This window comes from uncultured Rothia sp., from assembly GCF_963507905.1.
Taxonomy (GTDB): Bacteria; Actinomycetota; Actinomycetes; order Actinomycetales; family Micrococcaceae; genus Rothia.
Genome location: NZ_CAUOUU010000001.1, coordinates 287867 through 345537, shown reverse-complemented (window position 1 = coordinate 345537; position 57671 = coordinate 287867). Strand labels below are relative to the sequence as shown.

Genomic DNA, 57671 nt, shown 5'->3' with positions numbered 1-57671 from the left:
TTCCAAGCTCGGCACCGAATACGAGCAGATGATTTCGACCGTGCGTAACGTGGGTTATTCCTTCAACAGCACCCGCTAAATTTTTCGGTGCCAACCGCTGTTTTGGTGTGCCCGTTCTTAAGTAGCTTCGCCGCTGAGCCGAGTACCAGAATGTGTAAATGTTCCGGTTCTTGTCATATTCGCCCAGGACGAAGAGCAAACTCTCCAAAGAGCAACTATCCCCGGTAGAGTTGAATCAGAAGGCTACGAAAGAAGGCGATGATGGTACACAACCAGACACCCGATTCCTCCACCCTGCCCGCTGAAAGCTCCCTTGTTTACGCGGAACCGCAGCTCACCGAAGAGCTGTTGGAACGCTTCGATTCCTTCGCTCAGAAGGTTGCCCGCCATGACGGCGTCTCGGCGTTCTCTGAGCAGACCCGCATCGAGCTGAGCAAGGCATTGCGTGAAAGCACCCTGACCCCTCCGCGTTTCTTTGTCGCCGAGGATAACGGCACCCTCGCCGCCGTGTTTGTGGCGCTCACCCCCGCCAACGACGAAGACACCGGCGTGATTGAGGCAGCCGTCGCCCCCGAATACCGCGGACAAGGCGCAGGCAGCGCATTCTTCGACCACGCCGTCCGCCAGCTGGGCGATGACGCGACCCGCTACCGCCTCTGGGTTCACGGCAGCGCCACCGACACCGGCATTGAAAGCCCCGCCCACGCGTTCGCGACCCTGCACGGTTTCGAGCCGGTACGTGTGCTGTACAAGATGGTTCTGCCCCTGGACGCACAGACCCGCGAAGAGCTTGTGGAACGCTCCGATGCGCGCACCCTGCCGGAAAACCTGCGGATGCGTACCTTCACCGGCGCGGACGAATTCCCCTGGCTGCGCGTGAACGCCGCTGCTTTTGCGCACCACCCGGAGCAGGGCAAGCTCACCCTTGCTGATCTGCGCGAGCGCACCGGCTCCCCCTGGTTCCGTCCCGAGGGTTTCTTCATCGCCTCCGAGGTGGATGATGACTCCGCCATTGCGGCATTCACTTGGACGAAGATCCCGACCGGTCAGGAGCAGGGCGAGCTGTCCCCCTCCGGCGAGATTTATGTGGTGGGCGTGAGCCCGCAGGCGCAGGGAGGCGGCCTGGGTCGCACCCTCACTCTGCGCGCGCTGGCGTACCTTGCATGCGCTGAGGATGAGAACGGCGAGCCGCTGCGCGCCATCGACCTGTACGTGGACGCCGATAATGACGCCGCCTACGCCCTCTACACGTCCCTGGGCTTTGGTGTGGCGACGGTTGACCGCATGTACGCTCCCGCGCAGCAGGATGAGCCTGCCGCCTAGTTTTCTGTGCGCCGTCTCCGGCGTGCTTCTTCACGACTTATCCCCGATCAGAAAGGCAAGTACAGTATGGTACCCGCCCCCAATGGCCTGAATAAGGCGCCTAAGCCCAAGCCGTCTGAGCCTGCGCCCATGACCGGTGTCATTCACATTGGCCACGATATTTCGAAGATTGAGCGCGCCGAATCTCGCGGTGACCGCATTGAGAAGGGCGAGAAGCGCTCCTACTTCAGCCTTGAAGAGGAGTTCGGTCCGGAGCGTTTCTTTGACCGTGAGAGCAGCTGGCTGGACTTCAACACCCGCGTGCTGGAGCTCGCGGAGGACCCGAACCTGTTCCTGCTGGAGCGTCTGAACTTCCTGGCGATTGTGGCATCTAACCTGGACGAGTTCTTCATGGTGCGTGTGGCGGGTCTGAAGCGTCGCATTGCGACCGGTCTGGCGGTTCCTTCGGCTGCCGGTCTGAGCCCCGAGGAGCAGATGGAAGAGATCGCTGAACGCGCTCACCAACTGCAGGCTCGTCACGCTGATGTGTTCCACAACCAGGTGCTGCCGGCTCTGGAGGAGCAGAACATCCGTATCGTGGGTTGGAACGACCTGGATACGGACGCTAAGCAGCGTCTGCGTCAGGAGTTCATGCAGGACATCTTCCCGATTCTGACCCCGCTGGCGGTTGACCCGGCGCACCCCTTCCCGTACATTTCGGGCCTGTCGCTGAACCTTGCAGTGCTGGTGCGTAACCCGCAGACCGGCAAGGAGCTGTTCGCTCGCGTGAAGGTGCCCGATCAGCTGGACCGTATGGTCTCTGTGGATGGTTCTCGTGCCGCCAACACTGCTGGCCGCGAGAGCCGCTACATTGCGCTCGAAGACATCATTGCTGAGCACCTGGATACCCTCTTCCCGGGTATGGAGGTTGTGGAGCACCACGTCTTCCGCGTGACTCGTAACGAGGATCTCGAGGTGGAAGAGGACGACGCCGAGAACCTGCTGAAGGCTCTGGAGAAGGAGCTTCTGCGCCGTCGTTTCGGTCCGCCGGTCCGTCTGGAGGTTGAGGACACCATCAACCCGACCATCCTGGATCTGCTGATTTCTGAGCTGAATATTGATGAGTCTGAGGTGTACCGCCTGCCGGCTCCGCTGGATCTGCGCGGCATGAGCGCGATTGTTCGTGCGAACCGCCCAGCTCTGCACTACCCCAAGCACATTGCGCACACTTCCCGCTGGCTCAACGCCACCGAGACGGCGAAGGCTGCGGACGTGTTCGCTGCCGCCCGCGACCACGACGTGCTGCTGCACCACCCCTACGATTCCTTCGCGACCAGTGTGCAGGCGTTCCTGGCTCAGGCTGCCGCTGACCCGCGTGTTCAGGCGATTAAGCAGACCCTGTACCGCACCAGTGGCGACTCCCCCATCGTGGATGCGCTGATTGAGGCGGCGGAGGCTGGCAAGCAGGTTGTGGCGCTGGTGGAGATTAAGGCTCGCTTTGATGAGGAAGCCAACATCTCCTGGGCTCGTAAGCTGGAGCGCGCGGGCGTGCACGTGGTGTACGGCATCGTGGGTTTGAAGACTCACTGCAAGCTGTCTCTGGTGGTGCGCCGCGAGGGTAACCACCTGCGTCGTTACGCGCACATTGGTACCGGTAACTACCACCCGTCGACCGCTCGTTTCTACGAGGATTTGGGCATTATCACCTGTGATGAGCAGATCTGTGAGGATGTCTCCCGCCTGTTCAACCAGCTGTCCGGTTACGCGCCGAAGACCAACTACCAGTCGCTGCTGGTGGCGCCGCGTACTCTGCGTAGCGGCCTGATTGAGTGTATTGATCAGGAGATTGAGAACCACAAGGCGGGCCGTCCGGCGAAGATTCAGATTAAGTGCAACTCCATGGTGGATGAGGCCATCATTGATTCGCTGTACCGTGCTTCGCAGGCTGGTGTGCCGGTGGATGTGGTGGTTCGCGGTATTTGCGCGCTGCGCCCGGACGTTAAGGGTCTGAGCGAGAATATTCGCGTCCGTTCGGTGCTGGGCCGCTTCTTGGAGCACTCGCGCGTGTTTGCGTTTGAGAACGGTGGCGATCCGATTGTCTACATTGGCTCTGCCGATATGATGCACCGCAACCTGGACCGCCGCATTGAGGCTCTGGTACCGGTGAAGGATCCGCGCCACGTGAAGTACCTGCGTGACATGTTCACCATCTACATGAGTGATTCTTCGCGTACTTGGCACCTGGATTCTGAGGGTAACTGGACCCGCCACGACACCGATGATCAGGGCAACCCCCTGCAGGATGTGCAGTCGTACTACCTGAGCTCGCGTTCCCGTAAGAACGTGGTGGATAAGGTCTAAGGATTTGCCGCTGACCTGCCGGTGATTTCTGGTGGTGAACCCCGTCTGTTTCCGCGCTTTATGGCGTGGGGCAGGCGGGGTTTTCCGCGTGTCGCGCAAAAACGTGCGGTGGACTAGTGCACTTAGCGCAAAAGTGAACAACAGGTTACGTTGAGATTACAACTTGACCGTTCTCTCCCCTACAATTAGACGCGGAGCATGGTGCCCGTTGGCATTGTGCGTAGCCTAGCGAAGAGGATCAGAGAGAGAGATATGGCACCGCTGGATTCCCCCTCCGTCTACTACTCGGCACGACGTTTTGATGCGGTCAACAGCATTGACCGCGCCCCCACAAACACTGCGGATATTGTTGCTTCTGGCGCACTGATTTGGCGCATGCGCGATGGTGCGCTTGAGGTTCTGATTATTCACCGCCCCCGCTACGATGACTGGTCCTGGCCTAAGGGCAAGCAGGATCCGGGCGAGTCCCTGGCAGAGACCGCTATTCGCGAGATTCGCGAAGAGGTCGGCCTGCAGGTTGTTTTGGGCGTGCCCCTGGCGGTGACGTCTTACCCGGTGGGTGGCCGCCCGAAGGATGTCTTCTACTGGGCTGCTGAGCTGCCCGATGGTGCCCGCGCCCTGGCTGATGAGGGTGAAGTGGATGAGCTGCGCTGGGTCACCACTGACGCGGCCCGCGCTCTGCTGACCAATCATGATGACCTGGCGCCTCTGGAATCTCTGGAAGCCCTGGCTGAGGCGGATGCGCTGCGCACCCGCCCGATTCTCATTGCCCGCCACGCGAAGGCTAAGCCGCGTTCGAACTGGGCGGCCGCTGAGGATGACCGTCCGCTTGCGGCGACCGGCAAGCGCCAGGCACTGGCTTCTAGCCGTCTCTTTGCGGCGTGGGCTCCGAGCCGCATTATTTCTTCCCCGTGGTTGCGTTGCGTTCAGACTGTGACCCCGTACTCGGTGGATTATGGTGTGTCGGTGAAGGAGAAGAAGTCCCTGTCTGAGGCGGGCGCCCAGCGTCACCCGGCGCGTGTTGCCCGTACCGTAGCGTCCCTGTTCGATAAGGATTCTTCCTCGCTGCTGTGCACGCACCGCCCGGTACTGCCTCGGGTGATGGATGTTCTGCGTGAGTACCTGTTTGAGGGTTCCGCGGAGGTTCTTCCGACCGAGGACCCGTACCTGGAGCCCGGCGATACCCTGGTTCTGCAGGTGACTGAGGGTGATGACCCGCGTATTGTCTCGGTGGAGCGAGTACGCGCGGCCCTGGACTAGTTTTTATACCCTGATAGCGAGCGCGCTGGGCTTTATGCTCAGCGCGTTTGCTATATCCGTACATCTTCGAGAGTTTTACAATAGAGGGGCGGCTGATTGTGCCGCTTCTGACGCCTACTAACAGGATTCAAGGTTTTTCTTATGACTCATGCAATCCCCACCCCTTACGAAGATCTTCTGCGCGAAATCCTCGAGGAGAACAAGGACGCCATTGCGGCGGATGCGCAGCGTTCCGACCGTACCGGCACCGGCACCTTCGGCGTGTTTGGTCGTCAGATGCGTTTTGACCTGCGTGAGTCGTTCCCGCTGATTACCACCAAGCGCGTGCACTTCAAGTCCGTTGCCATTGAGCTGCTGTGGTTCTTGCGCGGTTCTTCAAATGTGCGCTGGTTGCAGGAGCGCGGCGTGACCATTTGGGATGAGTGGGCTGATGAGAACGGCGATTTGGGCCCGGTGTACGGCGTGCAGTGGCGTTCGTGGCCGACCCCCGACGGCGGCACGATTGACCAGATTGCGAAGGTTATCGATTCGTTGAAGAATAACCCGAGCTCGCGCCGCCATATTGTTTCGGCGTGGAACCCCGCTGAGGTGGACAACATGGCGCTTCCGCCCTGCCACGCGCTCTTCCAGTTCTACGTGCACGAACGCCAGGACGGTGTGAAAGAGCTGTCCTGCCAGCTGTACCAGCGTAGCGCGGACATGTTCCTGGGCGTGCCCTTCAACATCGCCTCCTACGCTCTGCTGACCTACCTGATTGCGCAGGAGGTGGGCATGGAGCCGGGCGAGTTTGTGTGGACCGGCGGCGACTGCCACATCTACTCGAATCACCTGGAGCAGGTGAAGAAGCAGCTGGGCTACGGCACCGACCCGGAGGGTAACCCCTACCCGCCGCGCGAACCGTACCCATACCCGAAGTTGGTTATTAAGACCAAGAAGCCTTCTATTTTCGATTACGAGTATGAAGACTTTGAGCTGGTGGATTATAAGCACCACCCCGGTATTGCCGCCCCGATTGCGGTCTAACTGCAGGTTGTAAGGAGGCATAATGTACCGTCTGGGCGCTATTTGGGCTCAAACTGATGCCGGCATCATTGGTCGTAACGGGGATATGCCCTGGTACGCTCCGGAGGATTTGGCGCATTTCAAGAAGGTGACGCTGGGTGCTCCGGTGATTATGGGTCGCCGCACCTGGGAGTCGTGCCCGCCGCGTTTTCGCCCGCTGCCGGGCCGTACGAATATTGTGATTAGCCGTTCGGTGACCGAGGCGGAAGAACGCGATGGTGCGCTGTGGGTTCCTTCGCTGGATGCGGCGCTGTACGCTGCGCGTGACGCTGCGGGCGGGGCGCTCGAAGATACCCCCGCAGATACCGCCGAAGTTGATGCTTGGATTATTGGTGGCGGCTCCGTGTACGCGGAGGCGCTCTCCCGCACCGACCTGCCCGCCTTTGGTCGGGTAGAGACGGTGGAGCGTACTCTCTTCTACTGCCAGGAAGGTAACGAGATCACCGGCGATACGCGAGCGCCCGAACTGCAGCTTGCAGATTCTGCGGGTAACTGCGAGGGCAGCTCCCCGAACGGGTACTGGCGGGTCACCTCCGAGAGTGCCTGGGAGAAGAGCGAGAAGGGCTACCTGCTCGATGAGTCGGGCACGAAGAACCCCATGTACTTCTCGTTCCAGTGCCTGGAGCGTCTGTAGCTCTCGCGCACGTGCCGGTACCGGACCGTTCCGAATATCAAATTTTTTGTACGGTGTCAGTCCGCACCCGCCAGCCTGAGAGTACACTGGGAACCATGAACTTTAATCCCGGTGACTCTGTAGGTTTTGTTGGCTGGCGCGGCATGGTGGGCTCCGTCCTCATGAAGCGCATGGTTGAGGAAGGCGACTTCGAGGGCATTACCCCCGTCTTCTTCACCACCTCTAATGTTGGTGGCGCAGCGCCCACCTTCGACGGCGTGATTGAGCCGTCCGAGCTGAAGGACGCATACGACATTGACGAGCTGCGTAAGCACTCGATTATTGTGACCGCTCAGGGCGGTGGCTACACCGAGGCTGTGCACCCGAAGCTGCGTGCGGCCGGTTGGGACGGCCTGTGGATTGACGCAGCTTCCACCCTGCGCATGAACGATGACTCTATCATCGTGCTGGACCCCATCAACCGCGACGTCATCGACCGCGGCCTGGCATCCGGCGTGAAGGACTTCGTCGGCGGTAACTGCACCGTCTCCTGCCTGCTGATGGGTCTGGGCGGCCTCTTCAAGAATGACCTGGTCGAGTGGGCTACCTCCATGACCTACCAGGCAGCGTCCGGCGGCGGCGCCCGCCACATGCGCGAGGTGCTCGCACAGTTCCGCGACCTGGGCAACGAGGTCTCCGAGGAGCTGAACGACCCCGCATCCGCAATTCTGGACATCGACCGCAAGGTTCTCGCGAAGCAGCGTTCCGGTGAGCTGGATTCCACCCAGTTCGGTGTGCCGCTCTCCGGCTCCCTGATTCCCTGGATTGACTCGGATTTGGGTAACGGCCAGTCCCGCGAGGAGTGGAAGGCTGAGGTTGAGACCAACAAGATCCTGGGCCGCTCCGAGGACGAGAAGATCACCATGGACGGCCTGTGCGTCCGTATCGCTGCGATGCGCTCGCACTCTCAGGCGCTGACCATCAAGCTCAAGAAGGACCTGCCGCTCGAGGAGATTGAGCGCATCATCGCTGAGGACAACCCCTGGGTTCGCTTCGTGCCGAACGAGCGTGAGGCTTCCATGGAGCAGCTGACCCCCGTGGCTGCTTCCGGTTCTCTGGAGATTCCGGTTGGTCGCGTGCGTAAGCTCGCGATGGGCCCCGAGTACATTAGCGCGTTCACCGTGGGTGACCAGCTGCTCTGGGGTGCTGCTGAGCCGATTCGCCGCATGCTGCAGATTGCTATTGGCAAGCTCTAAAGCTCACTGACAAGCTATAACAAAAAACCCTCGCTACCATTCTTATCGGATGGGAGCGAGGGCTTTTGTGTCTGCGTATATCTTGCGCGGACCGGGTTAATGAGAGCTGGGTTAGCGCTGGTTTGCGGCGGCCGCCTTACGTTCTGCTTTGCGTGCAGCTTTGCGTTCCTTGCGTTGCTGTCGCCAGGCGCGGTAGCGGTACCAGGCGGTGAGCACCACGTGCTTCATGAAAATATTGGCGCGGCGTGCCCAGGTGAATTCGGTACCCCAAATGCCCAGGCCGATAAAGATGAACAGCCAGCCGGGGCCGGGGGTGACGAGCATAATCAGTCCGGCGATAAAGCAGAAGGCGCCCACGCCGATGACGAGGGGCTTGTAGAGATGACGCATGACCGGATGCGCGTGCATGCGCTCCTTGCGGGCTTCGAGCCAGCGGTGAAAGCGGCTGGTTTCGCTTTCTTTGACTTCATCTTCAATGGTTTTCAGGGGTGGTCCTTCCAAACGTGCCGTAGGTGAGTTTCACCGGGCGGCGGTGGTTAGAGAATAGCATTCACTGCTGAATGGCGGCTGTGAAAGATTTCTTCATGTTGAGATTTTTCCGTCATCTTCAAAATTTTTTCGTTTCAATAGTGTTCAAGTCGAAAGTACCTTTATACACTGTAAAGGAACAATTCACCCGGCACTACGCCTAAACACTAAGGAAGCGACCCACTACCGTGTCCTCCCCTCGTCCCGTATCAACGGACTCATCCCGCACCAACGCTGCTGCACCCGCTGGTACCTCTGCACCCGCTACTGAACGCAACGCCGCACCGACCCTCAACGAACGCCTCGAAAACCTGCCCTTCACCCGCGCCCACGGCAAGCTCCTGGGTATCTCGGGTCTCGGCTGGGCGCTGGACGCCATGGACGTTGGCCTCATCTCCTTCGTCATGGCGGCACTCATCAAGGAATGGCAGCTCAGCCCCACCGAAGCTTCCTGGCTCGGATCCATCGGATTCGCCGGCATGGCGCTCGGCGCAACCTTCGGCGGTCTACTCGCCGATAAGCTCGGCCGCCGCTACATCTTCGCCCTCACCCTGCTGGTATACGGTCTGGCGACCGGCGCCTCCGCCCTGGCGACCTCCCTGGGCGTGTTGCTCGTCTTCCGTTTCTTGGTCGGTCTGGGTCTGGGCGCGGAACTTCCCGTGGCATCCACCCTGATTTCTGAGTTCTCGCCCCGCGCTATCCGCGGCCGCGTCGTGGTCGCCCTGGAGGCTTTCTGGGCTCTGGGCTGGATCCTCGCCGCTCTCATCGGCACCTTCATCGTTCCGCAGGCGAACGGCTGGCGCTGGGCGCTTGCCATCGGTCTGATTCCCGCCATCTACTCGCTTGTGATCCGTATGGGAACCCCCGAGTCGGTACGCTTCCTGGAGTCGGTCGGCAAGCACGACCAGGCTCGCCAAATCGTTGAACGCTTCGAGGCGTCCCCCGCGCTCTTCTCCCGAACCAATAAGAAGCAGACCGAAGACGCTTCCGTACATGGCGCGGCAGAAAGCACCGACAACGCAGAATCCGCGAAGATCCACTCGATCTGGGCTGCCGGTCAGCGCCGCAAGACCATCGCCCTGTGCGTCATCTGGTTCTGCATCAACCTCTCCTACTACGGCGCGTTCATCTGGATTCCGGCGCTACTGAATGCCCAGGGCTTCAGCCTCGTGAAGTCCTTCGCGTTCACGCTCATCATGACCCTCGCTCAGCTGCCCGGCTACGCGGTCGCTGCCTACCTCATCGAAAAGTGGGGCCGACGCGCAACCCTGGCGACCTTCCTGCTCGGCTCCGCGCTGGCGGCTGCCGGCTACGGTATGGCGCACGCCGAGGTATTCATTATCCTCGCCGGCTGCATGCTCTCCTTCTTCAACCTCGGCGCGTGGGGTGCTCTCTACGCCCTGAGCCCGGAGATCTTCCCGACCCACCTGCGCGGAACCGGCACCGGTGCCGCCGCCGGTATCGGTCGTATCGCCTCCATCGCGGCACCGCTCATTGTGCCGCCGCTGGTCGCATTCGGTGGAACCCCGTTGCTCTTTACGCTCTTCTCCACCGCGTTCCTGGTAGCGGCAACCACCGTGTTCCTGTTGCCTGAACGCCGCGGCGAATCCCTCTAACGAGCCGCCCGCCCCCTACACAATGAGCTGTCCCTTCTGAACACTCTTTCCGAGCAGTCAGAAGGGACAGCTCATTTGTCATTTAAGCCCTCTAACCATGCACCACAACCTCAAACTATGAGAGGATACGTTCTATGCTCGATTCCTTCCTCTCCAACCTCTACAGCACAGAGTTCAGCCCCTGGCCCGTGAGCGAACACTACGCCGCCGAACGCACCGGCGGCGTGCCCGAAGCCATGCTGCTGCCGGGCGAACTCACCGTGCACCGTGGCGACGGGGCAAAAATGAGCTACTACCTGGACTGGCCCGAGGAATTCAACGAATACACCCGCGCAATCACCCTGCGCCCGCGCACCAAAAACGGCTACCCGCAGGACTTTACGCTCAGCATCGCCGTACGCGACGGCCAGGCTGTCTTTACCGCAACCGCCCTCAGCTTCTGGGAACAGCGCGACGGCCGCCCCTACGACCGCGAGCCCATCGCCCGCGGCTACGTGGACGTCGCCGCCTACGAATCCTGCGAGGAATACGCAGGCAATTCCGCCGCGCCCGCCCTCATCGGCTGGGACATCGCAGACCTCTACCCGGCACGTATGGCGCTCATCCGCGCCCTCTGCGAAGGCATCGCCAGCAGCATCACGATGGGCGCCCGAATCCTCGCGGACGGGCAGGTACAGGTCGATCACAAAGACGGGGACCTGCTCGCCCTGCACGTGAACGCGGTCAGCACCGTAGGCGGCATGGTCCGCGCCCTCATCATTGAGCAGGACCGCGTACCCAGCGGCGTATCTACCGGCACCTCCGAGCGTGCCGACCTGCAGACGCGCGCCTACTACGCCAACGTGCTCTCCCCCGTTCCCGGCGAGTTCGGCAACCTTGTCTGGTCCCACAGCGAGGACGCGGAATACTACCCGTACCGTCCCACGCGCCATAAGCCGATTTTCCACGCCCCCAGCCCGCCGCTGAAGCTTCCCCTGGCGGTTCAGGTGCTGATGGAGCACCTGCCTGCCGCTCCCCTGGCGGCAACGCGCACAGCGCCCAAGCGCAGGCCCTACCTGCCGGGGCAGGCGCGCGTCTTTTCACCTCGCCACTAGCTCAGCGGTCAATACGACGCTTCGGGCGGTCTCTGATGAAGAGACCGCCCGAAGCGTTTATTCTATGCGTCCTCACGCCACGAGAGGCGAGAAGTTAAGCGTTTAGATTTCGCCGTTGACCACGACAGGCTCAGGAACCAGGGTCACGCCAAAACGTTCACGCACGCCGTCGCGCACAGCGCGGGCAATAGCGAAGATATCCTCAGCGGATGCGCCGCCGCGGTTCGTAATCGCCAAGGTGTGCTTGGTCGACAGACTTGCGCGGCCCTGAGCAATCTCGCGGGACTCGCCCTCCAGACCGAAGCCCTTATCGAAGCCTGCGTGCTGAATCAGCCAAGCAGCCGAAAGCTTCACGTGATCGGGGTCCTCAACACCCGCGGTGAACGGGGAAGTCTTCACGACCACCGGGAAGTTCGGGGCACCCTCGGGCAGGGACTCCAGAGTAGAACGCGGAACGATCGGGTTGGTGAAGAAGGAACCGGTGGAGAAGGTATCACGGTCCTCGGGGTTGAGCACCATGCCCTTGGAGCCACGCAGCTCCAGCACCTTCTGGCGTACCAGAGCGGATTCGGCGCGCTGACCGGGCTCAACGCCCAGGCTCCTCGCCAGCTCAGCGTAACGAATCGGGGAGGACAGGCTACCGAGGGTGAACTGGAAATCAACGGTCAGCACCACGTAGCGGGGCGAGCCATTGACGGTTGCGCGCTTGAGTACCGAGTCGCGGTAGCCGAAGCGCAAATCTGCGCTCGCGAAGGTCTTCTGAGTGTTCTTTTCGCGGTCCCAGGTGCGTACGGAGGCGATGAACTCGCCCACCTCAACGCCGTATGCGCCGACGTTCTGCACGGGGGTTGCACCCACGGTGCCGGGAATGCCGGAGAGAGCCGCGGGGCCGACCCATTCATTCTCGATGCTGAGCTTCACGAAGTCGTCCCAGATGGTGCCTGCCTGCACGCGCACGTTCGCGCCGCCGCATGCGGGGATGGGCAGAACCTCTACGCCTTCGGAGGCGATGTGCACGACGGTTCCGTTGAAGCCTTCGTCGGAAACCAGCAGGTTGGAGCCGCCTCCCACGATGAGGACGGGTTCGCCTGCGGCGTCTGCAGCGGAGACTGCTTCGATAATTTCTGCTTCGGAGGTGGCGCGGACGTAGGTCTTAGCGGGGCCGCCTACCTGGGCGGTGGTCAGTTCGCTCAACAGCTTTTCAGTCATAGGTTAAGAATACCGGTCGTTGTGCGGGGTCAATACCCACCACGCGTTAAAGTCACGAAAACCTTATGGTGATTTTGCCTTCATTTTCCGGCGCGCCTCCCACAAAGAAGAAGCGCCACCACCCCACTGCCACACATGCAGCCGGGCGCGCAAAAGCCCCGGCACCACCGCATCGGGTAGCGCCAGGGCTTTCACACATTATCTACACACAGAAAATCTATGCCGAGAAACGAACCACAGCCTGACTCTTCATCAGAACCTTCTGCTCCTTGCCTTCCTCATCACGAGCGGTGACGGTCAGGTCAATGCGGGCGGTGCGCTCCTCCTCGTTCAAGGCACCCACCTTACCGCTGATGGTCAGGGCGTTCGTGGGGGTGTCGGGGTTTTCGCCGCCGGGTGCATCCGCCACGGGAACGGGCTTGGTGAATCGAGTCTGGTAGTCCACGATTGCGCCGGGGTCGCCAACCCAGTCGCTCACGAGCTGCACGGCGGTACCCATGGTCAGCATGCCGTGAGCAATCACGCCGGACAGGCCCACAGACTGGGCAAAACGCTCGTTCCAGTGAATCGGGTTGAAGTCGCCGGATGCGCCAGCGTAACGCACCAGCGAAGCGCGGGAGAGCTCCACGGTACGCGAACCGATGTCCTGGCCCTTTTCAAGATCTTCGAAACGCACCATTAGTTTTCCTCCTCAGCACGAACCAGCAGGGAAGAGATGCAGGTGGTGACCGGCTCGCCCTGCGCGTCAACGATTTCTTCGCGGGTGGTCAGCATTGCGCCGGCGCCCATCACGCGCACGGAGTCCACGTGAACTTCGGTGCGCAACTCATCACCGGCAACGATGGGGCGGTGATGAGTGAAGCGCTGGTCGGCGTGCACCACGCGGGAGAAATCAATACCGGCGGAATCGTCGTTGATGAGTGCCGCGTCGGCTGCCTGCGCCAGGATAATGGCGAAGGTCGGCGGGGCGATCACATCTGCGTACCCTGCCGCGCGGGCTGCCTCAACGTCGTGGTGGAGGGGGTTTTCTGCGTGAACTGCTCGGGCAAATTCGCGGATCTTTTCACGACCGACAACGTAGATGTTCTCGGACGAGTAGACTCTGCCCACAATCTCAGGGTTAATGCTCATGATTTCAGTCTACCGCTCTTATGCACAGTGTTCAGCTCGAACGCACAGAGTGGACAGACCATAGAGTGGACAGACCACTGTGCAGGTAATCGGCATGCAGGCAACCAGAATGCAGGCGTGTAGTATTTCGTCGCATTTTTTACCTGCTAGCGAAGGCGCCCGGCGCGCCCCTACCCGTACAGCCCAAGCAGGCGTAGGCTGAATGAGTACCCGCAATCAATCAAGAAGGAAAAGTTATGTCTTCCAACGTAAAAATTTCGGTACTTGACCTGATGCCGCACCGCCCCGATCAGCGTCAGCACCAGACCATGCTCAACACCATCGATGCCGCCCGCGCGGCTGAGTCCTACGGCTACGAGCGTTTCTGGGTCGCCGAGCACCACAATGCCGGCTCCCTGCTGTCCTCGGCGACCGTCGTGGTCATGGCGGAGATTGCCGCCGCAACCGAGCGTATTCGCGTGGGCTCGGGAGGCATTATGCTCCCCAACCACGCACCCTACGTGGTGGCGGAGCAATTCGGTACCCTCAACGCGTTCCACCCGGGTCGTATTGACCTGGGTGTGGGCCGTGCGCCCGGCACTGACCCGATGACCGCCGCCGCTTTGCGCCGCGACGATTCTGCCGCCATGAGCTTCCCCGCCGAGGTGCAGCAGCTACAGCGCTTCCTGGGTGAGCCCTCCCCCATGCACCGCGTGCACGCCATTCCCGGTCAGGGTTCGAATGTGCCCCTGTACATTCTGGGTTCTTCCCTATTCGGTGCGCAGCTTGCCGCACAGCTGGGTCTACCCTACGCATTCGCTTCGCATTTTGCGCCCGCAATGCTGCAGGAGGCGGTGGACACCTACCGCGCGAACTTCAAGCCCTCGGAGCACCTGGAACAGCCCTACGTCATGGTGGGTGCAACCGCGATGCTCGCCGATACCGATGAGCGAGCACGCTACCTGTACACGACCCAGCAGCAGCATTTCCTGGGTGTGGTGCGCGGCAATTTGTCTTTCGCACCTCCCGTGGAAGATATGGACGCCGTCTGGACCGACGCGGAGAAGATGCACGTTGAACGCATGACCGCTGAGGCAATCGTAGGCTCTCCCGCCACCGCGCAGGCTCGTATTGAGGACCTGGTGGCGCGCACGGGCGCTGACGAGCTTATCGTCATGACCGAGGCGTGGGAGCACGAGGACCGCCTGCGCTCCTACGAGCTGCTGTCCCAGCTGCCGGTGGTGCGCCGCGCCTCCTAACGCTTTGATCAGAGCATAAAGACGAAGCCCCCGAGTTTTTCTCTCGGGGGCTTTGCTCTACCCGGCATGCTCTACCCGGCATGCTCTTCTACCAGGTGTCGAGCCGCGCGCCGGGCACCTGCAGACCGGGCTTGAGGCGCACACATTAGGCAAACAAAAAAGCCTGCCTCCGAAGAGACAGGCTTATCTGAGCCCCGACCGGGAATCGATCCCGGGACCTCCATCTTACCAAGATGGCGCTCTACCACTGAGCTATCGGGGCGTAGCGGTGGACGGGCTCGATCCGTCGACCTCACGATTATGAGTCGTGCGCTCTAACCAGCTGAGCTACACCGCCACATCATTAATACGTGCTCTCGCATGAATTAATGAGAGAGCCCCGACCGGGAATCGATCCCGGGACCTCCATCTTACCAAGATGGCGCTCTACCACTGAGCTATCGGGGCAACAGGTAAAACTATACAGGTCTTCACGAATGCTCGCAAGTAGAAAATCTATGGCATACGCCACATTTATGCTTGGTTGTTCTCCACGCTGCCGCCCGAGAGCCCAGCACCGACAGAGCGCCCCAGTATTGATCGGGAACCACCGCAGCAGCTGATGCAAACACATCAACACACAGATACACAAAGACCGGCAGGAGAGCTCATCACTCCCCTGCCGGTCTTTGAATCATCTGCGGATGACAAGGCTGCTAGCCGATAGCCTCAGCAAGCCCCTCGCACCGCAGATCCGGGCTTAGCCGAAATCTTAGTAGCGCTTACCGCGGCCGCCGAAATCACGGCCACCGTCACGGTTACCGCGGTAGCCGCCATCGCGACGGTTATCACGGCCACCGAAGTCGCGGCCACCATCACGGTTGCCACGGTAGCCACCCTCACGGCGGTTATCACGGCCACCAAAGTCGCGACCACCGAAGTCACGATCATTGCGCTTGCCACCGAAATCACGGCCGCCACGCTTGAAGTCGCGGTCACCGCCGAAGTCACGGCCACCATCACGGTTACCGCGGTAACCACCCTCGCGGCGGCCACCTTCACGACGACCACCATCGCGGCGATCGAAGTCGCGGAAACCGCCCTCACGACGGCCACCACCGAAGCTGCGGCCACCGCCGCCACCCTTGGGACCGTTGTCCTTGCGGATGTTGATGAACTCGCCAGCAATCTTGGTGTCGCGCAGGCGATCAAAGAAGTCGCGGGGCAGGTCCTCGGGCAGGCCAACAATGGTAAAGTGCTGGCGAATGTCGATGGAGCCAATCTGGGAGCCCTTAATGCCGCCCTCGTTAGCCAGTGCGCCCACAATAGCGCCTGCGGTCACGCGGGAGGAACGGCCAACGTTCAACTTGTAGTTGACCATGCCCTCGTCGTTGTGTCCGCGCTTTGCCTTGCGGCCGCCGCGATCAGAATCCTCATCAGAGAAGGGGCGGGACTTGTTGGCGATATCTTCGCTCTCATCGAGGAAGAAGGGACGACCCTGCTGGGCGATAACAGCCAGTGCAGCTGCAATGTCCTCAGCGGTGGTGTCGTGCTCGTTCTCGTAGTCCTCGATAATCTCGCGGAAGAAGCTCAGGTCCTCAGATTCGATGGTCTCGGTAATCTGCTGTGCGAAGCGCTGCTTACGGGTCTCGTTCACTGCCTCTGCGGTGGGCATGTGCATCGGCTCGACCTTCTGGCGGGTTGCCTTCTCGATCTGACGCAGCATGTACTTCTCACGCGGGGTGACGAAGAGGATTGCGGCACCTTCGCGACCTGCACGGCCGGTACGACCGATGCGGTGCACGTAGGACTCGGTGTCGTGGGGGATGTCGTAGTTGACGACCAGGGAGATGCGCTCAACGTCCAGACCGCGTGCCGCCACGTCGGTTGCCACGAGGATGTCGATGCGGCCGTCACGCAGGGCGTCAACGGTGCGCTCACGCAGCTGCTGGGGGATGTCACCGTTAATCGCTGCTGCCGCGAAACCGCGTGCCTTCAGCTTGTCGGCAACTTCCTCGGTTTCCTTCTTGGTGCGCACGAAGACGATGATGCCGTCGTAGTTTTCAACCTCGAGCACGCGGGTCATTGCGTCCAGCTTGTGGGAGTGCATGACCTGCATGTAGCGCTGGGTGATGTTTGCACTGGTGGTGGTCTTAGCCTTGACGCGAACCTCGACGGGGTCGTTCAGGTACTGCTGAGCAATCTTACGGATCGAGTTGGGCATGGTTGCGGAGAAGAGGGCAACCTGCTTGTTGTCGGGGGTACCTTCAAGGATCTTTTCCACGTCTTCAGCGAAGCCCATGCGCAGCATTTCGTCTGCCTCATCGAGTACCAGATACTGCAGGTTGGACAGGTCCAGGGAGCCCTTTTCCAGGTGGTCAATCACGCGGCCGGGGGTACCGACGACGACCTGCGCACCGCGGCGCAGACCGGCCAGCTGCGGGCCGTAGGGGGAGCCACCGTAGATGGGCAGGACGGTGAAGTCCTCCATGTGGGTTGCGTAGGAGGAGAAGGCTTCTGCAACCTGCAGAGCCAGCTCGCGGGTGGGTGCCAGGACCAGGACCTGGGTGTCGCGGGAGACGCCGTTGATGTCGGCAAGTTCAGCCATGCGGGACAGTGCCGGCAGCGCGAATGCTGCGGTCTTACCGGTACCGGTCTGTGCCAGACCAACCACGTCGTGGCCCTCAAGCAGCAGGGGGATGGTCTGTTCCTGAATGGGGGACGGCTTCTCGTAGCCTACCTCTTCCAGGGCTGCCAGGACGCGAGCGTCCAGGCCCAGGTCGGTGAAGCGTACGCCTTCTTCTTCAGCCTTTTCGGCGGTTTCTTCTGCACCGGTTTCTTCTGCGGCGGGTGCTTCTGCAGTAGCTTCTGCGGTGGTTTCTTCTGCTTCTACAGCAGGGCTCTCAACAATATTCTCTGCGGTGTTCTCAGTGGTCACAACGGTCTCTGCCTCGGCGTTCAGTTCGGCCGGGGTAGCAGTATTCTCAGTCAATTTTTCCTCTATACGGTAGGGGTGGATAGCGCACGCTTTTCGGCGCTTACCGGGTGTCCCCTTCACGGCCCAGCCACACATCATCCCCTGGGGAGTAGAACGTCCAGGGGTCCTCCGTTACCGGCGCATTCTGCAGAGGTGTTCTGCGGATGCTGCGGGTAGCGGCTTTTGCTGGGGGTGGTCTTGAATTTCTCGGCACATTATCCGCACGCCTGTTTGTACTCTGCGCTTGGCGCACAGTAGTCCCTGTGAATCAAGGGTGTACAGGGTGGGTAATGCTCACATGCAATGTCACGTATTCCTGGTGATTCGCCTTCCCGCTCTGTGGCGGTGGTGTGTCTGTTACAGCAGACGCAGCAAAGACGCTGGACCAGAGATCGTTAAGAGAAGCCCGCGTGTACGGTATGAACCGCATTTTTGTGGGGCGTATCAATCGGTGATGGTGAGTACGGCGCACCTACAATTCCAGCACCACCTTGGGTGCCGGGTGCGCACAAGACCTTCATCGGGGGTTCCCGTGTTCTATCCAGTGTACAGTAGGGTCCCCGCCTGGGCTATAAAAAGGTGCTTAAAACCTCATCTCTTAAAGGCGAGCACCCACCCTCACTTTCGGAGGGTGGGTGCTCATTGAGAAGTTAAACCGAAGGGCTAGTCTACGCGTCGCACAATATCAATCGTGCCGACGGTCGCGTACTTAGCGTAGGAGTGGCCGTAGCGGTCAGCCGCGTACTGTGCGGCGTTGGTCGGCGGGTTGCCACCCCAGGAGTTGCTCTTGCGGTCAATGACCACGTAGTCGGGGGCGGGTTCGCCGGTGTGGCCGATCCAGTAGACGGTGCGGCCGGGGATTAGCTGGGTCAGAATCGACAGGTCAGATGCGACCGTTACTCCTTCGGGGACCTTCTGCACGGCGTCCTGCTTCATCTGGTCGGTGGTGGTCAGCGCGGAGGCGGTGAACTGTGCGTTGCCCAGGGACGCGAGGGGCTGCTGGGAGCCGGCAACAAAAATCGGGGACGCCGCAAGCAAGAGCGCCACGGCGGGCAGAGCCCATACGGGCATGCGGCGCGCCAGGGCGGTGAGGCGGCCGGGTTTGGTCGGCACGCCAGCATCCTGGGTGGAGGCGCTATCGGCTGCGCGCGCGGCCGAGCGTACCGGAATCGCTGCGGGAACCACGCCGTAGCGTATCCGCATGACAGCGTCGAGCAGGGCGAGGAAGACGATGGGCATGAGCACGAGCGAGTAGTGCCAGGTGCTTGCCCAGTAGGATTCCATGGTGGAGAGCAGTCGCCATGCGAGGGTCGGCAGAGCAATTGCCGCCAGAGGAGAAATCACCCAGAGGACCGCTCCGGTAATGAGCAGCAGGCCGAGGGTTGCCAGCTTGGTGTTATTGCTGAGCATTTGCAGTGCCGAGCCGAAGGGGTCGCCCAGGGCTGCGGAGAAGTTCACCTTGTCGGCATAGTCGAAGTTTCCGCCGCTATTAAAGTAGGGCAGGATCACGTAGATGGCGACGGCGGACCAGAATACGCCCCAAATCATGACCATGGTGGATTCGGCGACGGCGGGGGTGCGCGCCCAGGAGGAGTAGAGCTGCTGCATGCGGGTGCGCATGGGGGCGGGGGTGCCGGCGGAGAGGCGCGGCATCAGAATGTCGACGGCAGTGCTCAGCCAGCCGGTGCGGATAAAGATTATGAGGCCGATGGCCGCGACAGTAATGCCCATATCTTCTTTGACGAAAGCAATGGGTAGAGCCCACCAGCAGGCGTAGGCGAGGTAGCGTGCGCGTTCGGTGCCGCTCACTCGTGAGGCGAGCACCAGGTAGCCGAGGCTCATGGCGAGCAGCGGCACGGCGAAGGCTACTTCATGGAATTGGGCGGCGATAGCTTGCTGAACGCCGAAGCTGAGGGCGAATCCGGCGCCGAGGAGCAGACCGGTGATGGTCGGGATAACACCCTGAAGTTTTGCGGCTTGAGCGTCCTGCGCGTCTTCAGTTTTCTGTGCATCTTCAGTTTTTTGGGCGAGCGCGAAGGCACGCTGAGTGAAACGCACAATGGCGAAGCTTGCGAAGGCGACCAGGGCGTTCTGCACCACCAGCAGGGTGGTCGGCGAGGGGAACACCGCGTAGATGGGCCCCAGGAGCACCAGAATCGGGTGGAAGTGGTCACCCCAGAGGTTAAAGTCGGGCCCCTTAATGGGCACGATGGGCACGGAGAAGTGCGAGTACGCCTGCGCCATCTGGGTGAAAATCGCCAGGTCCCAGGAGGGCGTAATCCAGTGTTTCACCTGCTGCAGCGAGTAGTAGGTGTACAGCGCCATGACGGCGGCGGCAAGCAGCAGGCCGGGTAGTAGTTCGAGGGGGCGGATGCTCTTGACGCGCTCGGTGAGGGACTGACGCGGCTGTTTCTTGGCGCGCTGAGTACGGCCCGCACCGGTGGCGGTGCTGTTCTTCTGTTCAGGGGCGTCAGTATTCGAGGATGCTTCGTGTGCTTCCGCTGCCATAGGCGTCCTTCTCTCGGGGTGTGTATCCGGGCTACAGGCGCCCACGGAGCGAGTGGAACGCACCGCCTATGTCGTGCCGGTATTGGCGTTCGTTCTCGCTCTACCTTTTAGAGTATCGCATTAGTGGCGTACCTGCCCTTCCTGCACTTTTTGTATCTTATTCCTCAAATATCTGCCCCGGATGTTGTTGCCCGGTTTGGGCGCATAGACTGGTGTGGTGAGTACGTTTCCTTCCTCAACCCCCGGCGGTGTCACCCCTAACTGTGCGGCCCTTGACAGCCACCCGGTAGCGGGTGCTCGGCGCATCCGGCATCCTTTAGCGGCAGCTGGTGTGCCCTATGCGCCAGCGCTTGCGGATGTTCTTCACGAACCGCGCGTTCAGGGTCGTACTCTCTCCCCCGCTGTTTCGTCTCTTCCGGGCGCTCTGAGCCCGGAGGTATGCGAGGTTGTGATTGAGCCGCATGTTCCGCTGCAGTTGGCGCAGACCTTGGGGTCGTTGCGCCGCGGTGCTCAGGATCTTTCGTATCGTGCGCTGAGCCGCGCGGATGGTGCCGAGAGAATCTGGTTGACGGCTCGCACGCCGTTTCATGAGTTCCCGGCGGTGCTGTACGCCGAACGATTGGCGCAGCCAGCTAAGCTTCCCGAGACTCTCCCCTCCCTGCATCGCCTGCTGATGCGCCCGGTGCGTATTCGTATCTGGGTTTCTTATAGTGCCGCTGATCAGCAGATGCAGGCGCGAGCCGACCTTCAGGCGCTAGCACAGGAAATGACGTACTGGCTGGGGTTGCACGACCCCGCCGAACAGTTCGGTGCTCTGTCTTCTTTTGAGTCTCTTCCGCCGCGTGTTCAGCAGGCGTGGCGGCAGAATCCGGGGCTCCGCCTCAGCGCTTCGGGGCAGCTGGACCGGCAGATGCTCAACGCCATTGTGGAGCAGCGCATCACCCAGACCGAAGCGTTCAGGACCTTAGGCTGGGTTCTGCGAAAGTACGGCTCCCCCGCCCCTTCGACCAGGTTGGGGCATCAGCCGGAGGGGATGCGCGTCTACCCAAACGCCCGGACCCTGGCGACGATTCCTACCTGGGATTGGCATCGGGCTGGCGTTGATAAAAGCCGCTACGATGCCGTGTACGCTTACGCTCGTTCCGCAGAGTCTCTAAAAAACATTGCGGCAGAAGGCGACGTCGCACTTCTGGCGCGGAGCCTGCACGCTGTGCGCGGCGTGGGCCCGTGGAGTATTTCCGAGGCCCTGCAGCGTGTGTGCGGGCACCCGGATGCCATCAGCGTGGGCGACTATCATCTAGCGCACGCGGTTGGTGAACTGTTCACCGGTCAGCGCACCGATGATGCGGGAATGCTCTCCCTGCTGGCGCCCTTTAGCCCGCATCGGCAGCGTCTGGTGCGGCTCATGCATGCTTCGGGCTTTTCGAAGCAGCGCTACGGGGCGCGCATGACCATTGAGGATCACCGCGACCGCTAACTCCTGCACCCTCACGAGGGTAAAAGGGGACGGGGCGCACCTGCTTTAAAAGGGGACGGGGCGCCCCTGCCGGTTGTGCCGGCGGGTGCGCCCCGTTCAAGCTCTTTTGTGGTGGTGAGCTTACTTCTTCTCTGCAGAGCCCTCTGCTGCTGCGATCTCTGCACGGACCTTGTCCATGTCGAGCTCGCGGATCGAACCGATTACGGTCTCCAGCTGGTCTTCGCGCAGTGCGCCAGCCTGCTGGTATACCAGGATACCGTCACGGAAGCCCATGATGGTGGGGATGGAGGTGATGCCTGCTGCCTGAGCGAGCTGGCCCTGGTCCTCGGTGTCGACCTTACCGAAAACAATGTCACTGTTCTTCTCCGAAGCCGCCTCGTAGACGGGGGAGAACTGCTTGCAGGGACCGCACCAATCTGCCCAGAAGTCCAGGAAGACAATATCGTTGCTCTCGACGGTAGCAGTCAGGTTCTGCTGAGTAATTTCAATAGTAGCCATGAGATAAAACTACACCCTCAAGACCCCAATCGCGAATTGTTCGCCCTGAGATTCAAACATTGTGAAAGATATGACGAATTGCGGTCATAGTAAATACTTTTCGCGGCTGTTTCAGCCGGTTTACGGGCGTGTCGCAAATACTCTGAGGAATGTTCCTGTAGCCGAATGATGGAGGCGCCCGACCCGGCGGGCGAAGCCCCATGGTCGTCCCCTACAGCATCCTGAGGAAAGCACCCAATGCGGGCACCCAGAAAATACGGGCGCAACCATGAAAGACCGTTGCTGTGGAAGACCACTGTGGTGGAAGATTACCGCGGTGGAAAGCCGCTGGGCTGGAAAGCGGCTGCGGAATCCGCTATAAAACTGGTTTTAGATACACAAAAGCCCGGTTACTTTCGTAACCGGGCTATTTGTGGCAGGTGAGGGATTCGAACCCCCGTAGGCAGTGCCAGCTGATTTACAGTCAGCCCCCTTTGGCCGCTCGGGTAACCTGCCGCCTAGCTAGGTGCTAGTTGCTCGCTCAAGCGAACAGAGACTACTCTACAGCAGTTTTAGGGACTTGTACACTTCACATAGGGTTTTGTGACGAAGGTTATATATCTGGTTGTATTTATCGCAACCCGCGCTCTCACCCTATAAGTAAAGCCGTGAATAAAGCCCGTAAATAAAGCCACCGCCTACAGCAGCTTTAGAAGGAGCGGGAAGGAGTATCGCCATCCTGCTCAAGCAGAAGCACAATCTCCAGGTGCTCCAGGTAGCGGCGCGCCTGCTCCACAGTGCACATGTCACCGGCAATCTCACGTTCCAGGTCACGGCGAACACCGCGGAAACGCGCCACCAGCGAAGGCTCCGTCAGAGTGATACCGATACCGTCAAAGGGAGAAGGCTCAGCATCTTCCTCATGCAGGTCAAGCTGAATATCGTGACGATCAGATTCGTTGAGACGCTCCGCCTCAGGAATACCCTCGGGCTCAGCACCCAAAGAGGTATGCAGGTCGATGAAAAGGAGAGTTTGCAGGTCGCGAGCTTCCTCGCTCGTGCGCAGGTCCGTTGCGGACAGGTTAGGAGTGGTCATATTTCTATTGTCCTCTTTTTAGGTTAGTAACACCTGTAAAACAGGCCCGTTATTCTGGTAGTTAGCTGTGAACAAGAGCCCTGACCCGGTAGGCTAGTACTAACCGGTGCCAGTAGCACCTCATTCACGAAAGGAAAGCCCATGGCTAGCGAATCGTCATTCGACATTGTGTCCAAGGTGGACAAGCAGGAAGTTTCCAACGCGCTGCACCAGGCACAGAAGGAAATCTCCCAGCGTTACGACTTCCGCGGCGTTGGCGCAGAAATCGACTACTCCGGCGACAAGATCCTCATCAAGGCAAACGCCGAAGAGCGCGCCCTGGCAGTGCTCGACGTTTTCCAGTCCAAGCTGGTCAAGCGCGGCATCTCCCTGAAGTCCCTGGACTCCGGCAAGCCCTACGCATCCGGTAAGGAAACCCGCATCGAGTGCTCCATCAAGGAAGGCATCGCGCAGGATCAGGCAAAGAAGATCTCCAAGATGATCCGCGAAGAGGGCCCCAAGGGCGTGAAGGCGAACATCCAGGGCGATGAGCTGCGCGTCTCCTCCAAGTCCCGCGATGACCTGCAGGAAGTCATTGCAATGCTCAAGTCCGCCGACCTTGAGGTTGACCTGCAGTTCGTCAACTACCGCTAAGCTCCGGCGAGGCGTTCCCCTCCTCCCCCGCCCCGCGCTGGGTGAGGGAAGAGGGCTAGAAGCCGAAACGCAAAAGTCCTCATGCAAAAAGTCTTCGGGGTGGCTACTTCCACAGTAGCCACCCCGAAGACTTTTTGTCTGCTGACCCGTCATCGCGGGTCATAATCGTCACCCCGGGTCATATTCATGCAACGCCATCTTCATACAGCACCACATTCGCGCCCGGAGATGAGGGTGAGAAAAGCCCTAGTACTGACCCATCTCACGAGCCTGCTGCTGCAGACGCGCAATACGCTGATCCATCGGCGGGTGAGTAGAAAGCATATCCTTCAGCGAACCGAAGGGATTCGCAATCATCATGGCGCTCGCCGCCTCAGCGTTGCGGCTGTTCGGGTCCATCGGGTACATGGACACGCCGCTCTCCAGCTTGTGCAGTGCCGAAGCCAAAGCCAGCGGGTCGCCGGTCAGACGTGCGCCGTCCTCATCGGCATCAAATTCGCGGGTGCGGCTAATAGCCATCTGAATAATCTGCGTAGCAATGGGAGCCAGCATGGCAACCACAAACATGGCGAGAGGGTTCGAACGTTCACCATCGCGGTTGGATCCACCGAACATCGCGCCAAACGAAAGGAACTGGGCAACAGTACCGATAATGGAGGCGATACCCGCCGCCACCGAAGAGGTCAGAATATCGCGGTTGTACACGTGCATCAGCTCGTGGCCGAGCACACCGCGCATCTCGCGCTCATCCAACAGCTGCAGAATACCCTCGGTGCAGCACACCGCCGCATTCTGCGGGTTACGACCGGTTGCGAACGCGTTCGGGGTCATGGTCGGTGCCACGTAGAGGGCGGGCATGGGCTGACCCGCGCGGGAGGACAGCTCCTCCACAATGTCGTAAAGCACCGGAACCTCTTCACGGCTGACCGGGTACGCATTCATGGAGCGCAGAGCGAGCTTATCGGAGTTCCAGTAGGTGTACGCGACCGAAGCCAAGCTCACCAGACCCATAATCCAGATGAAAAAAGAGGTGCGGAAGGTCGCCGAAAGCAGGCCACCAATGAGCAGCATCATGCCCACCATGGAGCCCATCAGCAGGGCAGTTTTCAGTCCATTGTTATGACGGTGCATGGGTATCCTCCTAAGCAAATAGGTCAGCGCGTACAGCGTGTACTTGACTCTATAGAATACGTGCAAGCACCCGCGGGCGCACCTTATGGCGCGCGGATTCACCCAGAGCGTCACCGACGCGCCAAACTATGCGGGAGGTATTAGGGAATGGCGCCCGGGATATTCACCAGGGGCACCTGCTCCAGCACCTGCGCCGTAGCAGTCGGAAAAATACCGAGCAATAGAATCGTGCCGTAAGCACCCAGAAAAAGAGTGAAGAGCAGACCGAGCATCAACTGCCCCTCCAGATCAAAACCGGTGGTAGTACTGCGGTACTGGCCGTAAATCACCGGGGTCACAATGGGCACACCAAAGAGCAGAACCATCAGCAAAATGTAGATGGGGTTTGTGAAGTCGTACACCATGACCCTATCCTCCTTGATGGTGATCGCCGGTGCGGGTTACTCTAGGTTCTTTGATTGTACGGCATCTCTTCACACCCGAGGCCAGGGTGAGGAGGGGCGCCACAGAGTGGATGAAAGGGACGCCCCACCGGCTTATTATGAGTTTTTCATAAGATAATGATGAATTTCTCATAATAATGTGTAGACTTAAACCTATGACCGACGCAAAAACTACCTCCAATCCGAAGAAGACTCAAAGCCCAGACCATCACAATACCGGCTGCGCCCACACCACCGGCCTACCTCTGCTCTCCGCAATGAGCCCCGAACAGCTCGAAGAAGCATGGACCACCGGCTTGCGCACCAAGGGCCGCCGCGTCACCAAGCAGCGCCTCGCCGTACTGCACGCAGTACAGGAGCACCCGCACTCCACCGCCGACACCATCGTGCAGGCAGTCCGCGAGCGCATCCCCGCCATTACGGTTCAGTCGGTCTACGTGATTCTTGCCGACCTGACCGATATCGACCTGCTGCGCAAGTTTGAGCCGCCGGGAACCCCCGCCCTCTACGAAACCCGCACGGGTGACAACCACCACCACGCCTTCTGCGTACGCTGCGGCAAGGTCGAAGACGTGGACTGCGCGGTCGGCTCCGCGCCCTGCCTGACCCCCAGCGATTTTCACGGCATGGCGCTCTTCAGCGCAGACGTGCTCTATCAGGGCGTGTGCGTAGACTGCCAGACCGAGCAGGAGGCGGCACTCGCCCGCGCTCAGCAGGAAGCGGCAGCACGCATCCTAGCGGCGTAGCTTTTAGTCGGGTAGACCCGCTCGGTCATGAACGTTTTAAACCGTTGAGGCGGCGACACTACTCGTGTCGTCGCCTCAACGCTTTAAGGTATTCGATGCAGGACCTAGGCACCCATGCGGGGCTGCGAATCCACAATCTCCAGCAGCTCGCGAATCTGCGCCGCGCTCAGCACGGTCGAAGGGTTAATCGCGTTCACCTTCACGCTCGGTGCGCCAATATCCAGGGCGTAACGCAGAATATCCAGGGCGTTCGCCGAACGCACCTCAATATGCGGGTCCAGTGCCGCAATCTCAATGGGCGAGGTGAACACCAGCAGGCTCTGCGGGTTGCCGTTCTCATCCGGGTCAAACACAAAGGAGGTGCCGGACGGGTCGGCAGGGTCAACGCCCACCAGCAGTACGGACGCCGGGGACACCAGCGAGCCGAGCAGCATCTGCATGTTGTCCTGCACCAGCGCCATCTTCGCGCCGTCATTACGGGGAGAAGTGACAATCCAGTGCACCTGAGCGCGCTCAATGTAGCACTCGTGATCGGTGCCGGGATCAACCACAATCAGATCCAGCGCCTCATTGTTAAGGAAGTCAATGAAGACCTTCATCGCCGGTTCGCGCAGAATCAGCTCGTCACCCTCGGATTCCTGACGTACGTAGCTCTTGCCAATGTGCTCGGAAGAGGAGAACACGCACAGCGCCTGCATGCCGGTCTCGGGCATGCGAATAACCTGGTGAGCCAGCACCGATTCGGGGCCCATCGCGTCGGTCTCGGAGGGAATCAGCAGGGAGCCGGTAGCATCGAGCAGAACGTCACCACCGAGCATCGTACGAACCACGTTAATGAGGGTTCGCTCCTGCACATCGTTACGGAAGGTTTCCAGAGCGGAGACCAGGTACGGGTTCGGAATCTCATGCTCGCTCGAAGACAGTGCAGCTACAGCAGAGTGGCGGGCACGGCCCTCCATACGCTCACGAGCCCACTGCGGAATACGCGAAGTATCGCGAGGGAACTCAGCCAGGTGCTCACGCACGTCGGTTGCGGTCAGGGTGCCTTCATTCTTCCAGCTAGCAGGCTCATCGTCACGGTTATAGGAGGCACCCACGCTGAACTGCGGGTTGGGCCAGCCGGTAGCCGCCACCACGATGGAGGCGGTAAACCAGGTGCCGCGGTTACCGTCGTAGGCGGCGCGCTGCAGCTTGCGAACCTCAGCAATAATGGGCGAGCCGTCCTTGAGCGGGCCGATGGTGCCGATGAACTCTTCACCGTCGCGGAATTCACGCACGCGCACGAAAATCTGACCTGCCAAAGGTTTGACGTCCAGCACCATTTCACTCCAGCCCGGGTCAACACTAACGACATCCAGCAGCCAGCTTCCAATGTTGTTCAGCGCGTCCTGGATGCGCGCGGCGCGGCTACTCGTCTCGGCGAGGCGGGGTTCAGTCATAGTTCATACATCCTTGAGTGTGAATACGGCGCGGCTGGAGGCATCCGTGTTCGGTCGTAGTGTCGGCTTACAGGGTGCCGGAAGAAGCCGTCCCTTCGATTCTAACGAACACAGGCACTCAAAGCAGATAGTTTACGCCGAAAGATATATGCTCTATCTCTCCCTCAGAGCTCTTGGACACGGCTCAATCCGGCACCTTAAAGCCCAATACGCCTAAAGCGCACACTAAAACCGGGGATACACGGCATAGTGAACGCTAAAAGGTTGATAATCTTGAATCATGACGAATTCTCTGCAGGACCTTATCGACGCATCGATCTTTATCTCCACCGAGTACCAGGCTCGACTCGCTGAGCTCGTGGGTACCTCCGAGTGGAACGTGGATTTCACCTCCCAGTCTCTGGATTTTGAGACCACTCCCCCGCTCTCTCTCAAGCCGCACCTGCTGGGCACTGAATCTGAGAACCGCGGTACTTGGATTTGGTCGTGGCAGCAGCTGGGCTACTTCCCCGACTCCGTTGTTTCTGCCGCTATTCAGGCGCGTGAAACCGGTGAGCGTGACGGCCTGACCGAGCTGACCACCGACGAACTGCCCCTCTCCGAGTCCCTGGCACGCCGCCTGACCCTGGCGACCAAGACCATTAGCGGCCTGTACGCACACTACCCGCTACCCGCGGGCGCTGGCGTGCGCGCATGGACCCTGCTGGAGGGCGCCGAGCTGACCCTCGAGGCACCGACCTACAAGGGTATTGGCCGCGTCATTGCTAAGACCCTGCAGAGCGAAGAGGTACACAACCAGGTTCTGGCGGTGGACTCCTACGCTCAGCAGCGTGGCTTCCACATTGCCTGGGACACCGAGGCAACCGCCGTGCTGACCGCAACCGACGGTGCCCTGCGCCTGTGGTTTGACGAGGGCCGCATCAGCGGCATCGAGCAGGCCGAGCCTCAGGTTGGCCCCGAGGTTTTGGAGCAGTGCGCAGCCGCTGCCGCACAGCGTCGCGAATCTCTCGCGGCACTGCGCGCCGAGATTGAGCGCGTGGCAGCCGCTGAGGCAGCCGCACAGAACGCACAGCGCGAGCAGGAGGCGGCAGAACGCGCCGCCGCACGTGCCGAAGCTGAGGCTGAGCGCGCCGTCGAAATTGCCGAGCACGCACCGGTCGCAGAGACCGAGGTTGCCGGCGTTGAGAGCACCGAGAACCTCTACCCCGCCGACGAGGCTCCCTTCGATCAGGATCCGGCAGAGCACGCAGAGCCCGGCCTGGTCACCGTGGAGACCCTGCCCGGCGAGTACGAGGCGGAAGAGACCGAGCAGGCCCGCGTCTACACCGACGAATCCATCGGTGCCGAGCAGCCCGAGTACGAAGCCGTTGAGGCTTCCGTCGAATACGCTGAGGAGCCGGCCGCTGCTGAGCCTGTTGCTGAGCAGCCCGTCGAGGTTGAGCAGGAGGCTGCAGAGTACGAGGAGCAGCACGTGGAGCCCATCCGCAACGCTGGTGCAGCTCCCGACCTGCAGGCAGAGCACGAAGAGGCAGCCCGCCGCGAGCAGGCAGAAGCTGCACGCCGCGAGGCAGAGCAGCCCAAGAAGAAGGGCTTCTTCTCCCGCTTCTTCGGCCTCTAAACCGAATACGCAACATTCCTCAGGCGCGGTATCCTCGTGGTGCCGCGCCTGTGGCGTGCCCGGCAGCTAGAGTAGCCTCAGCGCGCATCAATGCCCCCGCTGGCGCATCCCGAGGACTAGCATTAGAAGAACGTAACCGAAGAAATTAGCTCAGAAGAAGAAACCATGTCAGAAACACAGAAGCACACCACCCGCAACGGGTTTATCACCATCATCGGCACCTACCTTATTTGGGGCATGCTCCCCCTGTATTTTGTGATGATGGCACCGGCGGGACCGATTGAGATTGTGGTGGCGCGCGTGGTCTTCTCCCTCCTTTTCTGCGCCCTGCTGCTACCGATTTTGCGGGCAACCGCTGACTTCCGCCGCGCGCTACGGGACCGCCGCATCATGCTGGTACTGACGGCGGCATCGTTCCTCATCGGCGCGAACTGGCTTATCTACGTGATGGCAACGACCAGCGGTCACACAATTGACGTGTCCCTGGGCTATTTCATTAACCCGCTGGTTTCCGTGGTGTTGGGCGTGATTTTCCTGCAGGAGCGCCTACGCCCGGCGCAGTGGGTGTCCGTCGCGATTTCCTGTATTGCGGTGCTGATGATGAGCCTCATCTACGGCCAGGTACCCTGGACGGGTCTGGGCGTGGCGTTCTCCTTCGGCATCTACGGTCTGCTCAAGGCGCGCGTCGCCCATGACGTGAGCCCCATCGTCTCGCTATCCCTAGAGACCTTTATCCTGGCGCCCTTCGGCATCGCAGCATTGTTTATTCTCAACGCACAGGGGCAGATGACTCTCTTCAGTGAGGGTCCCGGACACTTCTGGCTTCTCGCCTCCACCGGCGTGGTCACCGTTGTGCCGCTCATGCTCTTTGCGGCGGCAACCAAAGCCCTTCCGCTGTCGATTATTGGCATGGTGCAGTACCTGGGCCCGACCATCCAGTTTGTTCTGGCGCTGACCGTTCTGCACGAGCAGATGAGCGCCGATAAGGTACTGGGCCTGGGCCTCATCTGGATTGCTCTCATTATCTTCACCGTGGATGCGGTGCGTGCCTCCCGCTCCTACCGCGCCTCCGCACTGTCTGACCCGGAAACCGGCATGATCCCGCTCGTGCAGGCAGAAGACGTACAGAGCAAGTAGCTCGCCTCGATCCGCATAAAACACAGTCCGCGTAAAACACAGTGCATAAAACACAGTGATGCCCCGCAGGCGTTAGCCTGCGGGGCATCACTTTATATCGCGTTCACACGCTAAAGCTCAGAACCCTGAGCCTCAGCAGCATCATCGAGAGCATCCAGATCCGGCTGACGGTGCAGGTTCAGCAGAGCCAAACCCAGGCCACCCCAAATGATCAGGATTGCCACAATGAGCATCACAATTGCGGAGATAGACATGAAGGCTCCTAACGGGTAATGGTCGAATCAACGTGGCCGTGCTCCACCTGACCGGCAATCACCGGAGGTGCCGGAGGCTCTTCAGCCGCACGAGACTTCTTCGACCAGGGCAGAAGAGAAACAACAATCGCGCCCACCAGAAGCAGTGCGCTCATGCCCCAACCAAAGATTGCCAGCAGATCCGCGGGGTAACCCTCATAGGGGGTTGCCGCAAGCTTGATAACGCTCTGAATCAGGGAGTAGCCCAGAACCAGCGGGGTCACGACAGCCAGCAGAATCATCCAGATCTTGCCGACCTTGATGGAGGAGTAGCGGTTCAGGTGCTCAGCCAGAGCGGGCAGTGCGCGAACCACGTATGCAACGACGATAATGGCGCACAGACCAGCGGCCAGAATACCGAAGAGGTTCACGAAGTTATCGAGAATATCCAGCACGTACAGACCGGTGGTGGTCGGCATCAGCAGCAGCGAAATCAGAGCCATAGGAACAATCACCAGAATGGTGGACGCCAGACGGGAGGTCGCGAACTTATCCTGAATACCGGCAATAATCACCTCAAGAATCGAAATGAGGGAGGTGAAACCAGCAAAAAGCAGGGAGCCAAAGAAGAGGATACCGATCAGCACGCCACCGGGCGCCTGAGAAATAATGGTCGGGAACGCGATGAACGCCAGACCAATACCGCTGGTCGCAACCTCGCTCACCTGGGTGCCAGCAGCCTGAGCCATGAAGCCCAGAGCAGCGAACACACCAATACCAGCAAGAAGCTCAAAACCGGAGTTCGCGAAACCAACCACAGCACCGGAACCGGTCAGGTCAGTCTTAGGCTTCAGGTAGGAGGAGTAGGTGATCATAATGCCGAAGCCGATGGACAGCGAGAAGAAAATCTGGCCGTACGCAGCAACCCACACATCCGGGTTAGCCAAGGAATCCCAGCTGGGGGTGAACAGAGCGTTCAGACCATCAATAGCACCGGGCAGAGTCAGCGAGTAAATCACCAGACCAACGAACATGACCAGCAACAGCGGGATGAAGATAATGTTGGCCGCACCCACGCCCTTCTGAACGCCCAGAGCCATCACAGCGAGCAGAACGCCCCAGATCAGCACCATGGGGACCAGAACATCCATGTTGAAGTCCAGGGAGACGCCGGGATCCTTTGCAACCTTCAGGAACTCACCCTGGAAGAACGCCTTCGGGTTATCGCCCCACTCATTGGTGAAGGAGAAAACCATATAACGCAGAGCCCACGCCACAATAGCGGCGTAGTAGATAGCAATCACGAAGTTAATACCCATGTGCCACCAGCCGATGAACTCGGTCTTACGGTTCAGACGGCGGAAAGCAAGCGGGGACGACGCACGCGCACGGTGACCAATCGCGTAGTCAAAGAACAGGAAGGTCAGACCGGCGGTCAGCAGGGCGACAATGTAGGGAATCATGAAGGCGCCGCCGCCGTTATCAAATGCGATGTAGGGGAAACGCCAAATATTGCCCAGACCAACAGCAGAACCGATGGCGGCAAAGATAAAGACGCGACGGCTAGAGAAGCCTTCGCGCTTCGTGGGCGCCTTAGGGGTAGATGCTCCCATAGTTGTAAACCTCGAATATGTGGGGACGCGGATGGTTGGTGCGAGAATAACCCGTCGGGGTGGCTGGGCTCTGCTCGCGTCCAGAAGTAGTAAACGGCTCTCCAACACGGGTTGGGCGTGGGAGCCGTCAGAGGTCTGAGGGGTGGATGTGCACCTCAGGCATGCCTATAAGGATTACCTTAAAGGCATATGGTGGTCAAGAAGACCCCAGCATGCGGAAGCTTTCGGAGGGTGAGAGCAGCCCCAAACCACCCCAAAAACCGGCACTGACTAGCCGTAACACAGAAAATCCCCGCCGAATCCGGGCAGATTCAGCGGGGGTTTTGAAGTGTGAGACACCCGAAAATCGTTAGATTCGGGTACACGCTACACGGCGGATTTTAGCCTTCGCGGTGAACCACAGCGTGCGCGAAGGACTCCAGCGCAGCCTTCGCGGTGGACTCGGGCAGCGGAGCAATCGCGGCAATCGCGCGGTCCGCCCAATCGTAGGCGATCTGCCATGCTTCCTGGGTGACCGGGTGGGCGGCGAGCGCCTCCACAGCGGCTTCCAGTGCCTCGTCGGAGCTCAGGTCGGCATCCAGCAGGGCGCGAACAGCAATAGCGGATTCGTCGCCGGCGGCTACCGCACGGTCCAGCAGGATGGTCGGCAGGGTGGGCACGCCCTCGCGCAGGTCGGTGCCGCGGGTCTTACCGCTGGTCTTGCCGTCGCTGACAATATCGATCACGTCGTCAGCCAGCTGGAATGCCACGCCGACCAGCTCGCCGTACGCCTTGACCATGGAGATGACCTCTTCGGAAGCGCCCGAAAGCAGGGAGCCGTACTCGCCGGCTGCGGCAATCAGGGAGCCGGTCTTACCCTCAATGACGGCAATGTAGTGGTCGAGCAGGTCCTGACCCTCGCGGGGTCCGGTGGTTTCGAAGAGCTGACCGAGCACCAGACGCTCGAAGGTCTGGGACTGAATCTTCATGGGGCGGGTGCCCAGCTCGGACACCAGCAGGGATGCGCGGGAGAAGATCAGGTCGCCGGTGAGAATCGCGACAGAGTTACCCCAAATCATCTGGGCGCTGTCCACGCCGCGGCGCTTGGGGGCATCATCCATGACATCGTCGTGGTAGAGGGTCGCCAGGTGGGTCAGCTCAACGACCACGGCAGCCTCAATGACCTCGTCGTTGATTTCACCGTCTACGGCTGCACAGAGCAGAGCCAGCAGGGGGCGCACGCGCTTGCCGCCCGCGGAGAGCAGGTGTCGGGATGCGACATCCGCCAGGTGGTCCGTCTGGGCGATTGCCTCTGCCAGGCGCTCCTCAATACGCGCGAGGGAGGAGAGAATCTGCGGACCCAGCTTGGGGTCTGCGGCGATGAGTTCGAAGCCTGCGGGAAGCTTCAGGTCGAGGTCTCCCAGCAGGTCGGTTGCGGCGATGGGCTGCTCTGCGTTGCTCACGGTGTCTTCTATCTTCTTGGTGTTGGTGTCTTCAGTGGTATTAGTGTCTTCGGTGGTGTGTGAACGCGGTGTTTAGGCGCTATGCGCTTCGGGCTTGAAACCGCGGTGAATCGCGACAATGCCGCCAGTGAGGTTGCGGTACTGCACGGAGGTGAAGCCCGCCTCCTTGAACTTCTGCGCCAGTTCCTGCTGGTTGGGCCAGGCGATGATGGACTCGGCAAGGTATTCGTAGGATTCGGGGTTGGAGGAGATTGCGCGGGCGATCGGCGGGATCGCCTTCATGATGTAGTTCTTGTAGACCGCGCCGAAGGGGGCGAAGGTCGGGGTGGAGAACTCAAGAATGACGATACGTCCGCCGGGCTTGAGTACGCGGTAGATTTCGCTCAGTGCCTTGGGGTAGTTGGCGACGTTGCGCAGGCCGTAGGACATGGTCACGGCGTCGAAGGTTTCGTCGTCGAAGGGTAGGGCGGTGACGTCTGCCTGCACGAAGGTCATGTCGGGGCGACGGCGGCGGCCCACGTCGAGCATGCCTTCGGAGAGGTCTGCTGCGATGACATCTATGCCGGCGTCGGCGAAGGGTTCGGAGGAGACGCCGGTGCCTGCGGCTACGTCCAGCACTTTCTGGCCGGGGTGTGCGTCGACGGCTGCGACTGCCTGCTTGCGCCAGTAGATGTGCTGGCCGAGGGAGAGGATACCGTTCATGAGGTCGTAGCGTTCAGCGACGGTATCAAACATGGCGGCAATATCGCCGGTTTTCTTGTCTAGGGTTGCGCGGGTTGCGCGGGTGTTCTTCTCTGCGTTCACGCTCTCAATTGTGGCATGGAGGTTACCAGATTCGATAGTTGGGTAAACCGTAGTAGTGTCGCACGGTGCGCTAAGGTGCGTTCTGGAGGGATTTTTGAGCCGCCAATCCGGTGTTTTATTCAATTTTTGGGGTGGGTTTTATCGATATTCAGTAAAAAATTATGAATATTTATGTATATGCTTGCATTTTTTAACATAGGGGCGCACAATGGAGCCTAGACTTCATAGAACACACCTCACACAGGAGCACCTCATGAACACCTCAATCCTCAAAAAGGCTTCCCTCAAGCCCCTCGCACTGCTGGCAGTGCTACCCCTGGCGCTGACCGGCTGCGTCTCCACCGCCAACGAGAACACCGACCCCAACGGCGAGGTCAGCCTCGTCAAGTCCGGCACCCTCAGCGTCTGCACCAACACCCCCTACAAGCCCTTCGAATACGAAGAAAACGGCACCATCGTCGGCCTGGATGCAGACATCGCCAACGCTATCGCCTCCGACCTGGGCGTGAAGGCTCAGCTGACCTCCATCAGCTTCGAGGGCCTGGACTCCGGCACCGGCCTTGCCACCGGTCAGTGCGATATTGCCCTTGCGGGTATCGGCGTGACCGATGAACGGAAGAACAAGATGGAATTCACCACCGTCTACTTCGACGACAACCTGGCAATCCTGGTCCCCAAGGGTTCTTCCATCACCTCCGCTGCAGATTTGAAGGGCGTGAGCGTTGGTGCGCAGCAGGCAACCAGCGGTGAAACCTACGCCAAGGAAAACGGCGCAGAGGTCATCCAGTACGAAGACACCTCCCTCATGTTCTCCGCGCTGAAGACCGGTCAGGTCAAGGCAGTCGCAGCGAACCTCTCCGTGGTGTCCGAGGCGCTGACCAACGACCCAGACTCCTTCAAGATTGCCTACCAGGATTCTGAGAACACCGAGCAGATTGCCGCAGCAGTTTCCTCCAACAACAAGGCGCTGCTGACCAAGGCTAACGCCACCATCGACAAGCTCAAGGCAAACGGCGAGCTCGACAAGATGAAGGCCAAGTGGGTTGGTGCCACTTCCTCCACCTCCGCGAGCGCCTCGTCCTCCGCTTCCTAAGCGTCTAGCCGGCTAGCTTCTCCCCCAATTCACTAGCCTCTCCCCTAATTCATGAGTACCCTTATTACTTTTGGGTTGGGGGATTCTCCGGCCTTTACCCTTGTGAGCGTATACAACGCTCTTGACCGAATAGCACACGGATAAGAAAGCGCATGTCCTCTAAACTTTCACCCCGCCAGAAGCAGAAGCTCTTCCGCTACGCACAGTACGCCCTTCTGGCAGTTATCGCTCTGGCAGCCATTCTTCTGGCTGACTGGAAGACCCTCAGCCAGCAGGTATTCAACCTGGACGTTGCGGCGCAGCAGTTCCCCGACGTCATCACCGTGGCGTTGAAGAACACCCTGCTGTACACCACCTTGGGCTTCATCGTGGGCCTCTCCGGCGGTCTGCTGCTGGCGCTCATGCGTATTTCCTCTATCGCCCCCTACCGTTGGATTGCGACCCTGTACGTGGAGCTTTTCCGCGGTATCCCGGCGCTGCTGGTCTTCTTCGCGTTCGGTTACGGTATTCCCCTGGCGTTCAAGATCCGCTTCGTGGATAACCTGATTCCGGTGACCCTGTCCCTGGGTATGGTTTCGGCAGCTTACATTAGTGAGGTTCTGCGTGCGGGCCTGCAGGCGATCCCGAAGGGCCAGATGGAGGCGGCACGTTCCCTGGGCATGTCCCACACTCGTGCGATGATTTCGATCATTATTCCGCAGGCGTTCCGCGTGGTTCTGCCGCCGCTGACCAACGAGGTTATCCTGCTGACTAAGGACTCCTCCCTCGTGTACCTGCTGGGTGTGACGGTTTCTCAGTACGAGCTGGCGAAGTTCGGTCGTGAGGGTCTGACCGCCGCTAACGCGGGTCTGACTCCCCTGGTGGTTGCGGGTCTGTGCTACCTGATTATCACTGTTCCGCTGGGCCAGCTCTCCGCATACTTTGAGCGCCGCACCCAGCTTGCGGGCCGCAAGTAAGCGCAACGACAGATACGGATTACGGAAGATACTATGACTGCTTCAACTTCATCCATGGCCGCCTCCTCGGTGCGCATTTCTAACCTGCACAAGTCCTACGGCAAGGTTCAGGTTCTCAAGGGCATTGACATGCAGGTCGAGCCGGGCGAGGTCGTGTGCCTTATTGGCCCTTCGGGTTCCGGTAAGTCCACCCTGCTGCGTTGCGTGAACCTGCTGGAGGAGCCGAACGACGGCACCATCATGGTGGGCGATACCGAGGTCACCGACCCGGACGTAGACATTAACCGCGTGCGTACCCACATGGGTATGGTGTTCCAGCAGTTCAACCTGTTCGGTCACCTGAACATTCTGGATAACTGCACGATCGCTCAGATTAAGGTTCTGGACCGTTCCAAGGCGGAGGCGGAGGCGGTTGCCCTCGAGCAGCTCGCCAAGGTTGGTCTGGAAGGCAAGGAAGACCGCTTCCCGGCTCAGCTGTCCGGTGGTCAGCAGCAGCGTGTGGCTATTGCGCGTGCGCTGTCCATGCACCCGGATCTGATGCTCTTCGATGAGCCGACCAGTGCACTCGACCCGGAGATGGTCGGCGAGGTTCTGAGCATTATGCGCAACCTTGCTGACGAGGGCATGACCATGATCGTGGTGACTCACGAGATGGCGTTCGCCCGCGAGGTCGCCGACAAGGTCGTCTTCATGGCCGATGGTGTAGTCGTGGAGAAGGGTCCCGCCGATCAGGTGATTGGCAACCCCCAGCACGAACGTACTCAGGCTTTCTTGGCGCGCGTGCTCGATCCGACCCACGCCGTAGTAGACTAGTACTAGCTCTTGAAAAACGTAGCGGGCGGTGCTGTACGAAACATTCTGTTTCGCGCAGCACCGCCCGCTTTTTAATGCTCTAGTTCGCGGCTACTTCGGCTCTAGAAGATACGGCGCGCCACCTTGTCAAAGAGACGGTCCGGCAGCACGGTATGCAGGAACACGGAGGGTTTAGCACCGAAACCCACCAGGTAGCGAGTCTTGGGGCGGCGCACCTCCAGGGCTCGCAGAATGGTCCTCGAAATCACCTTGGGCTCTGAGAGACTGGAGGAGGGCGAGTAAAGCTTACGCATATTTGCCGCAACGCGCTGCGCCTGCTCAGCGTAGACGCCTTTTCGGGAGGATTCCTCCAGGTAGTCTGCCGCGATGAGCCCCCAGGGGGTCTTGATGCCGCCGGGCTCGATAATGACCACGTCAATGCCGAACTCTTCAACTTCCATGCGCAGTGCATCGCTGAACGCCTCGAGGGCGTACTTGGTGGCGTGGTACCAGGATCCCAGGGGCATGGTAATGCGCCCCGCCATCGAGGAGATATTCAGGATGCGCCCGCGGCCCCGTGCACGCATATGCGGTAGCACCAGCTGGGTGAGGCGCGCCAGGCCGAAGAGGTTCACCTCGAACTGGCGGCGCGCCTCGTCGATGGGGACGTCTTCAATAGCGCCGTAGAATCCGTAGCCCGCGTTGTTGATGAGCACGTCAATGCGGCCTTCTGCGTCAATGATCTGCTGTACGGCGGCTTCCATTGATGCCTCATCGGTAACGTCCATGCTGAGCGCTTTCACGCCCTCGGAGGCGAGCTCTTCAATCTTCTCAACGCGGCGGGCGGCACCGTAGACGGTGTAGCCGTAGCGCACCAGTAGCGGCGCCACGTCGTAGCCGATACCGGAGCTGGCGCCGGTGAGAAGAACGACGGGGCGTTGCAGTGACTTGGGCATTGCGTATCCTTTCGGCTTACTCCCCTTTTCGGGCTGTTCCCCTTTCGGGTTGTTCCCTGCAGTATTAGCGGGGGGGTGTTAGCGGGAGCCTACTTCTTAGGGTACGCTCACGCGCGGCGTACGGGCGGTGTACAGGCATGCAAAAAGCTCAGGGCGTAGCGTGAGGATATTCTCGCCGTCATATGTGAGGGCAGGCAGGCATGTAGAAAGCTCGCCGCGGCATCCTGTGCGGATGCGGCGGCGAGCTAATGTTTTAAGATCGGGCTTTAGACCTCTTCGACGTCAATATTGACCTTGGGTTCGGGGTGCGATTCGCCGGTCAGCATGGTCACCAGCAGGGTGGAGTCCTTCACGGCGCGCAGGGAGTGCAGCAGCTTGGCGGTCACGTGAATCGGCTTGCCGGGCACCAGGGTAATATCGCGGTCCTTCACGTGGAAGATAACCTCGCCCTTGAGCACCTGCACGAAGATGGGGTGCACGCTGTGGTGCTCGTGCCAGGACTGGCCCGCAGCCAGTTCCATGAGGGTCAGGTTGCCGCCGTCGGCATCAACAATCTTGCGAGCCTGGGGCTTATCGTCAAAGGGGGTCAGCGCTTCGGTGAGCTGGGGGAATACGAGGACGCGGCCTTCATGGGTACCTGCCATGGTACGAACCTTTCTTGTCAGGGATGAGTGAAAGGGGGCGCGCACCCCCTCCCTATATTTGGTATATAAAATACTAAATTAGTTATATTGTATTCCCCTCCCCGCAACGGGACAATACCTCAGCTCACACCGAGCCAAAACACCCCGCGCAGGGAGGGGAACAACATTATTTACTGGTAACTCCACACCTTCGAATAGGCGGAGCGATTACTATTACGCGGACGCAACAGGTTCACCATCAACGCCGTCGTACCAAAGCTCACGGCAATAATCATGCAGGTCGCCGCAGTAAACGCACCACCGGGAATCGGCGCAAAAATCGCAATCAGATACAGGATGACCGCGCAGAACGACAGGAACAGCGTCGCAATCGTCATCAACGGCACCAGCACCAAACCGCCACGCGCCGGCACCGCAAAATCTGCCGGACGCACATAACGCAGCACACCCATACCCACAACCGTCCAGATGGCGGTGACCAGGATAGCGGTCACCACATCCGCCGGGCGGTGCCAACCATTAATAATCGTGGAGGCACCCGTCAGGCAGGTCGCCAACGCCGCGCACAGCGCCACCGTGGGCCTCAAGAAACGAGGCGCCGCAAGGAAGAGCGCCGCGCCAGCCGCCGCCGCGAAGGTCGTGTGGCCGCTGGGCGCCGAGTTGCTCAGCGCCTCCTGAACGCCCAGGTCGGGCTTCACAATCAGATAGTGCTTGAGCAGATACGTACTCGTCACCGCCGCAGCCGCGACCAGCACGCCAATCAGCGAGGGCAGGAACCGGTGCTTCCAAATCAGCACCGCAACCAGACCCAAAACGGCAATCACGCCGACAACCGCGGGAAGAGAATCCAACGCGGTCAGGGTCGGACCGCGGTAGCTCTTGAACTGGTGTGCGTACTCGGTGTACGCCTGCTCATCAACCTGCTGGCCGGTCGCCGTGTAAATGAAGAACACGAACGCACCGTAGAGCGTCAGGCCCAAGAACAGCAACGCCATCACGTGACGCATCAAAACGCCGGTACTCGGAAGGTGGTGCCCCTGCTCTTCGCCGGGACGATCCACCGGGCGGCCCGAAGCATCCACGGGAACCTGACCGGTCTGAACATACGCACCGTTCGGGTAGGCGGCGGCAGGATACGCCTCGGGCGGATAAGCCACCGGCTGCGGAGGCGCCTGCGGGGGCATCTGCGGAGGCATCGCACGCGTGGGAAGAGGCTGCTGCGCGCCCATTGGGGAGGCACCCATCTGAGGCGCACCCATCTGATTATTCAGCGGAAAACCGCTCACCGGAGGCTTCGGCGGATCGAGACGGCGAGTAGCCTGCATCGGCTCATCCGCACTGTAGTTCCCCTGGGAAGCGCGTTCCTGCGGCGAGGGAATCGTCTCAGGAATCTTAATCGGGGCGCGGTAGGCGCGCGGCAGAGGACGGGTCGCACCAATAACCTCTGTATGTTCGGGGTGCGAAGAAATAACTTCGGTATTCGCGGGTTCAGCGTTCGCGGAACCTGCATTCGCGGAACCTACAGGCGCAGCTTCGTTAGCCGGCGATGAACCGTAATCGGTCAGAACTTTCGTACGGTCATCGCTGTGCCCCGCGGCGGGGGTAGCCGTTTCGTGGGAGTTAAGCACCTCAGTAGGATCCTGGTAGTCAGAGAGCACCGCAGTCGGGTCCTGATAATCAGAAAGCACCTGGGTAGGGTCTTGATAATCAGAGAGCACCTCAGTTGCATCAGAGCTAAAAGCCGTAGTGGGCGCGTCATCAGAAGGGTGAAGAGCGCGAGTAGCCTCCAGGTTCTCCGAATCGCCCCAACCGGGGTTCCCCGCACCTGTTGTTTGCCCCTTTGATGTCTTCTTCATAACCTCTTCCGTACCTTCTGACCCTCATGTCTGTTAGCGGTATTCGCCCTACTGGCACCCACTGTTTGGGCGGTAGCCCCCAAGCTACCGTTTTCTCGTACCACAGCGCCGGTTCTCTGGGGCGAATAACTACCTACTATTCCAGGTTAAGCTATGAAAAACTAAAGTTTTTTCGACCACAACCTGAGAGTTTCCAGAGAATGCGTGACAGGGCGCGAGCGCACCCGCCCGCCCCCAGAATGCTATGGTGAGCTCATAGCGCATCGAAGAAGGGCAGATACCTTGAACACCAGTATGAGCGTGCCGCCTCTCGGCTACGGTTTTCACCTCACGAACACTCCCCTGCCGCCGCTGCAGGAGGTTCTGGAGAACCTGTTCACGGTCGAAATTCCGATGACGGTCACCTTCCGCGGGGTCAATAGCCGCCAGAGCGCGCTGATTCACGGCCCGCATGGCTGGGGCGAGTTCGCGCCCTTCCTCGAGTACGGCGCGCAGGAGTCTGCCGCGTGGCTTGCCTGCGCGCTGGAGGCGGCATGGTTACCCACCCCGGAGCCGGTGTGTACGCGCATCCCGCTGAACGCAACCCTGCCGGCGGTACCGGCGGAGCGTGTTCCGCAGGTGCTCGCCAAGTACGAGGGCGAGATTCAGGAACTCAAAATCAAGGTGGCTGAGAAGGGTCAGAGCCTCACCGACGATATTGCGCGCGTGGCGGCGGCACGAGATGCCCTCCCGAATGCCCGCCTGAAGGTGGACGCGAACATGGGCTACACCCTCGGCGGCGCCCTTGAGGCGCTGCGCAAGCTCTGCGAGTACGGCATTATTTACGCCGAGCAGCCGGTGGCATCCATTGAGGACATGGCGGCACTCCGCTTCGCCATCGCTAAGGAGGGACTACCCGTCCGCATTGCCGCGGACGAGTCGATTCGTAAGGCGGAAGACCCGCTGAAGGTGGCCCGCGCAAACGCCGCGGACCTGATGGTTATTAAGGCGGCGCCTCTGGGCGGTGTACGTCGTGCGCTCGCGCTGGTGGAGCAGGCGCAGCTTCCGGCGGTGGTTTCTTCTGCGCTGGAGTCTTCGGTAGGTATTGCCACCGGTGCCTCTCTGGCGGCTTCCCTACCGACCTTGAGGTACGGGTGCGGCCTGGGCACGGTCTCCCTCATGGCTGAGGACGTCACCGATGAGCCGCTCATCGCCCGCGACGGGTTCATGGACCTGCGTGCCATCACCCCCAGCCCACAGCACCTGGAGCGTCTTGCCACCGATGAGCAGACCCGCCAGTGGTGGGTGGAGCGCGTCACCGCATGCTACCGGGTGCTGGAACGCGCCTCCGGGCTGTGAGGACTGCAGTTGTCAAGGTCGCACCTGTGAAGGGTAACCATAACTGAACGAAAAACCTTACGGCATTAGAATGGTACGGTGACTGAAAACCGCTCAACCCCCGCCATGCTCACCGCAGTATCCGTGCTCGATTCGTTGATTCGTGCCGGTATGCGGCATGTTGTCGTGTCTCCGGGATCCCGCAGCGCACCCCTTGCGTACGCTATTGCCGCCGCCGCTGAAGCCGGCGCGCTCATTGCGCACGTGCGCGTGGACGAGCGAAGTGCAGCCTTTACCGCACTGGGCATTGCCAAGGCATCCGGCCAGCCCGTGGGTCTGGTGTGCACCTCCGGTACGGCACTGGGCGAGTACATGCCCGCCGTTATGGAGGCGTACCACGCCGGCGTACCCCTGGCAGTGCTGAGCGCGGACCGTCCGGAGCGTCTGCGCGGTAGCGGAGTGAATCAGACGACCCGTCAGGCGAGTTTCTTCCATCCTTTTGTGCGTGCTGAAGCTGATCTGACCTCCTACCCCGAGCAGGTGGAGGGTGAGCAAACTCAGGCTTTTGCCGCCTGCCTGAATGCGCTGACCGGTCGTAGCGCCGAGCACTGGCGCAAGCAGTCGACGGAGCCGATTGGCCCGGTGCACCTGAACATTTGTTTCGATACGCCGCTGACCCCCTCGGGTCGTTTTGCGCAGATGCTGCCGCAGTGGGCGCAGAGCCTGCTGGAGGATTACGACCCGCAGGCTGAGGGCCGCGCCCGTGCCGCCCGTGCTGAGGGTTCCGGGCTCTCTAGCGCTGAGCAGCGTTGGCTTCTGGATTCTTTGGAGGCGCAGGCGGACCTGGCGGAGTTCACCCCGGCGCACCGCACCGTGGTGGTTGCCGCGGACGGTGCCGGCGAGTTCGCGGCGGAGTTCGCGCGCGTGCTGAACCTGCCGCTATTTGCGGAGCCTTCCTCCGAGGCGCGCCACGGCGCTACCTCGATTCCTCACTACCCGCAGTTGCTCGCTGATGGTTCGTTCGCCCCCGCCACCCAGATTGAGCGTGTGGTGCTCTTCGGCCACCCGACGCTTTCGCGCCCGATTACGGCGTTGCTGGAACGCGAAGATATTCAGTGCGCGTTCTACGCCCCGCGCCGCGCCAGCTGGTACGAGCCGGGCGCGCGCTCCTTCGTGGAGCTGTCGACCCCGCACGAGCTCGCCGAGTTTGCGTGTGCGTCCACTGTTGCCACTGATGAGCTGGTGGACGAGCTGAGCTGGCTTGAGCAGTGGGTTGCCCCGGCACGCAAGCTGCAGGATGAGTGCCTGCGCGCCATTGCCGCCTACGAACACCCCGATGCCGAGAGCTCGGTTGACTACACCGATTACCGCAACCGCACCGCCGGCCGCTCCTACGCCCGCCGCGTCTGGCAGGATGCGGTGGCTCAGCGCCGCCTCATGGTGCTGGGCTCCTCAAACCTGGTGCGTGATCTGGATGCGGCAGCCCCCGCCCTGGGCGAGCCCGCCCCCGCGCGCGTGTTTGCTAACCGCGGTCTTGCCGGTATTGACGGCACCATTGCGACCGCTATTGGCGTGTCCCTGTCGGGCTACTACCCTGCCGGTGTGGATGAGAACTCCCGCCCGCTGATTGGTGGCGCCGCGCTGCCGGTGACCCTGCTGTGCGGTGACCTGACTTTCCAGCACGATGTGTCATCGCTAAACCTGCCGAATACTGAGCTTCTACCCGAACTGCGCGTTGAGGTCTTTGACGATGCCGGCGGCGGTATTTTCACGACCCTTGAACACGGCGATATGGCTCGTCAGGAGCAGTTCACCGCCGCTGTGAATCGTTTCTTCACGGTGGCTGCCGCCCCGAATACTGATCTGGCGCGCATGGCTGCCGGTTTTGGTACCGAATCAGGCGTTGAGGTGCGCATTCACACACCCTAAAGCCGTTTCTAAAGGGTGCAGGCTAAGCCCCGTGCGCGGGGTTGACCGATATACTGAAAACTACCTATGCCGTAGCCTTCCGTGGCTGAAAGCTAGCCGGTCGAGCGGTTTCACTCGCCGCTGCCTTCGCGTTTTTCTGCGCGCCTGCTGACGTACGGCACCCCATCTATCTATTGACATTCACGCTCTCGCCGCTGATGCACACCGCGCGCGACCGGAGGTTTTACCCCGGTGAGCCCGGTGCATGCGGCGGGCGTTGCTCCCAAGGAATCTCATGAGCTCACTCGATATTATTGTTGCTGTCCCCTCCGGAGCCGGTTGGGTTCCCGTACACGCCATGGCGGAGCTTCTCGCCCGTTACACCGGCGGTACCGTACACACCGTGGATGTGGGCGCATCCCTCAGCAAGGAAACGAAGCTTCTGGCGCGTCTGCCCCGCCTCAAGGGCGGCTCCAAGCGTTGCCTAGTGATTGCTTCTGACCCCGGCCAGCTGTACGCCATTTCGCAGCGCTCCTTCGCGTTCCGCCGCTACGGCGCTATCTACGGCTGGGTGATTGATAGCTTCTGGGATGACCGTATTCCCGCGGTGGCTAAGTCCTCCACCTACGACCGTATTTTCGTTGCGGACGTTGATGACGTTCAGCCCTGGACCGCTGCGGGCGTGAAGACTCCCGGCGTTCTGCCCTGGGGTGCGGATGTTTGGAGCAAGTTCAGCGACCGTCTGGCTGCGCTGGAGTCGAAGAGCACCGACCTGCTGCGTGTGGGTCGCCAGCCCGCTGCCTACGAAGATGATGAGGCGACCGCAGCTCTTGCCGCCGAGCTGGGTCTAAGCTTTGAGGGCCGCCCGCCCTTCGGCGCGAACGACCGCGAGTCGGCTCAGCACCTGCAGGATTCGCTGAACCGCGCGAAGTTCCTGCTGGCATTCTCCACTTCGGTCAGCCCGGCACCGTACACTCACCCGACCAAGGAGTACATCACCGGTCGTTGGACCGATGCGCTGGCTTCGGGCGTGACCGTTGTCGGCAAGGTTCCGAACACCACCACCGTACGTGAAATCCTGTGGGACGGCGCGACCATCGACATTGATCACGCGGATGCACGCGCGGGCCTCGCGCAGGTTGCCGATGCCGCCTCCCGCTGGACCCCCGCGCAGGGTGAGCAGCAGATTCGTCAGGCGCTGCAGCATCTGGATTGGCGCCACCGTTTTGTGCAGCTGTGCGAGGCAATGGGCGATGTCCCGGCTTCTTTGACGGCTGATTGCGAGGCAATGCGCGCCCAGTACGTTCAGCGCTAAATACGTGCCCTAAGGTTACGGGCATATAAAAGGTGAGGGCTGGTTTCTACCGTAGAAACCAGCCCTCACCTGTATTTATACTCTATGAGGCATATTGCATATGGGGTTTAGTACGATGCCTGACCCAGAGTAATCGGACCCGTGAAACCGCTGGTATCCGGGTGATCCGCTTCGAGATATGCCGCCACCGGTGCACCTTCAAGCTGAGCCAAACGATCCAGCAGGAAGCGAGTAGCACCCGGTGCGTACGGCAGCTTATACATTGCCGCGGTCGTCGCCTCGTCATCACGATCCAAAGTGGAGGAACGAATCGACTCAATAGCAGTCACCATGGTGTTACGCTCACGCTCCACGAAGGTGCGGTCCACCGGCTCACCGTTACCGGGCACAAACACGCGGTAGCGGTCAAATTCGAGCACGGCACCGAGGGTATCGATCCAACGATCGGGGAAAGAATCCTCAAAGTAGGGGTCGGTGCCTTCTTCAATCAGACCGCCCATAAACAGCACGTCTTCAACACCAACCATAATGTCACCGTCGGTGTGACCGGGTCCCATGTACATGAGGGTTGCGCTACGCTCACCCAGGTCGATGGGAGTGAAAGTGATGCCGTCACCCCTATTGGCGACCAGGCGGTTGGGAACAACAATATTGGTGGCAGCACCCTGCTTGTGTGCCATTTCCGGTTCCAGCGTCTCGACATAGGGACGCTGCGCCTCACCGTATTTACGGATTGCACGCGCGGCGCGAGGGTGCGCCCAGAATTCTTCGACACCCATTGCCGCGAAAACATCGTTGCCGAAGAAACGCTCATAGTGTCCGTGAGTGTTTACGACGGTAATAGGAAGGCGCGTGAGACGGCGAACCTCATCATAAATTTCGGTTGCCTGACGGGGACCTGCGCCGGTATCCACGACAAGTGCACGTTCCAGTCCGAGGACCAGTCCGGTGTTCAGTCGGTAGTTGTCGGTCGCAATACGGTACACGCCGTCTGCGAGTTCAATAGTACGAGCCATAGATACAACCCTACTGGAATTTTTAGCGCCTGAGGGGCTATTCGGGCTTCAGAGAACAGAAATTTACGGTTCGGTAACAATTCAAGGCAATGAAAGTGCATTATTTTGTACAAACGTATCTCTAGCGTCAAGAAAGTGGTGAGCTTTATCAACCTCTCCGGATTGTTTGAACTGCCCATCATCACCACAGGAGCTCCTCAAAGAGCCCGATGCGCATCCGTAGAAGCAATATTTATGCCTCAACACCACTCAACCCAGAGTTGTGCGCGCGGTTAAACCCGCATCTAACACCCCTATAGGATAGGAGTATGACTTCTTCCCCTACCCCCTCTTCCAACCCCTCAACTCAGCCTTTCCCCAGCGGTACCGGACGCTACGCTCCTTCCCCTTCGGGGGACTTGCATCTGGGCAATTTGCGTACCGCTATTTTGGCGTGGGCGATGGCGCGCCGCGGTGGCAAGCCCTTCTATCTGCGCGTGGAGGATCTGGACCGCGTGCGCCCGGGTGCCGCGGAGCGTCAGATTGCTGATTTGGCGGCGCTGGGTTTGGATTGGGATGCAAGCCCCGGAGCTGCGACAGAGCGCATTGAGGGTAGCGAAAGCACTGATGGCAAGGAAGCAGGCGTGCTGTATCAGAGCACGCGCCTTGCCGCCTATGAGCAGGCGGTTCAGCAGCTGCGCGAGGCGAACCTCGTCTACGAGTGTTTCTGTACCCGCCGCGAAATTCAGGAGGCATCGAGCGCCCCGCACGGTGCGCCGGGTGCATACCCGGGTACCTGCCGTGAGCTGACGGAAGCACAGCGGCAAGAGCGCCGCACCCAGCGTCCGCCGGCTCTGCGTCTGCGTGCCGAGTGCACGAGCTACACGGTGCAGGATGATTTTTACGGCGCCTACACGGGGCTGGTGGATGATTTTGTGCTGGTGCGCAATGACGGCACCTACGCCTATAACCTGACGTCTGTGGTGGATGATGCGTTTGTGGGGGTTGAGCAGATTGTGCGCGGTGATGACCTGCTCCCTTCGGCGCCTCGCCAGTCGTATTTGGCGCAGCTTTTGGGTTTGGCGCAGCCGCGTTACGCTCACGTGCCGCTGGCGCTCAATACGGAGGGTAAGCGTCTGGCGAAGCGTGATGGTGCGGTAACCCTGCCGCAACTGCGTGAGGCGGGCGTTGAAATCCCGAGGATTTTGGGGTGGATTGCCGCTTCTATTCCGGTGTATAACGCGGATGGTTCTGCCCATTCGGCGGATGTTCCGGTGCCTAATGCGGCGGCGATTTTGGAGCGTTTTGACCCGGCTCGCATGGCTACTGAGCCGTGGGTCGTGAGGGATCTCTAAGCCTCTGTGACATTGTCGTGTAACAGTTCAACACTCCGAACGGCTTTTAAATTTTTTGTTTAATTCGTTTTAGATGCATACGTCTCTGAACGTTTGCGTTGCTTTTAAACTACTTCTCTTGCACCGAAGTGCCCGAAACCCTGAATTCTAGGGATTTTTCGGGCACTTTTTCGCACACGCTCCCACATTGACCCACGTGTACGACCATGGATTTTACACAACAAATACATATTTATTCCATAGTTCCTCGCTCCTAAGCGTCAAATAGACTTTATTTTCAGCCCTTCAAAGCCTAGACTGTATCCTACGCCACTCATAAAGTTATGAAGTCGCGCATAAATACACAGACGCACACTATCACCAGGAGAGAAGGAACATTATGGCCGCGAGTACATACCAGGTCATCGCGCTGGCGATTTATTTTGTTGCCATGATCGCAATCGGCCTATGGGCAAATAGCAAGAACAACAGCCTCGACGACTATGTGCTGGGCGGGCGACAGCTCTCCCCCACCGTCGCCGCACTCTCAGCGGGCGCCTCCGACATGTCCGGTTGGCTCCTCATGGGTCTGCCCGGCGCCGTCTACCTCAGCGGCCTCTCCCAGGCATGGCTCGCCGTCGGTCTGACCATCGGCGCATGGTGCAACTGGAAGTTCGTGGCACCGCGACTGCGTAGCTACACCGAAGTAGCAGGCGACGCCGTGACCGTCCCCGTCTTCCTGAGCAACCGCCTCCATGACACCAAGCGCGTGCTGCGCATCGTCTCCGGTGTCGTGATTCTGGTGTTCTTCACCTTCTACGTCTCCTCCGGTATGGTCTCCGGCGGCCTGTTCTTCAAGTCTTCCTTCGGTCAGGAATACCACACCGGTATGCTCCTGCTGGCAGGCATTACCGTGTTCTACACCTTCTTCGGCGGCTTCATGGGCGCATCCTACACCGACATGGTTCAGGGTCTGCTCATGCTCGCAGCACTGATTGCCGTTCCGGTTGTCACTATTATTGACCTCGGCGGCGTGGGCCCCGTGGTTGAGTCCATCAGCCAGGTACGCCCCGATGCGCTGAGCATCTTCGCAGGCACCACCTTCGCCGGTATTATTTCGTCCCTCGCATGGGGTCTGGGCTACTTCGGTCAGCCGCACATTATCGTGCGATTCATGGCAATGCGTACCCCCGCGGACGCTAAGTCCGGCCGCCGCATCGGCATCAGCTGGATGGTCCTGACCGTGTTCGGCGCACTGAGCGGCGCGTTCATGGGTATCGCCTACTTTGCACGCCACCCCGAGGCGTCCCTCACCAACCCCGAAACCGCTGAGTCGGTCTTCCTGGACCTCGCCCAGATTCTGTTCCACCCCCTCATCGCGGGCCTGATTCTGGCTGCGGTTCTGGCGGCAATTATGTCCACCCTCTCCTCGCAGCTGATCGTGTGCTCCTCCGCTCTGGTGGAGGACCTCTACGGCATCTTCTCCTCGAAGAAGCTCAGCGCAGGCAAGTCCCTGTGGCTCGGCCGTGCAGGCGTGGCAATCGTGGCGCTGGTCGCCGGTGCCCTGGCGTGGAACCCCAACAGCTCCATTCTGCAGCTGGTCGCATTCGCTTGGGCTGGCTTCGGTTCGGCATTCGGCCCGACCGTTCTGCTCTCCCTCTACTGGCGTAAGCTGACCACCCAGGGTGCACTCGCCTCCATGATCACCGGTGCCGTTGTGGCATTCGCATGGGGCCAGAGCCCGATGAAGTCCGTGCTCTACGAAATGGTTCCCGGCTTCGCTTCGGCAATGCTGGTCGCAATCATCGTCTCCCTGGTCACCTACAAGAAGAACCCGGTCATTGACGAAGAGTTCGACCGCGCGGTAGAGCTCGCAAAGGTCAAGTAACCCACAAATAACCGTAGCCTACAACTAACCGAGGCCGGGTAAGGTTCCTTACCTAACTTCTAAGGCCCGGGCCGCACACACGCGGTCCGGGCCTTCTTATATGCCTGAGCAACATCTGGGCAACGTAGAATAGGGTCTATGACTGCACAACTTCCCGAAAAGGTCTCAGACATCTTCAACCCCGCCGACTGGCGCGTCGTCGAAGGCTTCGAAGACTTCACCGACATCACCTACCACCGCCAGGTTGAGCGCGACAAAAACGGCGAAATCCTGCGCGATCTGCCCACCGTGCGCATCGCATTCGACCGCCCCGAGGTCCGCAACGCATTCCGCCCGCACACCGTGGACGAACTCTACCGCGCCCTCGACCACGCCCGCATGACCTCCAACGTAGGCACCGTACTGCTCACCGGCAACGGCCCCTCCGCCAAGGACGGCGGCTGGGCGTTCTGCTCCGGTGGCGACCAGCGCATCCGCGGCCGCGACGGCTACCACTACGCCAGCGGCGACACCGCAGAAAGCATCGACCCGGCACGCGCAGGCCGACTGCACATCCTGGAAGTGCAGCGCCTCATCCGCACCATGCCCAAGGTCGTTATCGCCCTCGTCTCCGGCTGGGCTGCAGGCGGCGGCCACTCCCTACACGTGGTTGCTGACCTGACCATCGCCTCCGAAGAGTACGGCAAGTTCAAGCAGACCGACGCAACCGTCGGCTCCTTCGACGCAGGCTACGGTTCGGCACTGCTCGCACGCCAGGTAGGTCAGAAGTTCGCCCGCGAAATCTTCTTCCTCGCCAAGGAATACGACGCACAGCGCATGTACGAAATGGGCGCAGTCAACGACGTAGTCCCCCACGCAGAGCTCGAGAACAAGGGCCTGGAATACGCGGCGCACATCGCCCGCCAGTCCCCGCAGGCAATCCGCATGCTCAAGTACGCCTTCAACCTGCCCGACGACGGCATGCTCGGCCAGCAGGTCTTCGCCGGTGAGGCAACCCGCATGGCATACATGACCGACGAGGCCGTGGAGGGTCGCGACGCGTTCTTGCAGAAGCGTGACCCGGACTGGTCCAACTACCCCTACTACTTCTAAGAGACAGCCCCTTCCGCAGAAGTAGTTTCAGATGCATAGGCTCGGAGCCGGATTCAACCCTGATACCCTCAGCTAAGAATCCGGCTCCGGCGCATTTGATGCCGCCCTTCTTTTTCCCCCAGGCATATGACACGCCCCGGCACATAACACACGGCGCATGCCAGCACGCAGCCGCTACCAACAGCCGCTAAGGATTTAGCCATGATGAACACCCCCGCACCCGGGCTCGTGCCCTCCCCCGCCCCGCAGGAGGCTGCCCTGCACCCCCAGGCGGTACAGGTGCGCGCCGATCAGCCCGCCGACCCTCACGCCATGCTGGGTGCTTTTGAGCAGCTGCTGGGTGGGTACGCGGCGGGTGCTGGTGCGGAGAGTGTAGAGACGGAAAGCACAGGCTCTGAGGGTGTAGAGGCTGAGGAGCCTATTGCCCTGGTGGTGGGAACCTCCGGATCCACCGGAACCCCCAAACGCACCGCGCTGACCGGGCGGGCTCTTGCCGCCAGCGCGGCAGCCACCGAGAACTTCTTCGACTCAAACTCCGATGCCGCCTCGCAGTGGCTCCTAGCTCTTCCCGCGCACTATATTGCCGGTGCGCAGGTGCTCGCCCGCTCCGTACTCGCCGGTACCGCCCCCGTCATTGCCCGCTCCGTGACCGAACCGGTGCACTTTAGCCCCGAAGTTTTCCTGCAGGCGGTTGAGCGCATGAGCTCGGCACGCCGGTTTATCTCCCTGGTGCCCACCCAGCTGCATAAGCTGCTTGAAAGCGCGGACGCCAACCCGTCCCTGGGCGCTGAGATTCACGAGGCGCTCGGCTCCTTCGCCGGGATCCTGCTCGGAGGCGCCCCCGCCAGCGCCGATCTGCTCGCCGCCTCCGCCGCGCTGGGGCTGAACACGGTGACCACCTACGGTAGTGCCGAAACCGCCGGCGGATGCGTCTACTCCGGCTCCGTTCTGCCCGGCGTGCGGGTGGAGCTCATGCCCGAAGAAGGCATGCCCGCCGTGCCAGATATTGAGGGCAAGCCCGCGCAGGTGGGCCGTATTTGGATCAGCGGCGCGCACCTCGCCAGCGGCTACATTGGCGATGCCGCCCGCACCGCCGAGCACTTCTTCACCGCCGCGGACGGCACCCGCTGGTACCGCACCGACGACTACGGTCTGCTCAGCCCCACGCACGACCCCGACAGCGCTGTGCACGGCCCCGACAGCGCTGTACACGGTAGCGAGCCGCACCTGCAGGTGCTCGGTCGTAGCGACGACGTGCTCATCAGCGGAGGCGTAAAAATCTCTGCCCGCGCCGTGGCAACCGTCCTCGAAGAGCACCCCGCCGTACGCGAAGCCTGCGTCATCGGCCTACCCGATGCCCGCTGGGGCACAGCCATTGCCGCCGCGATCACGCTGGTACCCTCTGCCGGTGCCGCGGCTGCGCCTACTGAGAATAGCCCCGCCCCGAACGAAAAACTCTGCGCCCTGCTACGTGCCCGCTGCGCCGAAAAGCTCGGTGCCCCCGCCGCACCCAAGCAGCTGAGCATCCTGCCGGATTTCCCGCTCACCAGCACCGGCAAGCCGGACCGCGCAGAAATATACAGTATCCTGGACAGAGACTATCGTCAGGGCTAAAGCAGGCTCATCCGCGGGTTTTCACCCCGTACACGCAACCGCCCGCACGCCCTGACCGTTACCGTCACAACCCCTCACGCACAACACCCACGCATCATACGCACTTAGACCCGGAAGGAACCCCCGTGGCAACTGCCGCCCAATGGATTGAAGGCGCTCGCCTGCGCACCCTGCCGCTCGCCGTCGCCCCCATTATTGCCGGCTCAGCTGCCGCCTACGAGATTAACGAATTCAAGCCGCTCTATGCGTTCTTGGCGTTCCTCGTCGCGTTCTTCCTGCAGGTCGGTGTGAACTACGCCAACGACTACTCCGACGGCATCAAGGGCACCGACGAAGACCGCGTGGGTCCGCTACGCCTCGTCGGTTCCGGCGTGGCAAGCCCCCGCTCCGTCAAGTACGCCGCCTTCACCTGCTTCGGTCTGGCGATGCTTGCGGGTCTTGCTCTGGTGGCTCTGGCGAACCAGTGGTGGTTCCTGGCGATTGGCGCCTCCAGCGTCTTCGCGGCGTGGGGCTACACCGGCGGCAAGCATCCCTACGGCTACATGGGCCTGGGTGACGTGTTCGTCTTCGTCTACTTCGGTCTGGTCGCGACCCTGGGCACCCTCTACACGCAAGCGCACACCCTGACCCTGCTCGGCTGGGTTGGTGCTATCGGCATTGGCCTGATTTCCTGTGCGCTGCTCATGGCGAATAACGTGCGTGACATTCCCACCGACATTGAGGCGGGCAAGCTGACCATGGCGGTTCGCCTGGGCGAACGCTGGTCGCGCATCACCTACATCGTGGAGATGGCGCTGGCGCTGGGTCTGGGCGTGCTCCTGCTCGATGAGAACCCCTGGTTCCTACTGATCTTCCTGCTGGTCGGCCCAACCATCCACTCCTGCGTGACCGTGTGGACGCGCGGCGGCCGCGACCTGATCCCCGTGCTCAAGCAGGCGGGTATTGTGGCGCTCGTGTACTCCGTGATTCTTGCCCTCGCCGTGTGGCTGGGTTCGCTGGATATTATTAGCCACGAGGTTCAGGTGTTCACCGGTTACTAAGACCGGCTACTAAGCCGACGCACGAATCTGCCCCGGTTTACCGCGCCGGAGTGCCGCACCGTTAAGCCGCTAGCGGGCACCCGGTTCATAGTTCTGCGATAACGCGGCGGTATGTCATAGTAGTGCTTATGATTCGAGCCATGCTGATTATTGGCGGCGCCGCCCTCATCGTGGGGTTGACCCTCTACACCCTCTTGGACGCCGTCCGCACCCCCGCACACGAGGCGCGAACCCTGCCCAAGTGGCTGTGGGTTCTCGTCACCCTGTTCTTCCCCGTGGTCGGCCCGCTCATGTGGCTCATCCTGGGCCGCCCCAAGGCACAGCCCGCAGTAGGCGCTCCTCGCACCGGCTTCGGCCAGCGACGCAACACCCCGGCGCCCTCGGTCTCTTCCCCCGACGACGATGAAGAGTACCTGCGCTGGCTCAAAGCAAAAGCAGAACGCGAACGCCGTAGCCGCGAGGCAGAATCGAACAACACGCAGGACTCTGAACGTAAAGATCCCGAGGACGGCACGCCGAATCAGGGTCACGGGCAGAACTAGTCGGGACAGCTAGGTGTGCAGCCCGTGTAGGTTTGCAGCTCGTGCGCCCCTCAAGGTTTATAGAAAGAGGCTGTGAGCGCATCCGTAACGGATGGGCTCACAGCCTCATACTATGCTCGAAACAGCGTGAGGAACTAGCTACCGGGCAGCTGAATCACGCCACCGTACAGCGGTGCAGCAGGCTCCGAATACCCCACAAAATGCGGCATCTCATGCTCAAAATCAGTAGTGCTAAACGCCAGGGTCGTAATCGACGCCAGGTTACACTCACGGGCACGCGGGTCATGCTGCAGCATGCGGCCCTCAACACCCAGGCGAGTAATCCAAATCGGCAGCTGGTGCGACACAATAATCGCCTCCGCACCCTCGCCGCCCAACTCGTAGGCGGTACGCGCCGCATCCTGAACAGCCGCAGCCATACGGCGAATCTGATTCAGGTACGACTCACCCCAGGAGGGGCGCGCCGGGTTGTACAGCTTCGTCCAGTGACGCGGGTTCTTCAGCAGCTCCTGCGCGTTCACGTGCAGACCCTCAAAGTAGTTATCCGCCTCAATGACGCGCTCATCCGGCTGCGCGGTCAGGCCCAGCAGTTCCTCAACCGGGGCGGCAGACTCACGGGTACGCTGCAACGGCGAGCAGACCAGATGCACGAAACGGGCGCCGCGCTCAGCACGGGCCGCGAACTCCTCAGCGCTCAGACGCACCATCTGCTGGCCCTTATCGGACAGACGGTAGCCGGGCAGACGGCCGTACACGATACGCTCGGGGTTGTGCACCTCGCCGTGACGCATGAGGTGAACTTTAATGGTGGAAGTTTCAGTCATAATCCCAGTCTCTCAGATAGCGCGCCGCACCCCAAACAGGTGACCCGCATATCCCCTCTACAAATACAAAACCCGCGTACAAAACCCCGCACATAAAACCCTGCCCGCGAAACTGCAGGAACGCAAAAACCCCGCCTCTCCGTACGGAGGGCGGGGCGAAAGAAGTCTATTTACTTCTTGTTGCGGCGCTGGTGGCGGGTCTTACGAAGCAGCTTGCGGTGCTTCTTCTTGGACATACGCTTGCGGCGCTTCTTGATAACGGAACCCATAGGATTTCCTCACTTTACTCGTACCCGGCCGAGCCATTCGACTCGGTAGCTACCCGGGGATATTTATACCGGTATAACCGATCCAAAACGCATTTTAGGCACAGAAATACCCTTGCGTTTTAGAGCGCTACCTACCTAGAGTACTAGGTTTACCCCCATTTTCACCATTCGAGAGCGGTATTTCAGGAGTTTTTCCCTGAATTTCCGCTTTTCCAACGGGTATATTCGGGGTATTTCCGGGCGAAAACGGGGATTCGGCAACCCTAACGGCGCTTCTTCTTCGACTTCTTCGAGCCCTTAGCTCGGCCATGAGACAACGCCGAACCGGAAGAAGCTACAGCACCCTCAGAAGAGCTCTCCTCAGCCTGGGAGTCAGCCTCGACCGGCTCCTCCGCGGGGGCGGATTCCTCAGCGGTTTCTTCAACCGGCTCTTCTACGGAAACCTCCTCAGCAGAGTTTTCCTCAGCAGATTCTTGCTCAGCCGCCGCGTGCAGCGCCTTCAGACGCTCAGCACGCTCAGCCTCGGCACAAGCCAGCGCCTCAGCATCCACGGCGGGCTGGGGCTCAGGCTTCGCTTCAGCATTCACAGCCGGCTCCTTCGCTGCCTGGTTCTTCTCAGTTTGTTCCTTCTTGGTGCTCTCTTGAGCTTCCTCAGGCTCGTACACATCCACGCCAAAGAAACGCTTCATCTTCGAGAAGATGCCGCGGCGCTCCTGCACCGGCTCATCATGCGGAAGCTTCTCATAGGTGTCGTGGATGGTCGCTGCCGCTTCAAGACGGGTAGGCTCAGCAGGCTGAACGGCGGGCGCCTCCTGACGCGCCGGAGCACGCAGAACGTTCTCCGATTCAGTCTCCGCAGGAGCCGCGGCAGTCACAACAGCCGCAGGACGCGCGGTACGGGCAGGCGCAGTCAGCACCCTACTACGATCCACCGGCTTAATGATGGTCGCACGCACCGGAGAAATAATCTGACCGCTACGACGACGCGGAGCCGCCGTAGAAGCACGCAGAACCTTCGCGGGGCCCTCAGCCTCTTCCTGCGCGTATGCGGCAGGCACGCTCGACAACTGACCGCTGAGAGTCTGGGAGCTGAGAGTCTGCGCGGCAGGAGCCTGGGAGGCGGGTGCAGCCTGCGCTACCGGGGTGCTGCGGCGCGGGGTGCCGAAGCTCAGCGGCACATCCGGGCTCACCGAATGAGCGGCAGGCTGTGCGGGGGCGGCGGAAGTAGCAGAAGCCACAGCAGGTGCGGGCTGGGACGCAGCGGGAATGACACGTTCCACCTTGTCAGATGCAGAAGCATCCGCGCCAAAAGTAGTCTCAGCAGAGGTATCAGTCGGCTCGGCGGGAATCTCAGACGCAGCCTCATCAACGTGGGCAACCTCGGGTTCGGGCTGCTCATACTCCACGTCAGCAGACTGCGCAGACACCGGAACAGAAACCGGAGCCGGCTCAGCTGGCACCACAACAGGCGCATCCGCGGCAGGCAACGCCCCCACATCAGCGAAGGACGCATCATCCTGCATCAAATCGTCAAAGTCATCGGCGGCAAACTCATCCACATCAACCGGCGCAAATTCAGAAGCAATCGGCTCACCCGGCAGACCGTTCGCAGAGGTCGCCTCCTGCTCCAGGTCAATACCGGCATCGGCATACATGCCGCGCAGCTGACCAATCACCATGGCACGCGCCGTCGCCGAATCGCCCGCCTTCAGAGCCTCCGCAATAGCGCGGCTCTCAGCACGCAGACGCTCCACAGCGCTACTCCACAGCGGCATACGGCCCACCAGCGACAGCATCGACTCAAAACTCGGCTGACGCACCGACGCGAGCAGACCCACCAGCAGCTCATTACCCGCACAACGCATCACCTGGTGGTGGAAAGTCAGCAGAAGCTCCAGGAAATCACGAATCGACAGGTCGAAATCTTCCATCTGCGCCAGGACCTCGTCCAGCTCCGCGAAGGAGGCGGTCTTCGGGTCAATACGCGCAATCGCCCAGCTTTCCAGCAGAATACGGGTCTGCACCAGGTCACGAGTCGGGTAACGCGAGCTAGACATGTGCAGGCGCAGAGCGGCGCTCGCCGCGGAAGCCGGCTCATCGCTCAGGTGCACCAGCATTTCCTTGCCGCGGCCGTTGTACAGCTGCACCAGATCCATATCTTCCAGGGTGCGTAGTGCCTCGCGGGTACGGGAACGACCCACACCAATAGCGCGCGCAATTTCGCTATCGCTGGGCAGATCTTGACCCAGCTGAATGTTGCCCTCGAACAGTTCGTTCTCGAGCCAGCGCAGAATTTTACGATGAATAGCCACGTGAATGCGTCTTTCGGTCAAAAAGTGAGTGAGAGTGTGTGTGCTTTACAGAGAGTTAATGCCGGAAGTGACCGGCAGGGCAGCCCCTAGCCGCCCGTCTTAGCGGCGGCGGCCACGCAGGAAGCCGAAGAGGCCACCGCGGTGGTTATCCTTCGCCTCAGCGCTGTTCGTCTCAGCGTTGGGGCGGTACACCGAATCGTAAGCGGGCATGGTCTGATACTCGGGCTCCTCAGCGGAGGCTTCAGCCTTAGCAGGCGCACCCTCAACGGACTCATCATTGGTGAGCTCATCATTGGCAGGCTCGACCTTACCGAATTCAGCCTTCTCAGTAGCTTCTGCGGGCGAAGCTGCTTCCTCAGCAGATTCAGCCTTCACGGATTCAGCCTTCATAGATTCAGTCTTCACGGGCTCTTCTGCTGCGGCTTCATCCACTACGTTCTTCTCAATCACAGACTTTTCAGCTGCAGAATCCTCAGCTGCAAATTCCTTGCGGGTTGTTTC

50 protein-coding genes and 4 tRNA genes (2 of these 54 running past the window's edge) are annotated in these 57671 nt (G+C 60.6%); 27 read left to right on the top strand and 27 right to left on the bottom strand.

Annotation, left to right across the window (positions count from 1 at the left end):
* The 7 genes from RQ593_RS01470 to asd all read left to right on the top strand — a co-directional run.
* A protein-coding gene (locus RQ593_RS01470) for a response regulator transcription factor (protein ID WP_311449618.1) crosses the window boundary here: on the top strand, positions 1-79 show its 3' end. 599 nt of this gene lie to the left of the window's left edge; only the last 79 of its 678 coding nucleotides appear in the window; its start codon lies beyond the left edge, outside the window; its stop codon occupies positions 77-79.
* Between the two features lie 179 nt (positions 80-258).
* Positions 259-1323, top strand: a complete 1065-nt coding sequence (gene mshD, locus RQ593_RS01465) for a mycothiol synthase (RefSeq protein WP_311449617.1) — start codon at positions 259-261, stop codon at positions 1321-1323.
* Positions 1324-1389: 66 nt separating this feature from the next.
* Positions 1390-3663 (top strand): RNA degradosome polyphosphate kinase, encoded by a 2274-nt coding sequence (locus RQ593_RS01460; RefSeq protein ID WP_311449616.1) that lies wholly within the window; start codon positions 1390-1392, stop codon positions 3661-3663.
* 252 nt (positions 3664-3915) lie between these two features.
* On the top strand, positions 3916-4923 hold the full coding sequence (locus RQ593_RS01455) for an NUDIX hydrolase (RefSeq protein ID WP_311449615.1): 1008 nt from the start codon (positions 3916-3918) through the stop codon (positions 4921-4923).
* Positions 4924-5064: 141 nt separating this feature from the next.
* Positions 5065-5946, top strand: a complete 882-nt coding sequence (locus RQ593_RS01450) for a thymidylate synthase (protein WP_049353805.1) — start codon at positions 5065-5067, stop codon at positions 5944-5946.
* A 22-nt stretch (positions 5947-5968) separates the two neighbouring features.
* On the top strand, positions 5969-6619 hold the full coding sequence (locus RQ593_RS01445; protein WP_311449614.1) for a dihydrofolate reductase: 651 nt from the start codon (positions 5969-5971) through the stop codon (positions 6617-6619).
* 95 nt (positions 6620-6714) lie between these two features.
* Positions 6715-7854, top strand: coding sequence for an aspartate-semialdehyde dehydrogenase (gene asd / locus RQ593_RS01440; protein WP_060824389.1), 1140 nt, complete (start codon positions 6715-6717; stop codon positions 7852-7854).
* Between the two features lie 111 nt (positions 7855-7965).
* Here the strand turns inward: asd and RQ593_RS01435 are convergent, their stop codons facing one another.
* Positions 7966-8262, bottom strand: coding sequence for a PGPGW domain-containing protein (locus tag RQ593_RS01435; protein WP_005504836.1), 297 nt, complete (start codon positions 8260-8262; stop codon positions 7966-7968).
* Between the two features lie 308 nt (positions 8263-8570).
* On the opposite strand from RQ593_RS01435, the gene RQ593_RS01430 reads away from it, so the two are divergent.
* Positions 8571-9998 carry an MFS transporter gene (locus RQ593_RS01430; RefSeq protein WP_311449613.1) on the top strand — a complete coding sequence of 476 codons (1428 nt, stop codon included), beginning with the start codon at positions 8571-8573 and terminating at the stop codon, positions 9996-9998.
* Between the two features lie 134 nt (positions 9999-10132).
* Positions 10133-11092, top strand: a complete 960-nt coding sequence (locus RQ593_RS01425) for a histidine kinase (protein ID WP_311449612.1) — start codon at positions 10133-10135, stop codon at positions 11090-11092.
* A 102-nt stretch (positions 11093-11194) separates the two neighbouring features.
* Here RQ593_RS01425 and RQ593_RS01420 read toward each other — a convergent pair whose 3' ends face one another.
* The 3 genes from RQ593_RS01420 to RQ593_RS01410 form a co-directional block, all read right to left on the bottom strand.
* The gene (locus RQ593_RS01420) at positions 11195-12301 is read right to left on the bottom strand and encodes a UDP-N-acetylmuramate dehydrogenase (RefSeq protein WP_303979850.1); all 1107 of its coding nucleotides are present in this window, start codon (positions 12299-12301) and stop codon (positions 11195-11197) included.
* A 217-nt stretch (positions 12302-12518) separates the two neighbouring features.
* Positions 12519-12980 (bottom strand): MaoC family dehydratase, encoded by a 462-nt coding sequence (locus tag RQ593_RS01415; protein WP_294630352.1) that lies wholly within the window; start codon positions 12978-12980, stop codon positions 12519-12521.
* A complete protein-coding gene (locus RQ593_RS01410) occupies positions 12980-13432 on the bottom strand; it encodes a MaoC family dehydratase N-terminal domain-containing protein (RefSeq protein WP_294616423.1) in 453 nt (150 codons plus the stop codon). Before RQ593_RS01410 ends, RQ593_RS01415 begins: the two co-directional genes overlap by 1 nt.
* Positions 13433-13668: 236 nt before the next feature.
* Between RQ593_RS01410 and RQ593_RS01405 the strand changes: the two genes are divergently transcribed.
* Positions 13669-14670, top strand: coding sequence for an LLM class flavin-dependent oxidoreductase (locus tag RQ593_RS01405; protein ID WP_303979844.1), 1002 nt, complete (start codon positions 13669-13671; stop codon positions 14668-14670).
* Positions 14671-14860: 190 nt separating this feature from the next.
* Here RQ593_RS01405 and RQ593_RS01400 read toward each other — a convergent pair.
* The 5 genes from RQ593_RS01400 to RQ593_RS01380 form a co-directional block, all read right to left on the bottom strand.
* Positions 14861-14932: transfer RNA gene (locus RQ593_RS01400), tRNA-Thr, on the bottom strand.
* Position 14933: 1 nt separating this feature from the next.
* Positions 14934-15007, bottom strand: a tRNA-Met gene (locus RQ593_RS01395).
* Between the two features lie 38 nt (positions 15008-15045).
* A tRNA-Thr gene (locus RQ593_RS01390) sits at positions 15046-15117 on the bottom strand.
* Positions 15118-15421: 304 nt separating this feature from the next.
* On the bottom strand, positions 15422-17641 hold the full coding sequence (locus RQ593_RS01385; RefSeq protein WP_311449611.1) for a DEAD/DEAH box helicase: 2220 nt from the start codon (positions 17639-17641) through the stop codon (positions 15422-15424).
* 648 nt (positions 17642-18289) lie between these two features.
* Positions 18290-20134, bottom strand: a complete 1845-nt coding sequence (locus RQ593_RS01380; RefSeq protein ID WP_311449610.1) for a DUF2079 domain-containing protein — start codon at positions 20132-20134, stop codon at positions 18290-18292.
* 448 nt (positions 20135-20582) lie between these two features.
* Here RQ593_RS01380 and RQ593_RS01375 point away from each other — a divergent pair, with 448 nt between their 5' ends.
* Positions 20583-21611, top strand: coding sequence for a 3-methyladenine DNA glycosylase (locus tag RQ593_RS01375; RefSeq protein WP_311449609.1), 1029 nt, complete (start codon positions 20583-20585; stop codon positions 21609-21611).
* Between the two features lie 120 nt (positions 21612-21731).
* Here RQ593_RS01375 and trxA read toward each other — a convergent pair whose 3' ends face one another.
* From trxA to RQ593_RS01360, 3 genes are all read right to left on the bottom strand, one after another.
* Positions 21732-22109 carry a thioredoxin gene (gene trxA, locus RQ593_RS01370; RefSeq protein WP_303964965.1) on the bottom strand — a complete coding sequence of 126 codons (378 nt, stop codon included), beginning with the start codon at positions 22107-22109 and terminating at the stop codon, positions 21732-21734.
* Between the two features lie 413 nt (positions 22110-22522).
* Positions 22523-22604: transfer RNA gene (locus RQ593_RS01365), tRNA-Tyr, on the bottom strand.
* Between the two features lie 193 nt (positions 22605-22797).
* Complete coding sequence (locus tag RQ593_RS01360; RefSeq protein WP_303979831.1) at positions 22798-23184, bottom strand: hypothetical protein; 387 nt, start codon at positions 23182-23184, stop codon at positions 22798-22800.
* Between the two features lie 141 nt (positions 23185-23325).
* On the opposite strand from RQ593_RS01360, the gene RQ593_RS01355 reads away from it, so the two are divergent.
* Positions 23326-23817 carry a YajQ family cyclic di-GMP-binding protein gene (locus RQ593_RS01355; protein WP_005508322.1) on the top strand — a complete coding sequence of 164 codons (492 nt, stop codon included), beginning with the start codon at positions 23326-23328 and terminating at the stop codon, positions 23815-23817.
* A 246-nt stretch (positions 23818-24063) separates the two neighbouring features.
* On the opposite strand, the gene htpX is transcribed toward RQ593_RS01355, so the two are convergent.
* On the bottom strand, positions 24064-24948 hold the full coding sequence (htpX, locus tag RQ593_RS01350; protein WP_311449608.1) for a zinc metalloprotease HtpX: 885 nt from the start codon (positions 24946-24948) through the stop codon (positions 24064-24066).
* Between the two features lie 140 nt (positions 24949-25088).
* Positions 25089-25352, bottom strand: coding sequence for a hypothetical protein (locus RQ593_RS01345; RefSeq protein ID WP_219100762.1), 264 nt, complete (start codon positions 25350-25352; stop codon positions 25089-25091).
* A gap of 194 nt (positions 25353-25546) precedes the next feature.
* Here RQ593_RS01345 and RQ593_RS01340 point away from each other — a divergent pair, with 194 nt between their 5' ends.
* Complete coding sequence (locus RQ593_RS01340) at positions 25547-26137, top strand: Fur family transcriptional regulator (protein ID WP_308562302.1); 591 nt, start codon at positions 25547-25549, stop codon at positions 26135-26137.
* A 104-nt stretch (positions 26138-26241) separates the two neighbouring features.
* Here RQ593_RS01340 and RQ593_RS01335 read toward each other — a convergent pair whose 3' ends face one another.
* A complete protein-coding gene (locus tag RQ593_RS01335; RefSeq protein WP_303979825.1) occupies positions 26242-27576 on the bottom strand; it encodes an SseB family protein in 1335 nt (444 codons plus the stop codon).
* Between the two features lie 280 nt (positions 27577-27856).
* Between RQ593_RS01335 and RQ593_RS01330 the strand changes: the two genes are divergently transcribed.
* Positions 27857-29194 carry a DUF6882 domain-containing protein gene (locus RQ593_RS01330; protein WP_311449607.1) on the top strand — a complete coding sequence of 446 codons (1338 nt, stop codon included), beginning with the start codon at positions 27857-27859 and terminating at the stop codon, positions 29192-29194.
* Positions 29195-29359: 165 nt separating this feature from the next.
* Positions 29360-30331, top strand: coding sequence for an EamA family transporter RarD (gene rarD, locus RQ593_RS01325; protein WP_060824373.1), 972 nt, complete (start codon positions 29360-29362; stop codon positions 30329-30331).
* Between the two features lie 110 nt (positions 30332-30441).
* Here rarD and RQ593_RS01320 read toward each other — a convergent pair whose 3' ends face one another.
* From RQ593_RS01320 to RQ593_RS01305, 4 genes are all read right to left on the bottom strand, one after another.
* Positions 30442-30585 (bottom strand): methionine/alanine import family NSS transporter small subunit, encoded by a 144-nt coding sequence (locus RQ593_RS01320; protein ID WP_083311170.1) that lies wholly within the window; start codon positions 30583-30585, stop codon positions 30442-30444.
* 8 nt (positions 30586-30593) lie between these two features.
* The gene (locus RQ593_RS01315; protein WP_311449606.1) at positions 30594-32177 is read right to left on the bottom strand and encodes a sodium-dependent transporter; all 1584 of its coding nucleotides are present in this window, start codon (positions 32175-32177) and stop codon (positions 30594-30596) included.
* A gap of 380 nt (positions 32178-32557) precedes the next feature.
* Positions 32558-33619 (bottom strand): polyprenyl synthetase family protein, encoded by a 1062-nt coding sequence (locus RQ593_RS01310; RefSeq protein WP_060824371.1) that lies wholly within the window; start codon positions 33617-33619, stop codon positions 32558-32560.
* A gap of 72 nt (positions 33620-33691) precedes the next feature.
* Positions 33692-34423 (bottom strand): demethylmenaquinone methyltransferase, encoded by a 732-nt coding sequence (locus RQ593_RS01305; protein WP_294630319.1) that lies wholly within the window; start codon positions 34421-34423, stop codon positions 33692-33694.
* Between the two features lie 253 nt (positions 34424-34676).
* Between RQ593_RS01305 and RQ593_RS01300 the strand changes: the two genes are divergently transcribed.
* The 3 genes from RQ593_RS01300 to RQ593_RS01290 all read left to right on the top strand — a co-directional run bounded on the left by RQ593_RS01300 (position 34677) and on the right by RQ593_RS01290 (position 37285).
* Positions 34677-35516, top strand: a complete 840-nt coding sequence (locus RQ593_RS01300) for an ABC transporter substrate-binding protein (protein WP_311449605.1) — start codon at positions 34677-34679, stop codon at positions 35514-35516.
* Positions 35517-35668: 152 nt separating this feature from the next.
* Entirely contained in the window at positions 35669-36472 is an 804-nt protein-coding gene (locus tag RQ593_RS01295) for an amino acid ABC transporter permease (protein WP_005504788.1), read from the top strand.
* A gap of 33 nt (positions 36473-36505) precedes the next feature.
* Positions 36506-37285 carry an amino acid ABC transporter ATP-binding protein gene (locus tag RQ593_RS01290; protein ID WP_311449604.1) on the top strand — a complete coding sequence of 260 codons (780 nt, stop codon included), beginning with the start codon at positions 36506-36508 and terminating at the stop codon, positions 37283-37285.
* Positions 37286-37386: 101 nt separating this feature from the next.
* Here the strand turns inward: RQ593_RS01290 and RQ593_RS01285 are convergent, their stop codons facing one another.
* From RQ593_RS01285 to RQ593_RS01275, 3 genes are all read right to left on the bottom strand, one after another.
* The gene (locus RQ593_RS01285) at positions 37387-38220 is read right to left on the bottom strand and encodes an oxidoreductase (protein ID WP_311449603.1); all 834 of its coding nucleotides are present in this window, start codon (positions 38218-38220) and stop codon (positions 37387-37389) included.
* 266 nt (positions 38221-38486) lie between these two features.
* Positions 38487-38864, bottom strand: a complete 378-nt coding sequence (locus RQ593_RS01280; RefSeq protein ID WP_311446234.1) for a cupin domain-containing protein — start codon at positions 38862-38864, stop codon at positions 38487-38489.
* Positions 38865-39034: 170 nt separating this feature from the next.
* Positions 39035-40720: a phosphatase PAP2 family protein gene (locus RQ593_RS01275; RefSeq protein ID WP_311449602.1), complete on the bottom strand. Its 1686-nt coding sequence runs from the start codon at positions 40718-40720 to the stop codon at positions 39035-39037.
* A gap of 294 nt (positions 40721-41014) precedes the next feature.
* On the opposite strand from RQ593_RS01275, the gene RQ593_RS01270 reads away from it, so the two are divergent.
* From RQ593_RS01270 to RQ593_RS01260, 3 genes are all read left to right on the top strand, one after another.
* Positions 41015-42058, top strand: a complete 1044-nt coding sequence (locus tag RQ593_RS01270) for an o-succinylbenzoate synthase (RefSeq protein WP_311449601.1) — start codon at positions 41015-41017, stop codon at positions 42056-42058.
* 78 nt (positions 42059-42136) lie between these two features.
* Positions 42137-43966 (top strand): 2-succinyl-5-enolpyruvyl-6-hydroxy-3-cyclohexene-1-carboxylic-acid synthase, encoded by a 1830-nt coding sequence (gene menD / locus RQ593_RS01265; RefSeq protein WP_311449600.1) that lies wholly within the window; start codon positions 42137-42139, stop codon positions 43964-43966.
* A 274-nt stretch (positions 43967-44240) separates the two neighbouring features.
* Positions 44241-45260, top strand: a complete 1020-nt coding sequence (locus RQ593_RS01260; RefSeq protein ID WP_294630310.1) for a glycosyltransferase — start codon at positions 44241-44243, stop codon at positions 45258-45260.
* 107 nt (positions 45261-45367) lie between these two features.
* Here the strand turns inward: RQ593_RS01260 and RQ593_RS01255 are convergent, their stop codons facing one another.
* Entirely contained in the window at positions 45368-46276 is a 909-nt protein-coding gene (locus RQ593_RS01255; protein WP_311446239.1) for an MBL fold metallo-hydrolase, read from the bottom strand.
* Positions 46277-46584: 308 nt separating this feature from the next.
* Between RQ593_RS01255 and gluQRS the strand changes: the two genes are divergently transcribed.
* The 6 genes from gluQRS (at position 46585) to RQ593_RS01225 (ending at position 53765) form a co-directional block, all read left to right on the top strand.
* Positions 46585-47610 (top strand): tRNA glutamyl-Q(34) synthetase GluQRS, encoded by a 1026-nt coding sequence (gene gluQRS / locus RQ593_RS01250; RefSeq protein ID WP_311449599.1) that lies wholly within the window; start codon positions 46585-46587, stop codon positions 47608-47610.
* A gap of 379 nt (positions 47611-47989) precedes the next feature.
* Positions 47990-49477 (top strand): sodium/proline symporter PutP, encoded by a 1488-nt coding sequence (gene putP / locus RQ593_RS01245; protein WP_311449598.1) that lies wholly within the window; start codon positions 47990-47992, stop codon positions 49475-49477.
* 138 nt (positions 49478-49615) lie between these two features.
* Positions 49616-50569, top strand: coding sequence for a 1,4-dihydroxy-2-naphthoyl-CoA synthase (locus RQ593_RS01240; protein WP_311449597.1), 954 nt, complete (start codon positions 49616-49618; stop codon positions 50567-50569).
* Positions 50570-50770: 201 nt separating this feature from the next.
* Entirely contained in the window at positions 50771-52183 is a 1413-nt protein-coding gene (locus RQ593_RS01235; protein ID WP_311449596.1) for an AMP-binding protein, read from the top strand.
* Between the two features lie 125 nt (positions 52184-52308).
* Complete coding sequence (locus tag RQ593_RS01230) at positions 52309-53223, top strand: 1,4-dihydroxy-2-naphthoate polyprenyltransferase (RefSeq protein WP_298699948.1); 915 nt, start codon at positions 52309-52311, stop codon at positions 53221-53223.
* 128 nt (positions 53224-53351) lie between these two features.
* Positions 53352-53765, top strand: coding sequence for a PLD nuclease N-terminal domain-containing protein (locus RQ593_RS01225; protein WP_311449595.1), 414 nt, complete (start codon positions 53352-53354; stop codon positions 53763-53765).
* Positions 53766-53899: 134 nt separating this feature from the next.
* Here RQ593_RS01225 and RQ593_RS01220 read toward each other — a convergent pair whose 3' ends face one another.
* From RQ593_RS01220 to RQ593_RS01205, 4 genes are all read right to left on the bottom strand, one after another.
* On the bottom strand, positions 53900-54589 hold the full coding sequence (locus RQ593_RS01220) for a histidine phosphatase family protein (RefSeq protein ID WP_311449594.1): 690 nt from the start codon (positions 54587-54589) through the stop codon (positions 53900-53902).
* Between the two features lie 170 nt (positions 54590-54759).
* The gene (locus RQ593_RS01215) at positions 54760-54858 is read right to left on the bottom strand and encodes a 30S ribosomal protein bS22 (RefSeq protein ID WP_005504750.1); all 99 of its coding nucleotides are present in this window, start codon (positions 54856-54858) and stop codon (positions 54760-54762) included.
* Between the two features lie 263 nt (positions 54859-55121).
* Positions 55122-57170, bottom strand: a complete 2049-nt coding sequence (locus RQ593_RS01210; RefSeq protein WP_311449593.1) for an FCD domain-containing protein — start codon at positions 57168-57170, stop codon at positions 55122-55124.
* A 99-nt stretch (positions 57171-57269) separates the two neighbouring features.
* A protein-coding gene (locus RQ593_RS01205) for a metalloregulator ArsR/SmtB family transcription factor (protein ID WP_311449592.1) crosses the window boundary here: on the bottom strand, positions 57270-57671 show its 3' end. 924 nt of this gene lie beyond the right edge of the window; 402 of the gene's 1326 nt are visible here — the last part of the coding sequence; its start codon lies beyond the right edge, outside the window; it ends in the stop codon at positions 57270-57272.

Coding starts and splice junctions, on each gene's coding strand:
- mshD (WP_311449617.1), top strand. CDS start 259: ATGATGGTACACAACCAGACACCCGATTCCTCCACCCTGCCCGCTGAA.
- RQ593_RS01460 (WP_311449616.1), top strand. CDS start 1,390: ATGGTACCCGCCCCCAATGGCCTGAATAAGGCGCCTAAGCCCAAGCCG.
- RQ593_RS01455 (WP_311449615.1), top strand. CDS start 3,916: ATGGCACCGCTGGATTCCCCCTCCGTCTACTACTCGGCACGACGTTTT.
- RQ593_RS01450 (WP_049353805.1), top strand. CDS start 5,065: ATGACTCATGCAATCCCCACCCCTTACGAAGATCTTCTGCGCGAAATC.
- RQ593_RS01445 (WP_311449614.1), top strand. CDS start 5,969: ATGTACCGTCTGGGCGCTATTTGGGCTCAAACTGATGCCGGCATCATT.
- asd (WP_060824389.1), top strand. CDS start 6,715: ATGAACTTTAATCCCGGTGACTCTGTAGGTTTTGTTGGCTGGCGCGGC.
- RQ593_RS01435 (WP_005504836.1), bottom strand. CDS start 8,262: ATGCACGCGCATCCGGTCATGCGTCATCTCTACAAGCCCCTCGTCATC.
- RQ593_RS01425 (WP_311449612.1), top strand. CDS start 10,133: ATGCTCGATTCCTTCCTCTCCAACCTCTACAGCACAGAGTTCAGCCCC.
- RQ593_RS01420 (WP_303979850.1), bottom strand. CDS start 12,301: ATGACTGAAAAGCTGTTGAGCGAACTGACCACCGCCCAGGTAGGCGGC.
- RQ593_RS01415 (WP_294630352.1), bottom strand. CDS start 12,980: ATGGTGCGTTTCGAAGATCTTGAAAAGGGCCAGGACATCGGTTCGCGT.
- RQ593_RS01410 (WP_294616423.1), bottom strand. CDS start 13,432: ATGAGCATTAACCCTGAGATTGTGGGCAGAGTCTACTCGTCCGAGAAC.
- RQ593_RS01405 (WP_303979844.1), top strand. CDS start 13,669: ATGTCTTCCAACGTAAAAATTTCGGTACTTGACCTGATGCCGCACCGC.
- RQ593_RS01380 (WP_311449610.1), bottom strand. CDS start 20,134: ATGGCAGCGGAAGCACACGAAGCATCCTCGAATACTGACGCCCCTGAA.
- trxA (WP_303964965.1), bottom strand. CDS start 22,109: ATGGCTACTATTGAAATTACTCAGCAGAACCTGACTGCTACCGTCGAG.
- RQ593_RS01360 (WP_303979831.1), bottom strand. CDS start 23,184: ATGACCACTCCTAACCTGTCCGCAACGGACCTGCGCACGAGCGAGGAA.
- RQ593_RS01355 (WP_005508322.1), top strand. CDS start 23,326: ATGGCTAGCGAATCGTCATTCGACATTGTGTCCAAGGTGGACAAGCAG.
- htpX (WP_311449608.1), bottom strand. CDS start 24,948: ATGCACCGTCATAACAATGGACTGAAAACTGCCCTGCTGATGGGCTCC.
- RQ593_RS01345 (WP_219100762.1), bottom strand. CDS start 25,352: ATGGTGTACGACTTCACAAACCCCATCTACATTTTGCTGATGGTTCTG.
- RQ593_RS01340 (WP_308562302.1), top strand. CDS start 25,547: ATGACCGACGCAAAAACTACCTCCAATCCGAAGAAGACTCAAAGCCCA.
- RQ593_RS01335 (WP_303979825.1), bottom strand. CDS start 27,576: ATGACTGAACCCCGCCTCGCCGAGACGAGTAGCCGCGCCGCGCGCATC.
- RQ593_RS01330 (WP_311449607.1), top strand. CDS start 27,857: ATGACGAATTCTCTGCAGGACCTTATCGACGCATCGATCTTTATCTCC.
- rarD (WP_060824373.1), top strand. CDS start 29,360: ATGTCAGAAACACAGAAGCACACCACCCGCAACGGGTTTATCACCATC.
- RQ593_RS01320 (WP_083311170.1), bottom strand. CDS start 30,585: ATGTCTATCTCCGCAATTGTGATGCTCATTGTGGCAATCCTGATCATT.
- RQ593_RS01315 (WP_311449606.1), bottom strand. CDS start 32,177: ATGGGAGCATCTACCCCTAAGGCGCCCACGAAGCGCGAAGGCTTCTCT.
- RQ593_RS01300 (WP_311449605.1), top strand. CDS start 34,677: ATGAACACCTCAATCCTCAAAAAGGCTTCCCTCAAGCCCCTCGCACTG.
- RQ593_RS01295 (WP_005504788.1), top strand. CDS start 35,669: ATGTCCTCTAAACTTTCACCCCGCCAGAAGCAGAAGCTCTTCCGCTAC.
- RQ593_RS01290 (WP_311449604.1), top strand. CDS start 36,506: ATGACTGCTTCAACTTCATCCATGGCCGCCTCCTCGGTGCGCATTTCT.
- RQ593_RS01285 (WP_311449603.1), bottom strand. CDS start 38,220: ATGCCCAAGTCACTGCAACGCCCCGTCGTTCTTCTCACCGGCGCCAGC.
- RQ593_RS01280 (WP_311446234.1), bottom strand. CDS start 38,864: ATGGCAGGTACCCATGAAGGCCGCGTCCTCGTATTCCCCCAGCTCACC.
- RQ593_RS01275 (WP_311449602.1), bottom strand. CDS start 40,720: ATGAAGAAGACATCAAAGGGGCAAACAACAGGTGCGGGGAACCCCGGT.
- RQ593_RS01270 (WP_311449601.1), top strand. CDS start 41,015: ATGAGCGTGCCGCCTCTCGGCTACGGTTTTCACCTCACGAACACTCCC.
- RQ593_RS01260 (WP_294630310.1), top strand. CDS start 44,241: ATGAGCTCACTCGATATTATTGTTGCTGTCCCCTCCGGAGCCGGTTGG.
- RQ593_RS01255 (WP_311446239.1), bottom strand. CDS start 46,276: ATGGCTCGTACTATTGAACTCGCAGACGGCGTGTACCGTATTGCGACC.
- gluQRS (WP_311449599.1), top strand. CDS start 46,585: ATGACTTCTTCCCCTACCCCCTCTTCCAACCCCTCAACTCAGCCTTTC.
- putP (WP_311449598.1), top strand. CDS start 47,990: ATGGCCGCGAGTACATACCAGGTCATCGCGCTGGCGATTTATTTTGTT.
- RQ593_RS01240 (WP_311449597.1), top strand. CDS start 49,616: ATGACTGCACAACTTCCCGAAAAGGTCTCAGACATCTTCAACCCCGCC.
- RQ593_RS01235 (WP_311449596.1), top strand. CDS start 50,771: ATGATGAACACCCCCGCACCCGGGCTCGTGCCCTCCCCCGCCCCGCAG.
- RQ593_RS01225 (WP_311449595.1), top strand. CDS start 53,352: ATGATTCGAGCCATGCTGATTATTGGCGGCGCCGCCCTCATCGTGGGG.
- RQ593_RS01220 (WP_311449594.1), bottom strand. CDS start 54,589: ATGACTGAAACTTCCACCATTAAAGTTCACCTCATGCGTCACGGCGAG.
- RQ593_RS01215 (WP_005504750.1), bottom strand. CDS start 54,858: ATGGGTTCCGTTATCAAGAAGCGCCGCAAGCGTATGTCCAAGAAGAAG.